General features: G+C 69.5%; 51 protein-coding genes (1 of these 51 cut by a window edge). 30 read left to right on the top strand and 21 right to left on the bottom strand.

Features of this window, described 5'->3' with window-relative positions:
- Positions 1-180: the final stretch of a 3-hydroxyacyl-CoA dehydrogenase NAD-binding domain-containing protein gene (locus QWY80_RS10820; RefSeq protein WP_290231273.1), read on the top strand. It extends 669 nt beyond the left edge of the window; only the last 180 of its 849 coding nucleotides appear in the window; its start codon lies off the left edge, out of view; it ends in the stop codon at positions 178-180.
- Positions 181-379: 199 nt separating this feature from the next.
- Here QWY80_RS10820 and QWY80_RS10815 read toward each other — a convergent pair whose 3' ends face one another.
- The 3 genes from QWY80_RS10815 to QWY80_RS10805 form a co-directional block, all read right to left on the bottom strand.
- Positions 380-697: a hypothetical protein gene (locus QWY80_RS10815; RefSeq protein ID WP_290231271.1), complete on the bottom strand. Its 318-nt coding sequence runs from the start codon at positions 695-697 to the stop codon at positions 380-382.
- A 12-nt stretch (positions 698-709) separates the two neighbouring features.
- The gene (locus QWY80_RS10810) at positions 710-1,123 is read right to left on the bottom strand and encodes a hypothetical protein (protein ID WP_290231268.1); all 414 of its coding nucleotides are present in this window, start codon (positions 1,121-1,123) and stop codon (positions 710-712) included.
- A gap of 334 nt (positions 1,124-1,457) precedes the next feature.
- The gene (locus tag QWY80_RS10805; RefSeq protein WP_290231267.1) at positions 1,458-2,360 is read right to left on the bottom strand and encodes a LysR family transcriptional regulator; all 903 of its coding nucleotides are present in this window, start codon (positions 2,358-2,360) and stop codon (positions 1,458-1,460) included.
- Between the two features lie 103 nt (positions 2,361-2,463).
- On the opposite strand from QWY80_RS10805, the gene QWY80_RS10800 reads away from it, so the two are divergent.
- The 10 genes from QWY80_RS10800 to QWY80_RS10755 all read left to right on the top strand — a co-directional run bounded on the left by QWY80_RS10800 (position 2,464) and on the right by QWY80_RS10755 (position 11,958).
- Positions 2,464-3,582 carry a muconate cycloisomerase family protein gene (locus QWY80_RS10800; RefSeq protein ID WP_290231265.1) on the top strand — a complete coding sequence of 373 codons (1,119 nt, stop codon included), beginning with the start codon at positions 2,464-2,466 and terminating at the stop codon, positions 3,580-3,582.
- A gap of 32 nt (positions 3,583-3,614) precedes the next feature.
- Positions 3,615-3,905: a muconolactone Delta-isomerase gene (catC, locus tag QWY80_RS10795; protein ID WP_290231263.1), complete on the top strand. Its 291-nt coding sequence runs from the start codon at positions 3,615-3,617 to the stop codon at positions 3,903-3,905.
- A 66-nt stretch (positions 3,906-3,971) separates the two neighbouring features.
- A complete protein-coding gene (gene catA, locus QWY80_RS10790; protein WP_290231262.1) occupies positions 3,972-4,946 on the top strand; it encodes a catechol 1,2-dioxygenase in 975 nt (324 codons plus the stop codon).
- A gap of 75 nt (positions 4,947-5,021) precedes the next feature.
- Complete coding sequence (locus QWY80_RS10785; RefSeq protein ID WP_290231260.1) at positions 5,022-6,389, top strand: Rieske 2Fe-2S domain-containing protein; 1,368 nt, start codon at positions 5,022-5,024, stop codon at positions 6,387-6,389.
- A gap of 16 nt (positions 6,390-6,405) precedes the next feature.
- Positions 6,406-6,897 carry a benzoate 1,2-dioxygenase small subunit gene (benB, locus tag QWY80_RS10780; protein WP_290231258.1) on the top strand — a complete coding sequence of 164 codons (492 nt, stop codon included), beginning with the start codon at positions 6,406-6,408 and terminating at the stop codon, positions 6,895-6,897.
- Between the two features lie 23 nt (positions 6,898-6,920).
- Positions 6,921-7,949, top strand: coding sequence for a benzoate 1,2-dioxygenase electron transfer component BenC (gene benC / locus QWY80_RS10775; protein ID WP_290231257.1), 1,029 nt, complete (start codon positions 6,921-6,923; stop codon positions 7,947-7,949).
- Positions 7,946-8,746, top strand: coding sequence for a benzoate diol dehydrogenase BenD (gene benD / locus QWY80_RS10770; RefSeq protein WP_290231255.1), 801 nt, complete (start codon positions 7,946-7,948; stop codon positions 8,744-8,746). Before benC ends, benD begins: the two co-directional genes overlap by 4 nt.
- A 61-nt stretch (positions 8,747-8,807) precedes the next feature.
- The gene (locus QWY80_RS10765) at positions 8,808-10,061 is read left to right on the top strand and encodes a benzoate/H(+) symporter BenE family transporter (RefSeq protein ID WP_290231253.1); all 1,254 of its coding nucleotides are present in this window, start codon (positions 8,808-8,810) and stop codon (positions 10,059-10,061) included.
- 80 nt (positions 10,062-10,141) lie between these two features.
- The gene (locus tag QWY80_RS10760; protein ID WP_290231251.1) at positions 10,142-11,356 is read left to right on the top strand and encodes a benzoate/H(+) symporter BenE family transporter; all 1,215 of its coding nucleotides are present in this window, start codon (positions 10,142-10,144) and stop codon (positions 11,354-11,356) included.
- A 146-nt stretch (positions 11,357-11,502) separates the two neighbouring features.
- A complete protein-coding gene (locus QWY80_RS10755; RefSeq protein ID WP_290231250.1) occupies positions 11,503-11,958 on the top strand; it encodes an aminoacyl-tRNA deacylase in 456 nt (151 codons plus the stop codon).
- Between the two features lie 75 nt (positions 11,959-12,033).
- Here the strand turns inward: QWY80_RS10755 and QWY80_RS10750 are convergent, their stop codons facing one another.
- The 3 genes from QWY80_RS10750 to QWY80_RS10740 all read right to left on the bottom strand — a co-directional run bounded on the left by QWY80_RS10750 (position 12,034) and on the right by QWY80_RS10740 (position 13,921).
- Positions 12,034-12,282 (bottom strand): YMGG-like glycine zipper-containing protein, encoded by a 249-nt coding sequence (locus QWY80_RS10750; RefSeq protein ID WP_290231248.1) that lies wholly within the window; start codon positions 12,280-12,282, stop codon positions 12,034-12,036.
- 100 nt (positions 12,283-12,382) lie between these two features.
- Positions 12,383-12,784, bottom strand: coding sequence for a hypothetical protein (locus tag QWY80_RS10745; RefSeq protein ID WP_290231246.1), 402 nt, complete (start codon positions 12,782-12,784; stop codon positions 12,383-12,385).
- Positions 12,785-12,928: 144 nt separating this feature from the next.
- Positions 12,929-13,921 carry an LLM class flavin-dependent oxidoreductase gene (locus QWY80_RS10740; protein WP_290231244.1) on the bottom strand — a complete coding sequence of 331 codons (993 nt, stop codon included), beginning with the start codon at positions 13,919-13,921 and terminating at the stop codon, positions 12,929-12,931.
- A gap of 149 nt (positions 13,922-14,070) precedes the next feature.
- Between QWY80_RS10740 and QWY80_RS10735 the strand changes: the two genes are divergently transcribed.
- From QWY80_RS10735 to QWY80_RS10690, 10 genes are all read left to right on the top strand, one after another.
- Positions 14,071-14,247: a hypothetical protein gene (locus QWY80_RS10735; RefSeq protein WP_290231242.1), complete on the top strand. Its 177-nt coding sequence runs from the start codon at positions 14,071-14,073 to the stop codon at positions 14,245-14,247.
- A 45-nt stretch (positions 14,248-14,292) separates the two neighbouring features.
- The gene (locus tag QWY80_RS10730; protein WP_290231240.1) at positions 14,293-15,237 is read left to right on the top strand and encodes a cobyrinic acid a,c-diamide synthase; all 945 of its coding nucleotides are present in this window, start codon (positions 14,293-14,295) and stop codon (positions 15,235-15,237) included.
- Positions 15,238-15,282: 45 nt separating this feature from the next.
- Entirely contained in the window at positions 15,283-16,467 is a 1,185-nt protein-coding gene (locus QWY80_RS10725) for a toxic anion resistance protein (RefSeq protein WP_290231238.1), read from the top strand.
- A gap of 73 nt (positions 16,468-16,540) precedes the next feature.
- The gene (locus tag QWY80_RS10720) at positions 16,541-17,845 is read left to right on the top strand and encodes an ATP-grasp domain-containing protein (protein ID WP_290231236.1); all 1,305 of its coding nucleotides are present in this window, start codon (positions 16,541-16,543) and stop codon (positions 17,843-17,845) included.
- Positions 17,846-17,894: 49 nt separating this feature from the next.
- A complete protein-coding gene (locus QWY80_RS10715; protein ID WP_290231234.1) occupies positions 17,895-19,928 on the top strand; it encodes a CocE/NonD family hydrolase in 2,034 nt (677 codons plus the stop codon).
- A gap of 80 nt (positions 19,929-20,008) precedes the next feature.
- Positions 20,009-21,367, top strand: coding sequence for an MFS transporter (locus QWY80_RS10710; RefSeq protein WP_290231232.1), 1,359 nt, complete (start codon positions 20,009-20,011; stop codon positions 21,365-21,367).
- Between the two features lie 116 nt (positions 21,368-21,483).
- The gene (locus QWY80_RS10705) at positions 21,484-22,008 is read left to right on the top strand and encodes a retropepsin-like aspartic protease family protein (protein WP_290231399.1); all 525 of its coding nucleotides are present in this window, start codon (positions 21,484-21,486) and stop codon (positions 22,006-22,008) included.
- Between the two features lie 79 nt (positions 22,009-22,087).
- Positions 22,088-23,182: an NAD(P)H-dependent flavin oxidoreductase gene (locus tag QWY80_RS10700; RefSeq protein WP_290231230.1), complete on the top strand. Its 1,095-nt coding sequence runs from the start codon at positions 22,088-22,090 to the stop codon at positions 23,180-23,182.
- Between the two features lie 188 nt (positions 23,183-23,370).
- Positions 23,371-25,068, top strand: coding sequence for a VRR-NUC domain-containing protein (locus QWY80_RS10695; protein ID WP_290231227.1), 1,698 nt, complete (start codon positions 23,371-23,373; stop codon positions 25,066-25,068).
- The gene (locus QWY80_RS10690) at positions 25,065-27,380 is read left to right on the top strand and encodes an ATP-dependent DNA helicase (protein ID WP_290231225.1); all 2,316 of its coding nucleotides are present in this window, start codon (positions 25,065-25,067) and stop codon (positions 27,378-27,380) included. The genes QWY80_RS10695 and QWY80_RS10690 overlap by 4 nt, the downstream gene beginning before the upstream one ends.
- On the opposite strand, the gene QWY80_RS10685 is transcribed toward QWY80_RS10690, so the two are convergent.
- Positions 27,377-29,191, bottom strand: coding sequence for a monovalent cation:proton antiporter-2 (CPA2) family protein (locus QWY80_RS10685; protein ID WP_290231224.1), 1,815 nt, complete (start codon positions 29,189-29,191; stop codon positions 27,377-27,379). The genes QWY80_RS10690 and QWY80_RS10685 overlap by 4 nt on opposite strands.
- A gap of 99 nt (positions 29,192-29,290) precedes the next feature.
- Between QWY80_RS10685 and QWY80_RS10680 the strand changes: the two genes are divergently transcribed.
- Entirely contained in the window at positions 29,291-29,956 is a 666-nt protein-coding gene (locus QWY80_RS10680) for a cupin domain-containing protein (RefSeq protein ID WP_290231221.1), read from the top strand.
- Between the two features lie 30 nt (positions 29,957-29,986).
- Here the strand turns inward: QWY80_RS10680 and QWY80_RS10675 are convergent, their stop codons facing one another.
- Positions 29,987-30,628 carry a DUF1326 domain-containing protein gene (locus QWY80_RS10675; RefSeq protein ID WP_290231219.1) on the bottom strand — a complete coding sequence of 214 codons (642 nt, stop codon included), beginning with the start codon at positions 30,626-30,628 and terminating at the stop codon, positions 29,987-29,989.
- Between the two features lie 504 nt (positions 30,629-31,132).
- Here QWY80_RS10675 and QWY80_RS10670 point away from each other — a divergent pair.
- Positions 31,133-31,312, top strand: a complete 180-nt coding sequence (locus QWY80_RS10670; protein WP_290231217.1) for a PLDc N-terminal domain-containing protein — start codon at positions 31,133-31,135, stop codon at positions 31,310-31,312.
- 14 nt (positions 31,313-31,326) lie between these two features.
- On the opposite strand, the gene ligD is transcribed toward QWY80_RS10670, so the two are convergent.
- The 8 genes from ligD to QWY80_RS10625 form a co-directional block, all read right to left on the bottom strand.
- Positions 31,327-32,256 carry a non-homologous end-joining DNA ligase gene (gene ligD / locus QWY80_RS10665; protein WP_290231215.1) on the bottom strand — a complete coding sequence of 310 codons (930 nt, stop codon included), beginning with the start codon at positions 32,254-32,256 and terminating at the stop codon, positions 31,327-31,329.
- The gene (locus tag QWY80_RS10660; protein WP_435389345.1) at positions 32,246-32,959 is read right to left on the bottom strand and encodes a DUF3565 domain-containing protein; all 714 of its coding nucleotides are present in this window, start codon (positions 32,957-32,959) and stop codon (positions 32,246-32,248) included. Before QWY80_RS10660 ends, ligD begins: the two co-directional genes overlap by 11 nt.
- 265 nt (positions 32,960-33,224) lie before the next feature.
- Positions 33,225-33,851 carry a CerR family C-terminal domain-containing protein gene (locus tag QWY80_RS10650; RefSeq protein ID WP_290231213.1) on the bottom strand — a complete coding sequence of 209 codons (627 nt, stop codon included), beginning with the start codon at positions 33,849-33,851 and terminating at the stop codon, positions 33,225-33,227.
- Positions 33,852-33,869: 18 nt separating this feature from the next.
- Positions 33,870-36,953, bottom strand: coding sequence for an efflux RND transporter permease subunit (locus QWY80_RS10645; protein WP_290231211.1), 3,084 nt, complete (start codon positions 36,951-36,953; stop codon positions 33,870-33,872).
- 7 nt (positions 36,954-36,960) lie between these two features.
- Complete coding sequence (locus QWY80_RS10640; protein WP_290231208.1) at positions 36,961-38,088, bottom strand: efflux RND transporter periplasmic adaptor subunit; 1,128 nt, start codon at positions 38,086-38,088, stop codon at positions 36,961-36,963.
- 138 nt (positions 38,089-38,226) lie between these two features.
- On the bottom strand, positions 38,227-38,535 hold the full coding sequence (locus tag QWY80_RS10635; RefSeq protein ID WP_290231206.1) for a hypothetical protein: 309 nt from the start codon (positions 38,533-38,535) through the stop codon (positions 38,227-38,229).
- Between the two features lie 120 nt (positions 38,536-38,655).
- Positions 38,656-39,915, bottom strand: coding sequence for a ribonucleotide-diphosphate reductase subunit beta (locus QWY80_RS10630; RefSeq protein WP_290231205.1), 1,260 nt, complete (start codon positions 39,913-39,915; stop codon positions 38,656-38,658).
- A 181-nt stretch (positions 39,916-40,096) separates the two neighbouring features.
- A complete protein-coding gene (locus QWY80_RS10625; protein WP_290231203.1) occupies positions 40,097-43,015 on the bottom strand; it encodes a ribonucleoside-diphosphate reductase subunit alpha in 2,919 nt (972 codons plus the stop codon).
- 339 nt (positions 43,016-43,354) lie between these two features.
- Between QWY80_RS10625 and QWY80_RS10620 the strand changes: the two genes are divergently transcribed.
- Both QWY80_RS10620 and QWY80_RS10615 read left to right on the top strand, forming a co-directional pair.
- The gene (locus tag QWY80_RS10620; protein ID WP_290231201.1) at positions 43,355-44,068 is read left to right on the top strand and encodes a winged helix-turn-helix domain-containing protein; all 714 of its coding nucleotides are present in this window, start codon (positions 43,355-43,357) and stop codon (positions 44,066-44,068) included.
- Positions 44,069-44,071: 3 nt separating this feature from the next.
- The gene (locus tag QWY80_RS10615) at positions 44,072-45,694 is read left to right on the top strand and encodes an ATP-binding protein (protein ID WP_290231199.1); all 1,623 of its coding nucleotides are present in this window, start codon (positions 44,072-44,074) and stop codon (positions 45,692-45,694) included.
- Here QWY80_RS10615 and QWY80_RS10610 read toward each other — a convergent pair.
- Entirely contained in the window at positions 45,691-46,605 is a 915-nt protein-coding gene (locus QWY80_RS10610) for a LysR family transcriptional regulator (protein ID WP_290231197.1), read from the bottom strand. The two genes, QWY80_RS10615 and QWY80_RS10610, sit on opposite strands and share 4 nt — an antisense overlap.
- A gap of 104 nt (positions 46,606-46,709) precedes the next feature.
- Here QWY80_RS10610 and metE point away from each other — a divergent pair, with 104 nt between their 5' ends.
- From metE to QWY80_RS10595, 3 genes are all read left to right on the top strand, one after another.
- The gene (gene metE, locus QWY80_RS10605; protein ID WP_290231195.1) at positions 46,710-49,007 is read left to right on the top strand and encodes a 5-methyltetrahydropteroyltriglutamate--homocysteine S-methyltransferase; all 2,298 of its coding nucleotides are present in this window, start codon (positions 46,710-46,712) and stop codon (positions 49,005-49,007) included.
- Positions 49,008-49,103: 96 nt separating this feature from the next.
- Complete coding sequence (locus QWY80_RS10600; RefSeq protein WP_290231192.1) at positions 49,104-49,841, top strand: COG3650 family protein; 738 nt, start codon at positions 49,104-49,106, stop codon at positions 49,839-49,841.
- 104 nt (positions 49,842-49,945) lie between these two features.
- Positions 49,946-50,554 (top strand): FMN-dependent NADH-azoreductase, encoded by a 609-nt coding sequence (locus QWY80_RS10595; protein WP_290231190.1) that lies wholly within the window; start codon positions 49,946-49,948, stop codon positions 50,552-50,554.
- Positions 50,555-50,608: 54 nt separating this feature from the next.
- On the opposite strand, the gene QWY80_RS10590 is transcribed toward QWY80_RS10595, so the two are convergent.
- Both QWY80_RS10590 and QWY80_RS10585 read right to left on the bottom strand, forming a co-directional pair.
- Positions 50,609-51,676, bottom strand: coding sequence for a metal-dependent hydrolase (locus QWY80_RS10590; protein ID WP_290231188.1), 1,068 nt, complete (start codon positions 51,674-51,676; stop codon positions 50,609-50,611).
- A gap of 63 nt (positions 51,677-51,739) precedes the next feature.
- On the bottom strand, positions 51,740-52,279 hold the full coding sequence (locus tag QWY80_RS10585; protein ID WP_290231186.1) for a DNA-3-methyladenine glycosylase I: 540 nt from the start codon (positions 52,277-52,279) through the stop codon (positions 51,740-51,742).
- Positions 52,280-52,383: 104 nt separating this feature from the next.
- On the opposite strand from QWY80_RS10585, the gene QWY80_RS10580 reads away from it, so the two are divergent.
- Together QWY80_RS10580 and QWY80_RS10575 are read left to right on the top strand one after the other, a co-directional pair.
- The gene (locus QWY80_RS10580; RefSeq protein WP_290231183.1) at positions 52,384-52,824 is read left to right on the top strand and encodes a VOC family protein; all 441 of its coding nucleotides are present in this window, start codon (positions 52,384-52,386) and stop codon (positions 52,822-52,824) included.
- The gene (locus QWY80_RS10575; protein ID WP_290231181.1) at positions 52,818-53,279 is read left to right on the top strand and encodes an META domain-containing protein; all 462 of its coding nucleotides are present in this window, start codon (positions 52,818-52,820) and stop codon (positions 53,277-53,279) included. Before QWY80_RS10580 ends, QWY80_RS10575 begins: the two co-directional genes overlap by 7 nt.
- A 200-nt stretch (positions 53,280-53,479) precedes the next feature.
- On the opposite strand, the gene secF is transcribed toward QWY80_RS10575, so the two are convergent.
- Complete coding sequence (secF, locus tag QWY80_RS10570; protein WP_290231179.1) at positions 53,480-54,403, bottom strand: protein translocase subunit SecF; 924 nt, start codon at positions 54,401-54,403, stop codon at positions 53,480-53,482.
- Positions 54,404-54,412: 9 nt separating this feature from the next.
- A partial coding sequence (gene secD, locus QWY80_RS10565) for a protein translocase subunit SecD (RefSeq protein WP_290231177.1) occupies positions 54,413-56,241 on the bottom strand: 1,829 nt, incomplete at its 5' end.

The raw sequence follows: 56,241 nt of genomic DNA, 5'->3' as shown, positions 1-56,241 counted from the left end.
CCCATGGGCCCGCTGGCCTTGGCCGACCTTATCGGCCTGGACGTTTGCCTGGCAATCATGGAAGTGCTGCAGGATGGCTTTGGCGATCCTAAATACCGGCCCTGCCCGTTGCTCAAGCGGTTGGTTGCGGCTGGCCACTTGGGGCGCAAGAGCGGCTGTGGGTTCCATGCCTATGCATGATAGGTCCCTATCGGGATAAGCGCATAACTAATAGCTATACCGCGCCTGCTGGGTTATAGGGTACAAAGACGTTGTAATCCGGGCTATTTACCGCTTAGGCATCTTGCCTCGCTAACCCGGAAATTGCACTGGGCGAGGCGTTATCGCTTTTTAGCCTGGCCTGGTGCCGGTGAGAGTCGGCAGCGCCCGGGGTTGACTGTTATTTGAGCAACTTTCCGGTTTCCGGACGCATTTTCCCTACCCCCATTTCTTTGGCGCATTGCGTTATTTCTTTTTCTATATCGCCTGCTTGGGTTCCTGCCATCGAATACTCATCTGATAGCTCGCCTCTCACGAAATGGTCAGAAAGAAAGGCGATTCTGGATATTCTTTCGAAGAAGTATTCCCTTGCCCATATTTCCTTTTGCCATTTCCACTCTCTGCGTTTCGCATGCAGAGGAAAGAAGCCTACAGACAAGTAGGCTCCAAGGGCGAGTGCGGCCAGTGTCGTAAAGAAGGAAGTGGCGATATCCGTCATGAGGAGACCTGCTCAAAAAATATCCACGCTTCCTCGTAGTCCTTTTCCCGGTCGGGGTGGGTGAAGGGGGGCGTGGTATTCGATGATGGTTTCCCATGGTCCGTCGGGGAGGGTGTCATCGAGGTAGGTCTTGCGGACGACGCCTTCCTGTAGATCCTTGCCCTCTTCCCAGCCGAGGGCGATGCCATACTCAGTGCGTTCCTGGGAGAGGCCGTCGATCAGCTCGGTGGTGGCCGGGTGGAGGATGCGGATATCGTCCTCGAGCCGGCTGAGAAACTGGGCCTCGCGACCGCGCACCAGCTCGGAGAGTCCGCTACAGCCGAGCAGGTAGCCGCCGTCGCTTGAATGGTCCAGGCGAGTGAGGCGCCATTCGGCATCGCGGATTTCCAGGCGCATGCCCGGTGCAAGCTGCTGGTGCTGGCCCATTCCTTCCCCCGGCGTACTGCACGCGGTCCTTCATTCGGTTTGGGGGGACGCGGCCCTGGCATCCAGTCGCGCGCGTCCCTGCGGCTTTCTGGCACTTTTGCATTAAGTGCTCTAATGAAGCTTAGCGTAACAAAGTGTCATCGGGCTGTCTGTAGTCCCAATGGCGAGTTCTGCTTCTGTCTGGCTAATAAAGTTTTTGTTTATCAGTCGCTTGTGGGGAAGGAGCCATGGTGGCGATGAGGGCTGCCACCGGCCGTGGAAAGTCTGTCTGGGACCTTTTGTATGCGGCTGTCCAGACATTTTCGACGGCCGAGGTGGAGGCCTCTCATTCAGTTCAGGGATAGCGCCCGCTGCGGCGATTCTCCACCAGCACCTCGAGGATGGCATTGGCCGCCTGCATGATCGGCGAGGGCGCCTCGCCCCGGCGCCGACTGCACAGGATCGGGATGGTGATGTGCTTCTCCGCCAGGTAGACGTAGGCGATGCCGTCGCGCTGCAGGCGTTTCACCTGCTCGGGCACCAGGGTGATGCCCAGGTCCGAGGCCACCAGGCCCAGGGCGGTCTGCATCTCGTTGGCCTCCTGGGCGACCTGCACCCGGAGCCCGCGGCGGCGAAACATGCCCAGCACGGTATCCGCCATGCTCGGCCGTGGCGTGGCGGGGAAGAGGATCAGCGGATACTCGGCGAGCTGCGCCATGGTCGGGGTCGTGCCCTCCAGGGGATGGCCCTTGGGCAGCGCCGCCATCATCGGCTCGTCGAACAGCACCTCCTGCTCCACCTCCGGATCGTCGATCTGCAGCCGCCCGAAGCCGATATCGATGCGGCCGGCCTTGAGCGCCTGGATCTGCTGCACCGTGGTCAGCTCGACCAGCGTCAGTTCGACATCATCCTTTTGTCGCAAGCCGCGGACCAGCAGCGGCAGCTGCCCGTAGAACACCGAGGGCACGAAGCCGATGCCGAACAGCTGGCGGCCGCTGCGGGCGATCCGCCGGGTGGCGGCCACCGTGGTGTCGACCTTCTCCAGTATCTGCAGGGTATGCTCATGAAAGAGCTGGCCCGCCGGCGTCAGGGTCAGCCCGCGGGGGCCTCGTTCGAACAGGCGTGCCCCGATCTCCTCCTCTAATTGGTTGATCTGTCTGGTTAAAGGCGGCTGTGCCATATGCAGGCGGGCGGCCGCACGGGTCATGTTCAACTCCTCGGCCGCCACACAGAAATAGCGGAAATGACGCAGCTCCATGATACCTCCAGGGTATGGCTGGAGACTCAAACCATATTGGTTCCCGCCCCGTGGCGCAATCAAACTGCCAGGCAATTCTTCAGTTCGTAGCCCGGGAGCCTTCATGTCCACCGTCATCGAGTCCATCGAGACCCTGCTGGTCGACCTGCCGACCATCCGCCCCCACCAGCTCTCCATGGCCACCATGGCCTGCCAAACCATGGTCATCGTGCGGATGCGCGACAGCGACGGCATCGAGGGCCTGGGCGAGGGCACCACCATCGGCGGCCTGGCCTATGCGCCGGAGAGTCCGGAGAGCATCAAGCGCAATATCGATACTTACCTGGCCCCGCTGCTGGTGGGCCAGCCGGCCGACAACCTCAATGCCCTGCGGGCGCGGATGGCCCGCCATGCGCGTGGCAACGCCATCGCTAAGTCGGCGCTGGAGACGGCACTGCTGGACGCCCGGGGCAAGCGCCTGGGCCTCTCCGTGGCCGAGCTGCTGGGCGGCGCCCGCCAGGCGCATCTGCCGGTGCTCTGGACCCTGGCCAGCGGCGACACCGCCAAGGACATCGACGAGGCCTACCAGCGCCTGGAGCAGCGGCGTCACGGCGACTTCAAGTTGAAGATCGGCGCCAATCCACTGGAGCGCGACGTGCGCCACGTGGCCGCCATCAAGGAGGCTCTGGGCGACCGCGCCGGCGTGCGCGTCGACGTCAACCAGGCCTGGGACGAGGCCACCGCCGTGCGCGGCATCGCCGCCCTCCAGGAGGCCGGCATCGAGCTGATCGAACAGGCGATCCCCGCCCGCGAGCACGCCGGCCTGGTTCGCCTGGCCAACCGCTTCGCGGTGCCGATGCTCGCCGACGAGGCGGTGCAGGACGCCCGCGACGGCCTCGACCTGGTGTGTGACGGCTTCAGCGGCGCCTTCGCCCTGAAGATCGCCAAGTCCGGCGGGCTCTACGGGGCGCTGGAGCTGGCCCACCTGGCCCAGGCGGCCGGCATCGGCCTCTACGGCGGCACCCTGCTGGAGGGCACCATCGGCACCGCCGCCTCGCTGCATGCCTGGGCGACCCTGCCCGAGATGGCCTGGGGCACCGAGATGTTCGGCCCGCTGCTGCTCGAGGACGACATCGTCGCCGAGCCGCTCGACTACCGTGACTTCGGTGTCGCGCTGCCGACGGGCCCGGGGCTCGGCATCACCCTGGATGAAGACAAGCTGGCCCACTACGCACGCCGGTAAGCGGCCGCGCAGAGACTGAAGAGGAGAGACCCATGCTGTTTCAGGTGGAAATGACCGTGAAGTTGCCGCCGGAGATGCCGGCCGAGCAGGCCGCCCAGATCAAGGCGAAGGAGAAGGCCTATGCCCAGGAGCTGCAGCGCGCCGGCAAGTGGCGCCACCTGTGGCGGGTCGCCGGCAGCTACGCCAACGTCAGCATCTTCGATGTGGAGAACAACGCCGAGCTGCAGGAGATCGTCAGCAACCTGCCGCTCTTCCCCTACATGGAGATCGGCGTCAAGCCGCTGTGTCGCCATCCGTCCTCGATCCGCGAGGACGATGCCTGAGTCACGGATGAAGCACGCCAGTTCCCGCTTGCGGGAGATAACGAGACAAAGATCGAGGATACGACCATGACCGTGAAGATTTTCGACACCCCGGAAGTCCAGGACTTCCTCAAGAGCGTCGCCGGCTTCGACCAGGCGGGTGGCGACGAGCGTACCAAGCAGATCATGCACCGCCTGCTCTCCGACCTCTACCGCCTGATCGACGACTTCGACGTCACCCCCGAGGAGTACTGGGCCGCCGTCAGCCTGCTCAACGCCCTGGGGGGCGAGACCCAGTTCGGCCTGCTGTCGCCGGGGCTCGGCTTCGACCACTACCTGGACATGCGCCAGGACGCCATCGACGCCGAGGCCAGGCGCACCGGCGGTACGCCGCGCACCATCGAGGGCCCGCTGTACGTGGCCGGCGCCCCGGAGGCCGAGGGCTTCGCGCGCATGGATGACGGCCGGGACCAGGACGGCGAGACCATGTGGCTGACCGGCCAGGTGCGCGACGTCGACGGCAGTCCCATCGCCGGGGCCAAGGTCGAGATCTGGCACGCCGACTCCAAGGGTGGCTACTCCTTCTTCGACCCGACCCAGAGCGAGTACAACCTGCGCCGCACCATCGTCACCGACGGCGAGGGGCGCTACACCGCGCGCAGCATCATCCCCTCCGGCTACGGCGTCCCGGAAGGTGCGCCGACCGACCAGGTGCTCAAGGCCCTGGGCCGTCACGGCGAGCGTCCGGCGCACATCCACTACTTCATCTCCGCACCGGGCCATCAGCACCTGACCACCCAGATCAACCTGGCCGGCGACGCCTACACCTGGGACGACTTCGCCTTCGCCACCCGCGAGGAGCTGGTGGTCCCGGCGCACCGCATCGAGGATCGGGCCGAGATCGCCAGGCGCGAGCTGGACGGCCCCTTCTCCGAGGTGGTGTTCGACATCGAGCTGGCCAGGACCGAGGCCCCCGAGCTGCAGGTGCGCCACAAGCGCCCGCGTGCCAAGGAAGACGAGCAGGACCAGGCCAGCCGACTGGCCGGTGCCGCCAAGGTCTGAGCCATCCCCGATCAGCGACCGGCGGGCCAGCGGGCCCGCCCGGCGAGAAACGACAAGATAGCGAGGATCCCGATCATGCCCCATAAACTCGATCAACTCGAGAAGCGCGTGCGCGGTGCCGTCGTCGACGACGCCGAGGCCGGCATCTTCCGCTGCCACCGCAGCATCTTCACCGACCCCGAGTTCTTCGAACTCGAGATGAAACACGTCTTCGAGGGCAACTGGCTGTTCCTGGCCCATGAGAGCCAGATCAGTGAGCCCGGCGACTACATGACGGTGACCCTGGGCCGCCAGCCGGTGATCATCACCCGCGACAAGGCCGGCGAACTGCACGCCCTGATCAATGCCTGTGCCCACCGCGGCGCCACCCTGTGCCGCAAGAAGCGCGGCAACAAGGGCACCTTCACCTGTCCCTTCCACGGCTGGACCTTCAAGAACGACGGCCGCCTGCTCAAGGCCAAGAACGAGAAGACCGGCGCCTACCCGGAGGGCTTCAAGCAGGACGGCTCCCACGACCTCAAGCGCCTGCCGCGCTTCGAGAACTACAAGGGTTTCCTGTTCGGCAGCCTGAGCGACGACGTGAAGCCCCTCGATGATTATCTCGGGGAAACCCGCAAGGTGATCGACAATATCGTCGACCAGGCGCCGGAGGGCCTGGAGATCCTGCGTGGCACCTCCTCCTACACCTTCAACGGCAACTGGAAGCTGGGCGCCGAGAACGGCGCGGACGGCTACCACGTCAGCACGGTGCACTGGAACTACGCCTCGACCATGGATCGTCGCAACTACGACGCCGGCGGCACCCAGGCGGTGGACGCCGACGGCTGGTCGAAGAGCCAGGGCGGTTTCTACTCCTTCGATCACGGCCACATGATGCTGTGGACGCGGCTGCTCAACCCCGAGGTGCGCCCGGTCTATACCCAGAAGGGCTGGATCGAGGAGCAGTTCGGCGAGGCACGGGCCGACTCCATCGTCAACCAGACCCGTAACCTCTGCCTGTACCCCAACGTCTACCTGATGGACCAGTTCTCCACCCAGATCCGGGTGATCCGCCCGCTGTCCGTGGACAAGAGCGAAGTGACCATCTACTGCTTCGCGCCCAAGGGCGAGTCGGCCGAGAACCGCGCGCTGCGCATCCGCCAGTACGAGGACTTCTTCAACGTCTCGGGCATGGGCACGCCGGATGACCTGGAGGAATTCCGTGCCTGCCAGAACGGCTATCAGGGCCTGGACGCCGAATGGAACGACCTCAGCCGTGGCGCCAAGCAGTGGATCGAGGGTGCCGACGACAACGCCCAGGCGATCGACATGAAGCCGCTGCTCAGCGGGGCCTCTCCCGAGGATGAAGGCCTCTACGTGCTGCACCACAAGCACTGGGTCGAGGAGATGCTGCGCGCCATCGAGAAAGAGCGCAGCCAGTTCATCGCCACCGAGTCCGCGTAAAGGGGAGGAGCACACCATGAGCATCACATTCGAAGCGATCCAGGCCTTCGTGCATCGCGAGGCACGCCTGCTCGACGACCGCCAGTGGGACGAGTGGCTGACCTGCTACCGCAAGGACGCGGAGTTCTGGATGCCGGCCTGGGACGACGACGACCGGCTGACCGAGGATCCGCAGAGCGAGATCTCGCTGATCTACTACCCCAACCGCGAGGGGCTCGAGGACCGGGTCTACCGGATCAAGACCGAGCGGTCCGGGGCGACCAGTATCCCCGAACCGCGCACCACCCACCTGATCAGCAATCTGGAGGTGCTCGGGCAGGAGGGCGACGCGGTGGAGCTGCGCTTCAACTGGCACACCCTGAGCCACCGCTACCAGCAGACCAACCAGTTCTTCGGGACCTCCTTCTACACCCTGGACGTGTCGGGGGAGACGCCGCTGATCACGCGCAAGAAGGTGGTGCTGAACAACGATTACATCCACCAGGTCATCGACGTCTATCACATCTGACCGGTGGGGGAGGAGATTCGACCATGAGCTATACCATTGCCCTCAACTTCGAAGACGGGGTGACCCGCTTCATCGGCTGCAAGGACGGTGAGACCGTCCTCGATGCCGCCTACCGGCAGAAGGTCAACCTGCCGATGGACTGCTCCGACGGCGTTTGCGGTACCTGCAAGGGCCACTGCGAGCAGGGCGACTTCGACCTGGGCGACGAATACATCGACGAGGCGCTCTCCGACGAGGAGGCCGCCGAGGGCCAGGTGCTGACATGCCAGATGGTGCCGTCTTCCGACTGCGTCATCCAGGTGCCGGTGGCCTCGACCCTGTGCAAGACCGCGGTGGGCAGGGTCGAGGGCACCGTGGCCATGGTCGAGCCACTCTCCGAGGACAGCATCGAGCTGGTGGTCGACCTGGACGAGGAGGAGGGCCTGGCCTTCCTGCCCGGCCAGTACATCCATATCGACGTGCCGGGCAGCGAAGAGCACCGCTCCTACTCCTTCAGCTCGCTGCCGGGGGAGCAGCGGGCCAGCTTCCTGATCCGCAATATCCCGGGCGGGGTGATGAGCGGCTACCTGACCGAGCGCGCCGCCGTGGGCGACCGCCTGGCCCTGACCGGCCCGATGGGCAGCTTCTACCTGCGCGAGATCACCCGTCCGGTGCTGATGCTGGCCGGCGGTACCGGGCTGGCGCCCTTCCTCTCCATGCTCGAGCAGCTGGTCCAGAAGGGCTGCGACGCGCCGATCCACCTGATCTACGGGGTCAACAAGGACGACCACCTGGTCAAGACCGATGCCCTGGACGGCTTCGCCGAGGCGCTGCCCAGCTTCACCTACAGCACCGTGGTGGTGGACGAGGCGAGCGACCATCCGCGCAAGGGCTACGTCACCCATCACATGGATGCCGAGGTGATGCACGACGGCGATATCGATGTCTACCTGTGCGGGCCACCGCCCATGGTCGACGCCGTGCTCAAGCACTTCGATGCCGAGGGCATCGTGCCGCAGAGCTTCCACTACGAGAAGTTCACCCCCAACCAGATACCCGGGGAGGCCGCATGAACGCACAACGCTTCGACGGCCCGCGTTTCCAGGATCGGGTCATGGTCATCACCGGCGCCGCCCAGGGCATCGGCCGGCGCGTCGCCGAGCGCGCCGCCGCCGAAGGCGCCCGCCTGGCCCTGGTGGACCGCGCCGACGTCATTCACGAGGTGGTGGCGGGGCTGCGCGAGCAGGGCGTGGAGGCCATCGCACTGCAGGCCGACCTGGAGACCTGGGAAGGCGCCGCGGACGTGATGACACGCACCGTCGAGCATTTCGGTCGGCTCGACATCCTGATCAACAACGTGGGCGGGGCGATCAACTTCAAGCCGTTCACCGAGTTCAGCGACGCCGAAATCTCGGCCGAGATCACCCGTTCGCTGATGCCGACGCTGTGGTGCAGCCGGGCCGCGCTGCCGAGCATGGTGGAGCAGGGCAGTGGCGTCATCGTCAATGTCTCGTCGGCGGCGACCCGCGGCATCCACCGGATTCCCTACTCGGCGGCCAAGGGCGGCGTCAACGCCATGACCGCATCGCTGGCCTTCGAGGTCGCCGAGCACGGCATCCGCGTGGTGGCCACGGCGCCCGGGGGTACCGAGGCGCCGCCGCGGCGCATCTCCCGGGGCACGCCGGAACCCCGCAACGAGCAGGAGCAGGCCTGGTTCCAGGCGCATATCGACCAGACCAGGGAGAGCTGCCTGATGGGCCGCTACGGCACCCTGGACGAGATGGTCGCGCCGATCCTGTTCCTGGCCTCCAGTGAGGCCAGCTACATCACCGGCAGTGTATTGCCGGTGGCCGGCGGCGATCTGGGCTAGCCCCAGTCAACAACCCCGTGCCTTCTCGACAGCAACGACAACAAATCCCCTGGAGCACAGCATGAAACATCTCGAGAAAGGCGTCGGCCTCGCGTCGGCGCCCCGTGACTTCCTTCGTGACCTCAACGCCGACAACCTGAGCGCCGGCCTGGTCGCCGGCATCTTCGGCCTCAGCGCCGGCATCATCCATATCGGCGCCGGCACCGCCGCCGGCCTCCCCCAGGAATTCACCCTGCTGTGGGTCATCAGCTACCTGTTGATCAACGGCCTGTTCGGGCTCTTCCTCCCGGCCTACTATCGCCTGCCCCTGCCGATGGCCAACTCCATCCCCGGCGCGCTGCTGTTCGCCGCGATCATTCCCATCGTGGGGCTCAACGAGGCCCTGGGCGCGACGCTGATCGCCGGGGCCATAGCGCTGGTCGTTGGCCTGGCGGGCTGGATGAGCCTGGTCATGCGGCTGATGCCGATGCCCATCGTCATGGGCATGGTGGCAGGCGTGCTGCTCAAGTTCGGCACCAACATGGTGATGCCGCTGCAGAACGCCCTGCTGCCGGCGGCGGTGATGATCCTCTCCTTCTTCTTCGCCGCGCGCTACCTGCGCCGGGTGCCGCCGCTGGTGGTCACCCTGCTGGTGGGGGTGGGCTATATGGCGATCTCCGGCGCCGACTTCTCCAGCGTGGCGTTCTCGTTCCGGCTTCCCGAATTCATCATGCCGAGTTTCACGCTCGAGGCCTTCCTGGCCTATGGCCTGCCCCTGGCGCTGATCCTGGTGGGCATGGAGACCCCCGCCGGGGTGGGGCTGGTCAAGGGGATGGGCTACCAGGAGGCGCCCGCCAACGCCATCACCGCGCTGGGTGGCATCGGGACCATGCTCTCGGCCTTCTTCAACCTGCACAGCACCTGCATCGCCGCGCCGATGACCGGCATCTGCTCGGGGCCGGAAGCCGGCAGCCATGACAAGCGCTGGGTCGCCGCGGTCATCGTCGGCATCATCTTCGTCGTGGCGGCGCCCTTCTATGGCTTCGTGTTCAGCCTGATCGAGGCCATGCCGAGCTACTTCATCGCCATCATCGCCGGGCTGGCGCTGTTGCGGGTGATCGGCTCCGCGATGCACATCACCTTTTCCGGCAAGCATGAGGTGGGCGCGATGTTCTCCTTCCTGATCGCCGTCTCGGGTGTGGAGATCTTCGGCATCGGCGCCTCCTTCTGGGCGCTGGTGCTGGGCGTCGCGATCTCGATGCTCGTCGAGTTCAAGGACTTCGAGTTCAGCGTCGCGTCGCCCGGGCGTCGCAAAGCCGACGTTACGGCCCGCTGATCGGCTACCCCATATCCTCCTTGGCCCGCGGCTGGCTCGGCCCGGGCCCTTTTTCATCTTGCCACTCCCCGACACAGGCCATGACCATGTCGCTATTCAAGGACGCCTCGCTACCCGCGATCACCGCCGGCTTCGTGGCGGTGCTGGTCTCCTACTCCGGCCCGCTGGCCATCTTCTTCCAGGCGGCCCAGAGTGCCGAGATCTCCAACGTCATGATGACCTCCTGGGTCTGGGCGATCTCCCTGGGCGCCGCAGTCTCGGGGATCGGGCTCAGCCTGTGGCTGAGGGTGCCGGTGGTCACCGCCTGGTCGGCGCCCGGCACGGCGCTGCTGGTCACCCTCTTCCCCGGGCTTTCGCTGAACGAGGCCATCGGCGCCTACCTCACCGCGGCGGTCATCCTCTTCCTCATCGGCGTCACCGGCACCTTCGATCGCATCGTCCGGGCGATACCGCCGGGCATCGCCAGCGCCATGATGGCCGGCATCCTCTTCCAGTTCGGGGTGGGGGTATTCGCGGCGCTGGAAACGGTGCCGGCGCTGGCCATCGGCATGCTCGTCGCCTACCTGACCTTCAAGCGTCTGACGCCGCGCTACAGCCTGGTCCTGCTGTTGGTCGTCGGGGTCGTGCTGGCGGTGGTGCTGGAGGGTGCCAGCCTGGATGGGGTTTCCGTGCAGCTCGCCGCGCCGCAGTTCATTCGCCCGGAGTGGAGCTGGCACGCCACCCTGAGCCTGGCCATCCCGCTGGTGCTGGTCAGCCTCACCGGCCAGTTCCTGCCGGGCATGGCGATCCTGCGCACCTCGGGCTACGACACCCCGGCCAGGCCCATCATTACCGCCGCCAGCCTGACCTCCCTGGCCACCGCCTGCTTCGGCGGCATCACCACCGTGGTGGCGGCCATCACCGCCGCCCTCTGCACCGGCCGGGAGGCCCACGAGGATCCGGACAGGCGCTACGTGGCCGGGGTGGCCAACGGCCTCTTCTACCTGGTAGGAGCCTGCTTCGCCGGCACCATCGTGGCGCTGTTCACCTCGCTGCCCGGCGAGTTCGTCGCCGTGCTCGCCGGCCTGGCGCTGATCGGCGCCATCACCGGCAATCTCAGCGCCGCCACCGACCACAAGGAACACCTGGAGGCCTCGGTGATCACCTTCATCGCCACCGCCTCGGGCATCAACTTACTGGGGCTGGGGTCGGCCTTCTGGGGCGTGGTGGTCGGCGCGCTGGCCTATCAACTGCTGCACCGCCCCTTTGCCCTGCCGGGACGCCGTGAGGCCTCCTCGGCGAATGCCAGGTCGTGATGCCGGGGAGGGCCCCCATGGCCGCAGCGGGCCCTCCCGGGTGGTGGCCGGACAGCAACAGTCATAACGGCGGCCTCCCAATCGTCGGCGACGCTGACTAGGCTTATCGATAGGCCCCTTGAACGACCCTCGGGAGGATCATTCCCATGTCCATGGAACGCGTCACACGCTTTCTCGATGATAACGGCGTGAAATACGTCATACAGCAGCACTCTCCGGCCTATACCGCCCAGGAGGTTGCCGAGGCGGCCCACGTGCCCGGCCGGCATTTCGCCAAGTGCGTCATGGTCGAGATCGATGGTCGTCTCGCCCTGACGGTCCTGCCGGCCACCGATCGCGTCGACCCCCAGCGGCTGGCCCATTCCGTGGGTGCCCAGTCCGTCGAGCTGGCCCAGGAGGCGGACTTCCAGGATCGTTTCCCCGGTTGCGAGCCCGGCGCGATGCCGCCCTTCGGCAACCTCTTCGAGCTGGAGGTCTTCGTCTCGCCGCACCTGGCCGAGGCCGACCTCATCTCCTTCAATGCCGGCAGCCATCGCGAGGTCATGCAGCTCGCCTACAGTGTGTTCGACCGGCTCGTGAAACCGGTGGAAGTGGCGATGTAAGGCAGGCTAGTGGATTGCCGGAAACGACGATGCCAGGCCCAATCGGGCCCGGCATCGTCGGTGGGGAGGCGGGGGTCAGTAGCGGTAACGACGCCGGCCCAGGTCGATGTCGTCCCGGTCGGTGGCCGCCCCGGCGGCGGCGCCCAGGCCCCCGCCGATCACCGCTCCCCGGGAGATGCTGCCACCGGTCATGGCCGCGGCGCCGCCGCCGACGGCCGCTCCCAGGCCGGCACCACTCAGCGCGCGTTCTCCGGTGGTGGTGCCACAGCCGGTGAGTCCCAGGGTCAGCAGGCCGGCCAGCAGGCCGATAGACAGTGTTCGCATGTTGCTTCCGTTCATCGAAGAGGTCCCTGTTCGAAGTTGCCCCACGGAGCATAACCGGCCCGGACGGAAGTTGCAAAACGGTGTTTTCTTACTCTCTCCCTCAGGAGTCTCCGTCGCGACCGCGCGCTGGATCGTCCGGCTTGATCTCGTAGTCCCCCTCCAGCACCCGCTGGTCGCGGCCCGTGCCGCCGGGGGAGGGGGGCTCGCGGTGGTGGTAGCCGCCGCCCACGTCCTGGGCCTGGTCGGCGCGCATCTGCTCCATGCGCTTCTTCAGCCGGTAGCGCAGCAGCGGCATCAGCGCCCAGCCGAGCAACAGGAAGACCAGGCCGAACACCAGGGCGACGATCATCAGGGTGCCGAACAGTAGCCAGGCGAGCAGCATCTTCAAGCTGCCGAGCAGGCCACCGCCCTGCGGCTGGCGGGCGCGCTGCTGCCACTGCCGCGCGGCCTGCCAGGCGGCGTTGTGGCGGGGATCCTGGTGGGGGCCTCGGGAATCGGGCATCGATCTCTCCTGTCGGGCGGCGGCCGGCGCCGGGTGAAGGACTGCTCCTTGGAAAGCGGGTGGGGCGCTTCGTTCCGATGATGGGTCAGGCTGCGACCAGACGCCACAGCGCCAGGCCGTCACCCACCAGCCGGCTCGCGTCGCTCATCGCCACACCTCGGCGACGATTTCGTAGCTGGCCAGGCGGTCCTCCAGGGCGTAGACGTCGGTGTTGAGCATCAGCTCGTCGGCGCCGGTGCGTTCCAGGAAGCGTTCGAGCCCCTCGCGCACGGTGTCGGGACCGCCGACGATCGCCTCGCCGAGGAACTGCTGCAGCTGGACCTCTTCCATGGGCGTCATCTCGAGGTGTTCCACCGGTGGCTTGGCGCAGGTGCGCCTGCCGCGGATCATGCCCAGGAACTTCTGGCGGCTCGTCGTGGCCAGGTAGTCGGCCAGGGCATCGCTCTCGGCGGCGATCACCGGCAGGCCGACCATGGCATGGGGGCGCTCCAGGATCTCCGAGGGCCGGAAGTTGTCACGATAGAGCCGCAGCGCCTCGTGCAGGTAGCCGGGGGCGAACTGGGCGGCGAAGGCGAAGGGCAGGCCCAGCCGCGCGGCGAGCTGGGCGCTGTAGCCGCTGGAACCCAGCAGCCAGATCGGCACCCGCGAGCCCTGGCCCGGCACCGCCCGTACCCGCTGGCCGGGGCGCGGCTCGCCGAGGAAGCCCTGCAGTTCCTCGAGGCGCTGGGGGAAGTCGTCGACCCCGGCGTAGGGATCGCGGCGCAGGGCGGCCATGGTGGCGCCGTCGGAGCCCGGGGCGCGGCCCAGGCCCAGGTCGATGCGCCCCGGATGGAGCGCCTCCAGGGTGCCGAACTGCTCGGCGATCACCAGCGGGGGGTGGTTGGGCAGCATGATGCCGCCGCTGCCGACCCGGATGCGCTGCGTGGCGCCGGCCACGTGGCCGATCAGCACGGCGGTGGCGGCGCTGGCGATGCCCTCGATGCCGTGGTGCTCGGCCAGCCAGAAGCGGGTGAAGCCCAGCCGTTCGGTGAGCCGGGCCAGTTCGACGCTCTCGCGGAAGCTGTCGGCGGCGCTACCGCCCTCGCGGATGGGGGCCAGGTCGAGGACGGAGAGGGACGTGTCGGCGAGACGGGACATGGACGCTCCGGGAAAGTCGTTAGCCTGCTGAATATTCACAGCATCGGGGCGACCGGGGCGGAATGCAATCCCCAGGGATGACGCGACCGCTGGCCTCGCCACCGCCCAGGTCGTAAGCTCAGGGAAAGTGGTGAAAGCGGACTTCCGCCATGTCCTTCCTCAACTCGGCCCGCGGCCCGCGTCGCCGCGGGGCCACCCGTCGTCGGGCACCCCGTGCCCCGCTGGGCCTGCGCTTCGACCGCTGGCTCGACCGCCTGGTCGACGCCGCGGTGATCATCGCCCTGCTGGTGGGCGGCGCGGCCCTGGTCCTCAGCCTGCTGCTCTAGCAGCCTGCAATGCATTTGTTTTGACGGATAAAGGATGGTCGGCCCATGCTGGGATTTCTGCAGGGATTCTCCTATGGCCTCTTCCTGACCTGCCTGCCGTGGCTGCTGGTGGGGCTGGCCAATCCGCGCCTGGCCGTGCCGGCCGAGCCGCCCGGCCGCCTGCAGGTCATCCTGCGTTATGCCCTGGTGGTGCCCTTCATCAGCCTGCTGCTGTGGCTGACCTCGCTGTGGGGCGGCTTCGGGCCGACCCTGGCGGGCTGGCTCGCGGGGCTGGTGGCGATTCCGGTGGCGCTGCCGCTGGAGCGTCGCCTGCGCGGTTGGCTCGCTCGGCGGCGCGAGAAGCGCCGGCAGGCGGGGCTGGCGGCCGAGGCCGCTCGATGCCGCGCGCAGCAGCAGCGCGACGCCCACGAGGCCGAGCTGGCGGTGCTCGACCCGGCACGGCCACCGGCGGATGCCGACGACCTGGTGCTGGCCCTCTGCCGGGCCAAGCAGGGGTTGATCGACGCGCGGCGCCCCGACCTGGCGGTCCAGGCCGACCGCGTCTACAGTCGTTACCGCCATGTGCTGGACGTGCTGGGGAGCCGCTTCGACAGCGGCGAGCTGGCCTTCGCCCGCGCCCGCGGGCTGGTGGTCGAGGTCTGTCGCGGGGTGGTGGATTCCCTCGATGCCATGGCCTCTCAGGCCCGCGGGGTGGCGAACGTGGACGGTGACTTCGTGCGGCGTCGCCTGAGTCGCGAGGGTCGGCAGCTGGGGGCGGAGGAGCGTGCCGCCCTGGTGCGGCGGCTGGAACTGCTCGAGGAGACCGAGCGCCGGCTGCGCGAGCTGGCCGCGCGCAACGAGTCGGCGTTGACCGTCCTCGACGACACGGCCGTGTCCCTGGCGCGCATCGAGACCGGCCGCCCCCAGGCCTCGGTCACCTCCGAGCGGGCGCTGGAGGAGCTGCGCCGCTTCGTCTCAGGTGCCGATCGCTACGGGCGTGGCAAGCCCTGAGGTCGGCCCTTCACTCGCCCAGACCCGATCCTTCGAGAGGTGCCCATGTCCCAGCAACCCGAATGCGGCCCCCGCCTGTCGCTGCCCCCGGTGGAGGAGATCGCTCGCCAGTTGGGCGGGAGCGCGTCGGACGGCGGCGCAGACGACCCGTCGCTGGCGGCCCAGGCCGATGCCTTCGTCGACGAGCTGGTCGCCGGCGGCGATGCGGACGCCCGGGCGCACCAGCGACGCGCCATCGATGAGCTGGGGTTGGCGCTGCAGCAGCAGGCCGCCCACCAGAGCGCCATGCTGCAGAACCCGCTGCGCCAGCTGGCCCACCACGGGGATGAAGGCGGCCCCGTGGCCAGGGCCCTGGTCGACCTGCGCGGCCGGATGCAGGAGCTGGACCCGTCCCGACACCGCCTGTCGCCGGGCCCGCTGGATCGGGTGCTGGCCCGGATCCCGGGCGCCGGCAGTCGCCTGCAGCGCTACTTCCGCAAGTTCGAGACGGCCCAGCAGGCGCTGGATGCGATCATCGCCGACCTGGAAGGGGGGTACGACATGCTGCATCGCGACAACCTCACCCTGGGCGACGATCAGCAGTCCCTGCGCGAGAGCCTCGGCCAGCTGGAGCGTCAGGTCGCCCTGGGGCGGCTGATCGACGAGCGTCTGCAGGCCGCCATCGCTCGCCGCGATGAGCAAGACCCCCAGCGGCGCTTTCTCGAGGAGGAGCTGCTGTTTCCGCTGCGCCAGCGCATCGTCGACCTGCAGCAGCAGCTGGCGGTGAGCCAGCAGGGTGTATTGGCGCTGGAGGTGATCATCCGCAACAACCGCGAGCTGATGCGTGGTGTCGACCGCGCCATCAACGTCACCGTCTCGGCATTGACCGTGGCGGTAACCGTGGCTCTGGCCATCGCCAACCAGCGACTGGTATTGGATCGCGTCGAGGCGCTCGACGCCACCACCTCGGAGATGATCGGCGGAGCCGCCCGGGCGCTGCGCCAGCAGGGCGTGGACATCCATCAGCGTGCGTCGTCGGCGATGCTCGACATGCAGGCCCTGGAACAGGCCTTCGGCGAGGTGATGGCGGCGATCGACGACCTGTCCCGCTATCGCCGCGAGGCCCTGCCACGGCTGGATGACCAGATCGATCGGCTGGCGGCCCTGGCCGGCCGGGGCGGTCAGGCCATCGACCGCCTGCAGCGCGGCAGCGAGGGAGAGGCCGCCGCCGGGCGCGACCGGCGCGGCTGACCCTGCATCGCTAGCGCACTGGACTATGCTGCTCGAAGGCGCCGGGTTCGGCGCGCGACAGGGGGAGAGAGCTATGGGCAAGGTCAAGAACATCTTCGTGGTGGGGCTCAACGACTTCAATCGGCAGCGACTCGAGACGCTGCACGGGGCGCGGGGATGCCGTTTCCATGGGGTGATCGCCCCGGAGGCGGTCTACGACACCGAGGAGTTCGACATCGCCGCCATGCTGGCGGAGGCCACGGCGCAACTCGAGGCCTTCGACGAGCCCATCGATGCCATCGTCGGCTACATGGACTTTCCCGTCTCGACCATGCTGCCGATCCTCTGCGAGCGCTTCGGCACTCGCAGCACCTCGCTTACGAGCCTGCTCAAATGCGAGCACAAGTACTGGAGTCGCCGCGTGCAGCGCGAGGTGATCCCCGATCATATCCCGGCGTTCACCGCTTTCGATCCCTTCGATGACGAGGCGATGACCCGCATCGGCGAGGCGGGACTCTACTTCCCTTTCTTCGTCAAGCCCATAAAGTCGTCCGGGTCGCGGCTGGGGTTTCGCATCGACACCCCGGAAGACTTCTACCAGGCCATCGAGCAGCTGCGCGAGCAGATCGGCCTGATCGCCGACCCCTTCAACACGGTACTCGAGCATGCCCGCCTGCCGCCGGAGGTCGCCGCCGTGGACGGCCACTTCTGCATGGCCGAGGAGATCATCGGCGGCTGGCAGTGCACGGTGGAGGGCTACGTCTTCGAGGGCGAGGTAGTCAGCTACGGGATCGTCGATTCGCTGCGCTATCCCCAGGTGCTGAGCTTCTTCCACTACCGCTACCCCTCGGGCCTGCCCGAGGATATCCAGGCCACCATGGTCGAGCTGACCGACCGCATCATGACCCATATCGGCTATGACAACGCCGCCTTCAATGTCGAGTACTTCTGGGACGAGGTGCAGGGGCGCATCTGGCTGCTGGAGATCAACACCCGCATCTCCCAGTCCCATTGCGACCTCTTCGAGAAGGTCGATGGCGTCAGCAATCAGCAGGTCACCATCGACCTGGGCCTGGGGCAGCGCCCCGACATGCCCCATCGCGAGGGCGAGTTCCCCATGGCGGCCAAGTTCTTCCTGCGGGTGTTCTTCGTCGATGCCCTGGTGACCCGGGTGCCCACGCCGGAGGAGGTCGCCACGCTCGAGGCCGACTTCCCCGGTTGCCAGATCGCCGTACAGGTCGAGGAAGGGCAGCGGCTCTCCTCCTTGCCCGAGCAGGACGCCTACAGTTTTGCGCTGGCGCATGTCTATCTGGGCGCGTCATCGGCCGAGCAGTTACTCGCCGACTACGAGCAGCTGGCGGCGCGCCTGGTGTTCGAGTTCGACGACATCCAGGGCTGAGGAGATCCGGGGCCGAGCAAGGGCCACAAGGGACGAGGAGAGCAGGACCATGCGCATCGTCAACGAATTTCCCCGGCGGGTGCAGGAGGAGGAGATCTGGATCCCCCTGGCGGATGGCACCCGCCTCGCGGCACGCATCTGGCGCCCGGTGGATGCCGAGCGCCATCCGGTGCCGGCGATCCTCGAGTACCTGCCCTATCGCAAGCGCGACCTCACCGCCGCGCGCGACGTCCAGATGCACCCCTACTGGGCCGGCCACGGCTATGCCGGGGTGCGGGTCGACATCCGCGGCACCGGAGAGTCCGACGGGGTGCTCACCGACGAGTACCTGCCCCAGGAGCTCGACGACGGCCTGGCCATCCTCGAATGGCTGGAGGCCCAGCCCTGGTGCACCGGCGAGGTGGGCATGGTGGGCATCTCCTGGGGCGGCTTCAACGGCCTGCAGATCGCCGCCCTGCGCCCGCCCCAGCTCAAGGCGGTGATCACGCTGTGCTTCACCGATGACCGCTATGCCGATGACATCCACCACATGGGGGGCTGTCTGCTGGCCGACAACCTCTCCTGGGCCTCGACCATGTTCGACGGCAACGCCTGTCCGCCGGATCCCGAGCTGGTGGGGGAGCGCTGGCGCGAGATGTGGCTCGAGCGCCTGGACGGCAGCGGCCTGTGGCTGGCCAAGTGGCTCGAGCACCAGCGCCGCGATGCCTACTGGAAACACGGCTCGGTGTGCGAGGACTACTCGCGCATCCAGTGCCCCGTCTATGCCGTCAGCGGCTGGGCCGACGGCTACTGCAATGCGGTATTCCGGCTGCTGGAGGGGCTCGAGGTGCCGCGCAAGGGGCTGGTGGGCCCCTGGGCCCACAAGTACCCCCACCTGGGGGTGCCGGGGCCGGCCATCGGCTTCCTGCAGGAGGCGCTGCGCTGGTGGGACCAGTGGCTCAAGGGCGAGGAAACCGGGATCATGGACGAGCCCATGCTGCGCCTGTGGATGCAGGAGTCGGTGCCTCCCTCGGCCCGCTACGAGGAGCGCCCGGGACGCTGGGTCGCCGAACCCGACTGGCCCTCGACCAACATCCTGCCGGTCTCCTTTCGGCTCACCGCGGGGCATGGCCTGGTGCCGGAAGAGGCCTCGGACCCGGAAGACCCGGAGGCGACCCTGGATATTCGCTCGCCGCTCTCGGTGGGGCTCTACGCCGGCAAGTGGTGCTCCTACAATGCGCCGCCGGACCTGCCCCACGACCAGCGCGACGAGGACGGCGGCTCGTTGATCTTCCAGACCGCGCGTCTCGAGATGCCCCTGGAGATCTGCGGGGCACCGCTGGTCGAGCTCACGTTGGTCGCCGACCAGCCGGTGGCCATGCTGGCGCTGCGCCTTTCCGACATCGGCGAGGACGACAAGGCCACCCGGGTCTCCTACGGGCTGCTCAACCTCACCCACCGCGACAGCGACGAGCATCCCGAGCCTCTGGAGGCGGGGCGGCGTTATCGGGTACGCATCCCGCTCAAGCATATCGCCCAGCAGTTCCCCGCCGGCCACGCCATCCGCCTGGCGCTCTCCACGAGCTACTGGCCGCTGGCCTGGCCCTCTCCCAGGCCCGTGCGCTTGACGGTATGGCCGGCCGAGAGTCGCCTGCTGCTGCCGCTGCGCGATCCACGGCCCCATGAGGAGGCGGCACTCCGCGCCTTCGGCGAGCCCGAGGGGGCGTCCCCCCTGGCCAAGACGCTGCTGCAGCCGACCCAGGAGACCTGGCGGGTGATCCGCGACCTGGCCAACGACGAGACGACCCTGGAGGTGATCCATGACGAGGGGCGCTACCGTATCGACGACATCGACCTGGAGATCGCCGCCCGGGTGACCGAGCGCTACGGCTATTCCTACGGCAACTACGACAGCGTCAGCGGCTGGACCGAGTGGCGGCGCAGCTTCAAGCGCGGCGACTGGGAGGTGCACACCCTGACCCGTACCCTGCTGACCAGCGACCCGGAGAACTTCCGCATCCGCGCCACCCTGGACGCCTGGGAGGGCGACACCCGCATCTATGCGCGGACCTGGGACGAGACGATCCCCCGCGACCTGGTATAGCGACGCCTGCGGTGGGCGATGATTCTCGGCGACGAGGCGGGCTGCTATGGTGAAGGCCCGCCATCCACAGGGACGTCCCGATGAGCTCGACCGGTACTCTGTCGCCGCCCAGGGCCCGCGCCTCGCGCCGCGAGATCTTCGGCTGGGCGATGTTCGACTTCGCCAACCAGGCCTACACCCTGCTGATCATCACCGTGGTGTTCGGTGAGCTCTTCACCACCGTGATCGTCGGCGACCGCGGTGACGACCATCGGCTGGCCAACTTCCTGTGGAGCCTGGCGCTGGCGGTGAGCTATCTGCTGGTGGTGGTCACCGGGCCCCTGTGCGGGGCGGTGATGGACTACCGGGCCGAGAAGAAGCGCTTCCTGTTCGCCAGCTACCTGGCCACGGTAGCGGCCACCGCCATGCTCTACTTCGTGGCGCCCGGCTACGTGCTGCTGGGGCTCGCGCTGATCGTGGTCTCCAACTACGCCTACTCCATGGGCGAGTCCTTCATCGCCGCCTTCCTGCCCGACCTGGGCCCTCCGCAGGACCTGGGCAAGATCTCCGGCTTCGGCTGGGCGCTGGGCTACGTGGGCGGGCTCTTCGCCGCGGGCTTCACCCTGGTGGTGCTGGGCGAGGCCACCGCCGAGAACTTCGAGCGCATCCGCTGGGTGGGGCCCTTCGCCGCCGGCTTCTTCCTGGTCGCGGCGATTCCCACCTTCCTGTGGGTCCGCGAGCGTGGCACGCCCCAGCCGCCCGGCGAATCCTACCGGCGCATTGCCTGGGAGCGTGTCGCCACCACCCTGCACGAGCTGCGCCATTTCCGCGACCTGGCCACCTTCCTGGTGTCGCTGCTGTTCTCCATGGCCGGGGTCTACATCATCATCGCCTTCGCCTTCATCTACGGCGCCCAGGTGATCGGCTGGGACGCGTCGATCCGCAACCTGATGTTCATCATCGTGCAGATCACCGCGGCGGCCGGTGCGCTGGGCTTCGGCTTCATCCAGGACCGCATCGGCACCCGGGTCACCTACCTGTTCACCCTGTGCCTCTGGGTGGCGGCGATCCTGGCGATCTGGGCCACCCCCGAGGTCACCGCCTTCCTCAACGCGCGCCTCGGCCTCGCCTGGGAGGCCCAGCACCTCTTCCTGGTGGTGGGCTGCCTGGCCGGGCTGTCGCTGGGCTCCAGCCAGTCCGCCAGCCGCGCCCTGGTGGGGCTCTTCTCGCCGACCCGCAAGGCCGCCGAGTTCTTCGGCTTCTGGGGCCTGGCCAACAAGCTGGCCGGGGTCTTCGGCATCATCGCCCTGGGGCTGCTGCAGACGGTGGTGGGCCTGCAGGCCTCGATCCTGCTCTGCGCGGTGCTGTTCATCGTTGCCATCCTGGTCTGCCTGGCGGTGAACCAGGCCCGCGGCCAGCAAGCCGCCGAGGCCTGGGAGGCGCGCAACGGCGGGCGGTGAGTCGGGCCGCGGCCATGGGCGGCGATCGCGTGCCGTGTGCGCCGTTGGGGCAGGGTCGGGGAATCCGCCCAGCGTCGTCGGGTCCAAGGACCGAGGGCATTCGCGAGGGGAGCATGATGCGCGACGAGAACAAGGCGGTGAGGCGCACCGGGCTCGGCATGATGCTGCTGTTCTGGATGCTGTTCATCGCCGCCGGGACCTGGTGGTTCCATGGCTATGTGGAGCGCCAGCGCAATCCCAATGCACACCTGGTCAACGCCGTCGGCGACGGCGAGCCCCTGGTGCTGGAGCGCAGCCGTTCAGGTCACTTCCTGGCCACCGGGCGGATCAACGGCGAGCCGGTGGAGTTCCTGGTGGACACCGGGGCGACCTATGTGGCGGTCCCGGCGTCCATGGCCGAGCGGCTGGGGCTGGAATCCACCGGCGGCGCCTGGTTCAACACCGCCAACGGCCGGGTGCGCGGGGAGCTCACCACCCTCGACGAGGTGAGCCTGGGCGGCTATGCCGCCCACGACGTCCAGGGCTCCATCAGCCCCGGCCTGGAGGGCGACACGGCGCTGATGGGCATGAGCTTCCTCGACCGCTTCGACATCCGCATCCGCGACGCGCGCATGATCCTCGAGCCGGCCGGCGCCGAGTGATCCCTGCGGCCTTGGTCGCCTTGCGGGCGGCCCGCCGCCGCGGCAGGCTGGGGCGATCCATCGCCAGAGGAGTGGCAGCATGCGGCTTCACGAATGCCTGGGCATCGCCCGGCCCATCCTGCAGGCGCCCATGGCCGGCGCCCAGGGCAGCGAACTGGCCATCGCCGTGGCCCGCGCCGGCGGCCTGGGCGCGCTGCCCTGCGCCATGCTCACCCCGCAGGCCATGGCCGAGGAACTCGCCGCCATCCGCGCCGCCACCTCGGCGCCGCTCAACGTCAACTTCTTCTGCCACGCGCCCCCCGCGCCCGACCCTGCGGCGGAGGCACGCTGGCGCGCCGCGCTTGCGCCCTTCTACGCCGAGTTCGGCCTGGACATCGACGCCGTGCCGGCAGGCCCGGGGCGCCGGCCCTTCGATCATGAGGCCTGCGACGCCCTCGAACCCTTCCACCCCGAGGTGGTGAGCTTCCACTTCGGCCTGCCGGCGCCCGAGCTGGTGGCACGGGTCAAGGCCTGGGGCGCCCGGGTGCTGGCCTCGGCCACCACGGTGGCGGAGGCCTGCTGGCTCGAGGCCCACGGCGCCGATGCGGTGATCGCCCAGGGCCTCGAGGCGGGCGGTCATCGCGGCCTCTTCCTCACCGACGACCTCACCACCCAACTGGGCACCCTGGCTCTGGTGCCGCAGGTGAAGGCGGTGGTCGGCGTGCCGGTGATCGCCGCCGGCGGCATCGGCGATGCCCGCGGCGTGGCCGCGGCCCTGGCGCTGGGCGCCGATGCCGTCCAGGTGGGCACCGCCCTGCTGTGCTGCCCCGAGGCGCGCATCTCGGCCATCCATCGCCGTGCCCTGCAGTCGGAGGCGGCCCGCCATACGGCGCTGACCAACCTCTACACCGGTCGCCCGGCCCGGGGCATCGTCACCCGGCTGATGAGCGAACTGGGGCCGATGGGCGAGGCGGCCCCGGCCTTTCCCCTGGCCACCGCGGCCATCGCCCCGCTGCGCGCCGCCGCCGAGGACGCCGGCAGCGGCGACTTCTCGCCGCTGTGGGCCGGCCAGAATGCCAGCGGCTGCCGCGAGGTGCCCGCCGCCGAGGTGATCGCCGCGCTGGCTCGGGGCCTGGCTGGATATGACGAGGGGCGCCGGGGACAGGCCGAAGAGGAGGTCCTACGCCAGGGGTGAGGGGCACTGCTCCGAACGGGCTGGCCATGGATGGCCAGCACCGGACCTGCAAGCGGAGCGGGACGCGAGAGCGCAGCAGGGCGTCGGTAGCGCCCATGGAGGGGTTCACAGCGCCTCCTCGCAGGCCTGTCGCCGGATCAGCTCCGAGAAACGGTGAGTCAGCCTGTTGAGGCTGATATCATGGATATATGACCAGTGCCTCGCCCACCGCCTCCCTGGCGGATCCCTTCTACTACCTGGCGAACTTCCGTTTCGTGCTGGGTTGGGTCGCCGAGCGTCACGGCGACCTGCTGAACGCGGAGGAGCACGGCTTTCTCGTCACCTTCGCCACGCTGCCCCGGGCCGCCCAGGCACTGCTGGTACGCATGGTGATGCGCAAGGGCGAGCACTTCCGCACCGCGCGGCTCGCCTACGCCGAGATCGGCGATACCGACTCGGCCCTGGCGCCCCTGGTGGCGGCCGGGCTGGTGGAGGACGCCCCGGCGCTGGACCTCGCGACCCTCTTCGCCCAACTGCGCCTGGCGGAACTGCGCCGGGCGCTGGCCGACGAGATCGCCGCGGCGGGCTTGCCGGCCTCGCTGGGCAAGGCGGCGCTGCATGAGGCGCTGGCCACGCGGGATCTCGCACCCCGGCCGCTCGCCGCCTGGTGGCCCGAGGCCCCGGACCGGGTGGTGCGGCTCACCGTGATGGAGGGCTGCGACCGCCTGCGCCTGCTGTTCTTCGGCAACCTGCGCCAGGACTGGGCCGAGTTCGTGCTCACCGAGCTGGGCCTGCAGCGCTTCGAGCGCGTGCCCCTCGACGCCGATTCCCGCGCCTTCCGGCACCGCGAGGAACTGGAGACCTACCTGGCCCTGCACCGCCTGCGCGAACGGCTCGACACCGGCGAGCCGGCCGCCACGCTCGCCGCGGAGTGGCCCGCGATGCCGGCCGCCAACCCCTGGTTGCGGACCCGCGCCCAGCGCCTGCGGGTGGTCCTGGGCCGCCAGGCGGAGCGGGAGGGCGAGGCGACCCTGGCGCGCGACTGCTACGCCGCGGCGGGCTGGCCGGCGGCCACCGGCAGCACGGAGGCGCGCATCCGCCAGCTGCGCTTGTGGGAGCGCCAGGGGCGGTATCGCCAGGCCCTGGTGCTGGCCGAGCCGCTGGCGCGCTCGCCCGCCGACGAGGCGGAGGCCCAGGCACTGGCCCGGCTGCTGCCCCGCCTGCGGCGTCGCCTGGGCCTGCCCGCTGTGGCGTCACCGCCCGTCGCCGAGCCGGAGTGGCTGGACCTGGTCCTGCCGCGCACCGCCGGCGTGGAGCTGGCGGTGCGCGATCACCTGCACCGCGACGCGGCCCCGGTGCACTACGTGGAGAATGCCCTGGTCGGCGGCCTGTTCGGGCTGCTGTGCTGGGAGGCGCTGTTCGCGCCCCTGCCCGGGGCCTTCTTCCACCCCTTCCAGGCCGCCCCCGCCGACCTCTATCGCGAGGACTTCGTGGCCCGCCGCCGGGCACGCTTCGAGGCCTGCCTGGCGAGGCTCGACGACGGCCGCCATGGTGAGGCGATCCTTGCCACCTGGCGGGAGAAGCACGGTATCGCCTCGCCCTTCGTGCACTGGGAGGCTCTGGACGAGGCCCTGCTGGAGCTCGCCCTGGCCTGCCTGCCGCCGGCCCACCTGCGAGCCTGCTTCGAGCGGCTGCTGGGGGATCTGCGCGCCAACCGGGCCGGGTTGCCCGACCTGATCCAGTTCCATCCCCATGCCCCGGCGGGCGAGCCGCGCTACCGCTGGATCGAGGTCAAGGGTCCCGGCGACCGTCTGCAGGACAACCAGCGCCGCTGGCTGGCCTTCTTCCGCGCCCGGGGCATGCCCGCGGCGGTGTGCCGGGTGCGCTGGCGGGACGCGCCGGCATGAGCAGGGCGGCGAAGGTGGCGGCCCCGCGCCTGCGGGTGGCGGTGCGCACCCTGTGTGACTTCACCGCCCGCGCGGGCGATCTCGACCATCGTTTCACCCCGGCGCCCTCGGCCCGCGAGGGCATGGCGGGGCACGCCGAGGTGGCGCGCCGCCGCGGCGCGGGCTACCTGACCGAGCTGCCGCTCGCCGGCCGCGTCGAGGGGCTGGCGGTGTCCGGGCGCGCCGACGGCTACGACCCGACGACCCACCGCCTGGAGGAGATCAAGACCCACCGCGGCGACCTCTCGCGCATGGCCGACAACCAGCGCGCCCTGCACTGGGCCCAGCTCCGCGCCTATGGGGCGCTGCTCTGCGCCGAGCGCGGCCTCGCCGAGGTCGAGCTGGCGCTGGTCTACCTGGAGGTGGGCAGCGGCCGCGAGACGGTGCTCACCGAGCGGGCCGGCGCCGACGAGCTGCACGATTTCCTGGCCGGGCTGTGCCGGCGCTACCGCGCCTGGGCCGAGCGGGAGGCGGCCCACCGCGCGACCCGCGATGCCGCCCTGCGGGGGCTGACCTTTCCCCACGCCGAGTTCCGCCCCGGCCAGCGCGAACTGGCCGAGGGCGCCTACAAGGCGGCGGCCACGGGGCGCTGCCTGCTTGCCCAGGCGCCCACCGGCATCGGCAAGACCCTGGGCACCCTCTTCCCCATGCTCGCCGCCATGCCGCGCCAGGGCCTCGACCGCCTGGCCTTCCTGACCATGAAGACCCCGGGGCGGGCCCTGGCCCTGGCGGCGCTGGACGCCCTGGGCACCGCGCCCGGGGGCGAGAAGGAACGCGAGCAGCGGCTGCCGCTGCGGGTGCTGGAACTCACCGCCCGGGAGAAGGCCTGCGAGTATCCCGGCCGGGCCTGCCACGGCGAGGCCTGCCCGCTGGCCGCCGGCTTCTACGACCGCCTGCCGGCGGCGCGCCGGGCGGCGGTGGCGCGTGGCTGGCTGGACCGCGCGGCGCTGCGCGAACTGGCCCGCGACCACGGCGTCTGTCCCTACTACCTGGGCCAGGAGCTGGCACGCTGGTGCGACGTCGTGGTCGGCGACGTCAACCACTGGTTCGACGACCACGCCCTGCTGCACGGCCTGGCCTGGGAGAACGACTGGCGGGTGGGGCTGCTGGTGGACGAGGCCCACAACCTGGTGGGCCGGGCCCGCGGCATGTACAGCGCCGAGCTGGACCAGCGGCGCCTGGGCCGACTCAGGCGCACGGCGCCGGCGGCCCTGAAGGGGCCGCTGGGGCGGCTCGCCCGGCGCTGGCAGGCGCTGGTCAAGGACGCCGGCCTCGCCGAGTCCGGCGCGCCGGGGCGTCCCGCCTACCGGCTGCTGGACGGCCTGCCCGAGGGCCTGGTCGGCGCCCTGCAGGGCCTGGCCTCGGCCATCACCGATCACCTCGGCGAGCATCCCGAGGGGGCCGGCCCGGAGTGGCAGGAGCTGCTCTTCGAGGCCCTGGCCTTCACCCGGCTGGCCGAGCGCTTCGGCGACCACTCGCTGTGCGACCTCGGCCGCGAGGGACGGGGACGCGCCCGGCTCGGCATACGCAACCTGATTCCCGCGGACTTCCTGGCCCCGCGCTTCCAGGCGGCCCACGGCGCGGTGCTGTTCTCGGCGACCCTGAGCCCGGCCCACTACCACCGCGACCTGCTGGGGCTGCCGGGCGACAGCGTCTGGCAGGCGGTGGCGTCGCCCTTCGCCGCCGAACAGCTGGCGGTGCGCATCCGCGCCGACGTGTCCACCCGGCTGCGCGACCGCGAGGCGTCGCTGGCGCCCATCGTCGCCGAGATCGCCGACCAGTACCGCCGCCGGCCCGGCCACTACCTGGCCTTCTTCAGCAGCTTCGCCTACCTGGAGGCGGCGTTCGCGCACTTCGTCGCGGCGCACCCCGGGATTCCTGCCTGGGCCCAGCATCGTGGCATGGCCGAGGAGGAGCGCGATGCCTTCCTGGCGCGCTTCACCCCGCAGGGACGGGGCATCGGTTTCGCCGTGCTGGGCGGCGCCTTCGCCGAGGGCATCGACCTGCCCGGCGAGCGGCTGATCGGCGCCTTCGTCGCCACCCTGGGCCTGCCGCCGGCCGATCCCTTCAACGAGGCGCTCAGGGCGCGACTCCAGGCGCGCTTCGGCCGCGGCGACGACTACGCCTACCGGGTGCCCGGGCTGATCAAGGTGGTGCAGGCCGCGGGGAGGGTGATCCGCGGCCCGGCCGATCGCGGCGTGGTGGTGCTGCTGGACGACCGCTTCGCCCGCCGCGAGGTGCGCGACCGGCTGCCCGGCTGGTGGCGGCTCTAGCGCCGCGGATCGGGAATCTCCTCGACTCGGGTGGTGATCTCCTCGTCCTCCTCGTAGAGCGACTCCAGCTCCCGGGCCGCCTCCTGGATGGTCTGGATCAGCTTCTTCTCGTTGCCGAACACCTCCAGCTGGCGCAGCAGGGCGCGCTCGTCGTGTTCGCGGAAGGTGTCGATGGTGTGCTGGGCATGGTCGCGGGGGATGCCCAGGCCGACCAGGGCGTCGCGGGTCAGTTCCAGGCTGGCGGGCAGCAGCTCGCGGACGATCTGGGTGACCCCGGCACGCATCAGCAGGTGGGCGTGATAGCGGTTGCGCGCCCGGGCGTAGATCGTCAGGTGGGGGAAGCGGCGCTTGACCCGTTCGACGATGCGCATCGAGGCCTCGGGGTCGCCCACCGCCACCACCAGCACCCGGGCGCGGTCGGCGCCGGCCGCCTCCAGCAGGTCGAGGCGCGAGGCGTCGCCGTAGTGCACCTTGTTGCCGTAGCGGCGCACGAACGCCACTTGGTCGGCGTTGATGTCGAGCACCGTGTAGGGGATCTTCAGTCCCTGCAGGGCACGCCCCATGATCTGCCCGAAACGGCCGAAGCCGGCGATCAGGATGCGCGGCGATTCGTCGTCCGGGCGGTCGTAGCCGCGGGTGGCGGGGCGGCGCTCCCGGTACCGCAGCGCCGCCGTCAGCAGGCGATAGAGCAATGGGGTGGTGGCCATGGAGAGCGAGACCACCAGGATCAGCAGGTCGACTAGGGTCTGGTCGAGCAGGGCGGTACCGGCCGCCGCGGCGAGCAGCACGAAGCCGAACTCACCGCCCTGGGAGAGCAGCACGGCGAGGCGGGCGCTTCCCTTCCAGGAGCCGCCGTAGAGCCGGGTGGCGAGCGCCAGGGAGAGCCCCTTGAGCAGCACCAGGCCCAGGGTCAGGCCGAGCACGCCGAGCGGCCGCTCGGCGAGCAGGCCGATCTCGGCCATCATCCCCACCGCCATGAAGAACAGCCCCAGCAGCAGACCGCGGAAGGGCTCGATGTCGGCCTCGATGCTGTGGCGGTACTCGGAGTCGGCCAGCAGCACCCCGGCGCTGAAGGCGCCCAGCGCCATGGAGAGCCCGGCCAGCTCCATCAGCAGGGCCGCGCCGATCACCACCAGCAGGGTGGTGGCGGCGAACACCTCGCGGCTGCGGGTGGCGGCGGCGTAGTGGAACAGCGGGCGCAGCAGGTAGCGGCCGCCGACGATCAGCGCGGCGAAGGCGCCGGCGGCCAGCAGCACCTCCCCCAGCAGCGGGGCGGCACCGTCGGCCATCAGGGCGTCGGCGGCGATGATGGGGATCGCCGCCAGCACCGGGATCGCCGCCAGGTCCTGGAACAGCAGCAGGGCGAAGGCGTGGCGGCCGTGGCGACTGGCCAGCTCCCGGCGCTCGCCCAGCAGGTGCAGCACCAGCGGCGTGGAACACAGCCCCAGGCTGAAGCCCACCACCAGGGCCGCGGCAGGCGCCAGGCCCAGCCACCAGGCGGCCAGGGCGAGCAGGGCGGTGGTGATCGCCACCTGCAGGCTGCCGAAGCCGAACACCGCCTGGCGCATCACCTTCAGGCGTGCCGGCTTGAGCTCCAGGCCGATGACGAACAGCAGGAAGACGATGCCCACCTGGGAGAACTGCAGCACCCCCTCGGCGTCGGGCACCAGGCCCAGCAGGGCAGGGCCGATCACCACCCCGGCGGCCAGATAGCCAAGCACCTCGCCGAGCCCCAGGCGCTTGAACACCGGCACGATCAGCACCGCGGCGGCGAGGAAGATAAGGGCATTGACGAGCAGGTCGGTGGCCAAGGAGGACTCCTTGCGGATGGCGAGGGAAGCCCCCATTCTACCGAGCGAGGGCCTGCCATTCACAAGCAAGTGGCGGGCCAACACCGGGAGGAGAGCACCATGCGACTCAATGCCGATTTTTCCCGACGGGCGGTGGTGACCCCCGACGCCTACCGCTGGGTGGCGTCGCCCACGCCCGGGGTGGAGCGGATGATGCTGGATCGCATCGGCGAGGAAGTGGCCCGTGCCACCTCGCTGGTCCGCTATGCACCGAACAGCGACTTTCCTCGCCATGAGCATGGGGGCGGCGAGGAGATCCTGGTGCTGGACGGCGAGTTCGCCGACGAGCACGGCCGCTATCCGGCGGGCAGCTACCTGCGCAATCCCATCGGCACCGCCCATGCGCCGCGGGTCGGGGCCGAGGGGGCGACCCTCTTCGTCAAGTTGCACCAGTTCTCGCCGGACGACACCGAGCGCAAGGTCGTCGATACCCGGGCGCAGGATTGGCGGCCGGGCGGGAAGAGCGGCATCGAGGTCATGCCCCTGCACGACTTCCAAGACGAACGGGTGGCGCTGGAGCGCTGGGCGCCGAAGGCGCGGCTCGCCCCCCGGGACTACCGGGGCGGTGCGGAGTTGCTGGTGCTGGAGGGGGGCTTTCACGACGAAGAGGGCGACTACCCGGCCGGCAGCTGGCTGCGTCTGCCGCCCGGGGGCCGCCATACGCCCTCCCCCGGGGCGGACGGGGCCCTAGTCTACGTCAAGATGGGGCACCTGCCGCCCGGCTGAGCGCCGAGCTGGCCCGCTGGGTGTGATCTCTCAGGCATGCACGACGCCCTGCGGCGTCCAGGTGATGCGGGCGAAATGGGCATGACCCGCGGTCCATTCGAGCGGGATGCGGGCCTCGTGGGTCTTGACCGAGCTGCTGCCATACTCGGCCTCGTGGTATTCGAAGCCCTCCGGCAAGGTGACCCGGGCCCGGTGGGGCTCGTCGGTCACGGGATTGCGGATCGGTTCACCGGTGCCCTCGACGACGCCGGGAATGGCGATACGGCCGGTTCGTGCCTCCACGTCCGCCTCGAACTCGATGGGGCTCACGAGGGGCTCGAAGTAGGTGTCGATCACGTTGCTGAACACATTGAAGATGGTCGCGCCGGGCTCGGTTTCCTCGCCCTTGAAGAGCGCCGTCAGCGCCTGGCGCTGGGCATCCGTCGTGCGCTCGTCCAGGATCAGCTGCGCCTGCCCCCGGCCTTCGTGAATCGCGCCCGGCCAGGCGAGCAGGCCGACGAACACCGCGCCATCGAGGGCGGTGTCGCCGAAGTGGCCGTGCTCGATACGCATCCCGACCGCGGCCCGGCAATCGCCGTGGGTCGGCGGGGCATTGAATTGGCAGGGGCAGCTGAAATCGCAGTTGCAGGTCGTGAAGTCGGTCGCTTCGATCTTCCAGTCGACGGGTGACATCTCGTCCTCCTCGCCGTTGGACGGCTCGGCAATGCGACGAAGGCGTCGCGGGTGGATCCTGGAGCCATGCCGCTGGCTCGCAACCGCCCGTTGGCATGGGGCTCCGCCGTGGCCGGCGTCCCTGTCGCCAACCTCGACTCGGCGATCTGTTGGGGGAGGAGCGCATCGACCACGACCGGTCCATTCCGCTCGGCAGAAGGGCCCCTCGGGGTGGTGATGGATCCCCGGATGCGTTCCCTGTCTCTTCAAGCGTAACACTCGGATCGCGCCCGGCCAGTACCGATGCACGTTTCATTGTCCGTCCCTTCCGTCCCCGGCCATGGGGACAAGCCGGCAGACGGCGCGGGGGGATCGGCAGGTCTGCCCTGAGCGCGGAATGGCCATCGGGCATCGCCGCCGATCGCGCTGGTGCGACCGGCTCGGCAGCGGGGGCGTTTGTGTCGGCCTCTGAAGTTATGCTATTCAAGCTGGGCGGATCCCATCCAACTGCAAAGGAGCATGCACATGGGTATCGAAGTGACCGGCCTGCTGGGCCTGATCTGGCTGATCATCATCATCTGGGCCATCGTCAAGGTGGCCAAGAGTTCGGCCGGTGGGCTGGCCAAGCTGATCTGGATCCTGGTGCTGCTGTTCTTCCCGCTGCTGGGCCTGATCGTCTGGTTCCTGTTCGGTCCCAAGGGGTAGCGATTCCTCAGGCGTCATCCTTCCTCATCGGCGGGGGCCTCGCGGTCCAGCAGGGCCACGAGCGCGTCACGATGCGCGTCCAGCGCATGAGCGTGCCCGGGCATGTTCGCCCAGGGGTCCGCCTTCTGGCCGAGTCGGCGAAACAGGTTGCGCATCGTCCAGTCGCGCGGGCCCGCCCCGCGCTCGATTTCCGACCATGACAGGGGCGTGGCGACCGGGGCGCCAGGCCGGGCGCGTACGGCATAGGGGGCCACCGCGGTGGCCCCGTAGCTGTTGCGCAGCACATCGAGGAAGACCCGCCCGCGCCGCTTCTTCTTGCGCTGGGCCAGGGTGTAGCACTCCTCGTGGCGACGGACCAGCAGCCGGGCCGCATCCTGGGCGAAGCGTCTGACCGTGTCGAAATCCAGGCTCCCGTCCAGCGGCACCACCACATGGAAGCCCCGGGAGCCCGTCGTCTGCACCCAGGCCGTCAACGACAGCTCCGCCATCAGGGCGCGCAGGTCCAGCGCGGCACGTCGCACGATGGCGTAGGCCTCGGTGTCCTCCGGCGGGTCCAGGTCGAAGATCATCCGGTCGGGGTGTTCCAGGTCATCGGCCGGTGAGAGGTAGAGGTGGGGCGTGATCATGGCCTGGTCCGCCAGGTAGACCAGGGCCGCGCGGCCGGTGAGGAGAGGCGCCATGAAGCTGCCGCCCTCGCGTTTGGGGAAGCGCACCGTCTCGAGCCAGTCGGGGAAGTGGTCCGCGGCGTCCTTCTGGTAGAATCCCTCGCCGCCCAGCCCATCGGGGAAGCGCTGCAGGCTCACCGCATGGCGCGCGAGGTGCGGCAGCATGGTGGGGCCGACCCGGGCGTAGTAGTCGATCAGGTCCCCCTTGGTCAGGCCGGCCTCGGGGAAGAACGGCTTGTCGCGGTTCGCGGTCTCGATGCGATGGCCGTCAATGTCCATTTCCGTCCTGGCCCTCCTCGGCCGCGATCTGCTCCAGGGTGCGCCCCGACTGGACGGACTCGGGCTCGGTGGAGGTCGGATTGCGCCGGGCATCCGCCGCCTCGTCGTCGATCTTCACCAGCAGCCAGTCCTTGCCCTGCTCGAGCCGCGTGCGGATCAACGCATAGCCGCCGCGCAGCTTCTCGCCCTCCAGCCAGACGGTGGCGTGGCCGTCGGCGAGTTGCCCGGCGACCGAGGGCGGATCCTCGCCTCCCTTCAGGTTACGGTAGTGGCCCCGGTCCCAGATCAGCACGGTGCCGGCGCCGTACTCGCCTGCGGGGATCACGCCCTCGAAGTCGGCATAGGCCAGCGAGTGGTCCTCGGTGGGGATGGCCAGGCGCTTGACCCGCGGGTCGGTGGAGGGGCCCTTGGGAACCGCCCAGGACTTCAGCACGCCGTCGACCTCGAGGCGGAAGTCGTAGTGTTGGCTGGAGGCATCGTGCAGCTGGATGACGAAGATCGGCCCGTCGGGCGGCTCGCCGCGGTCGCATTTCACGCAGTCGAGCCGCAGGCCGAGCCGCGAGCGGCGTCCCGCCTCGCTGGTCACCCAGGGACGCTCCACCCAGGGCGGCTGGTGACGCACGTGCTGGTTGTGGCCGCAGGCCAGCTCGGCCACCCAGTGCCCCTCCGCATCGCGGTGGTAGCCGACGATGGGCCGCCGCATCCGCTCACTTCCCGTCCGGCGGCGCCTTGTAGTGGCCGGGTACGGTCACGCGCTCGCCGCTGGGCAGCCGGCGCATATGGGTCGGCACATAGACTCGCTTGATGATGCTCTTCTCCATGGATGGGGCCTCCTCACGGTGGGTGGCGCGGCCTCCCGGAAGAGGCACGCCGCCGGATAGTCTGGGCCCGAAGTGCCTGCCGATTCAATAGCCGGGCCGAGCAAGCCAGGGCTATCGCAGTTGCCGACAGCGAGGGGCGCCGCACCCTCAACGGCGGGGCGTGTAGCCCTCCAGGTGGGCCTCCACCACGGCCTCGATGTCGGCCAGGGTGGCGGCATCGAAGGCGCGCAGCCCCAGGCGGCGCAGCAGCGGCTCGCGGGCGATCAGGAAGAAGACGATCTGGCCCACCAGGGTGTGGGTCTCGAGGATCACCCGGCGGTCGTCGGCGGCCTGGCCGGTGAGCCGGGCGATCAGCGCGGCCAGCCTGGCCTGGACGATGCCGAAGGCCTCGGCCTGGAGGATCTCGAAGGCCTCGCCGGGACGCACCTGCTCGCGCACCACCATCAGCAGCCAGTGGCGGCACTCGTCCTCCTCGGCGAAGGTACGCACCATGCGGCGGGCGATGCCGCGCAGCGCCTCGCGGGCCGCCTCGCGGCTCTCCGGCACGCCCCGGTCGGTGGCGTCGGCCAGCCCCAGCCGCTGGCGCAGCTCGCCGGCGATATGCCGGGCCGCCGCCAGGTAGAGGCCGTGCTTGTTGCCGAAGTGGTAGGCGATGGAGCCGATGTTGGCGCCGGCGGCCTCGGCGATGCGGCGGGTGGTGGTGGCTTCATAGCCCTGCTCGCCGAACAGCCGGATGCCGGCGTCGATCAGTTTCTCGCGGGTCGCCTCGGACATCGTCTCTCCTCGGGGCGGTCAGGGGGCGCGGCTCGGCCGGGTGTCGATGCCGAAGGCCAGGGTGTAGAGCACCGGCACCAGCCCCAGGCTCATCAGGGTGCCGACGCCCAGGCCGAAGGCCATGGCGCCGGCCATGCCGTAGAACAGCGGGTCGCGGCCCAGGATCAGCGGCAGGAAGCCGAGCACCGTGGTGGCGGCCGACATCAGGATCGGCCGCAGGCGGCGCGAGGCGGCCCGGACCACGGCGTCCAGGTCGTCGAGCCCCGGCGTCCCGCGCTCGATGTCGATGCGGTCGATCAGCACGATGGCGTTGTTGACGATGATCCCGGCCAGGCTGTAGATGCCCAGCATCACCATGAAACCGAAGTCGGCGCGCAGCGCCAGCAGGCCCAGGGCCACCCCGGTGATGATCAGCGGGATGGTGGCGACGATCAACAGCGGGCGCTTGAGCGAATTGAACTGCGCCACCAGCAGCAGGAAGATCGCCCCCAGGCAGGCCGGCAGGTTGGCCTGCAGCGCCGCCTGCCCCTCGGCGGACTCCTTCACCACGCCGTCGAACTCCACCCAGTGGCCCGCGGGCAGCTCGGCCTCGAGCTCGTCGAGCCCCTCGGCCAGGCGTGGCGCCATGTCTTCGGCGGTCAGGTGGCGGTTGCGCGCCGAGACGGTGACGGTGCGCACCAGGTTCTCGCGATCGATGCGGTAGTAGCCGTCGGTGAGGGCGACGTCGGCCACCTGGCCGAGCGGCACCCCGGCCCCGGGCGCCTCCAGCGGGTAGACGGTCAGCGAGCGCAGCCGTTCCAGGCTGGCGCGGTCGGCCCCGGCGTAGCGCAGCACGATGGGCACGATGTCGTCGCCCTCGCGGAAGTGGCTGAGGTGGTAGCCGTCGATGGCCCCCGCCAGCGATCGGGCGATGTCCTCCGAGGTCACCCCGGCGCGCCGCGCCCGGGCCTGGTCCACCTCGACAGCCAGTGCCGGGATCCGCGCCTCCCAGCTCTGGCGCACGTCCAGGGCGCCGTCCAGCCCGGCCAGCAGCGCCTCCACCCGGCCGGCGGCCGCATAGAGCACCTCCCGGTCCGGCCCCTTGACCTGCACCTCCAGCAGGCGACTGTCCGAGGGGCCCAGGAACATCCGGGTGACCTGGGCGGCGACGTCGGGGTGGCGGCGGGCCAGGAAGTCGCGGGTCGCCTCCAGTACCGGCTCGACCCGCTCGCGGTCGGCGACGTTCACCACCATGAAGCCCTTGTTGGGGGCCGGGTCCAGGGGCGTCAGCGAGAGCACGAAGCGTGGCCCGCCGAAGCCGGCGTAGGCGGCGGTACCGGTAATCTCGTCGGCCAGCTCCGGGACCTCGCCCAGCTCCCGGGCGATGGCCTGGAGCCGGCGGTCGGCCGCGTCGGCGGCGATGTCGGAGGGGAAGTCCAGGGTGACCAGCACCTGGTCGCGGTCCGAGTCGGGGAAGAACTTCTGCGGCACCGTCTGCATCAGCGCCACCCCCGCCGCCAGGGCCAGTGCCATGACCACCAGGCAGGCGAGGCGGTGGGCCAGCAGGCGGCGCAGCAGTCCCTCGTAGCGCCGCGCCATGCCCCGGAACAGCCGGTCGGAGAGGTTGGCGGCCGGCGCCTCGCCCCGGGCCGGGACATGCAGGAAGCGGTGGCAGAGCGCCGGCGTCACGGTCAGCGACAGCAGCCAGGAGGCGAGCAGGGTGATGGCGATGACGATGGAGATCGAGCGGGTGTACTCGCCGGCGACATGCTCGGCGAGCATCAGCGGCAGGAACACCAGGATGGTGGTCAGGGTCGAGGTCAGCAGCGGCAGGGCCAGCTCGCGCCCCGTCTCGCGCAGTGCCCGGTCGCGGTCGTCGCCCGCCGCCAGGCGGGTCTTGAAGTCCTCGGCGACGACGATGGCGTTGTCCACCAGCAGCCCCAGGGCGATCACCAGGGTGGCCAGGCTGGCGCGCTGCAGGGTCATCTCGGCCAGGCCCATGATCGCCAGGGTGACCAGCATCACCGCGGGAATGAGGGCGCCGACGATCAGGCCGGTGCGCACGCCCAGGAAGAGGATCACCACTGCCAGCACGACCCCCAGGGTCTGCAGCACGCTGGCACTCACCCCGTAGACGGCGTTGGCGACCTGGTCGGGCTGGAAGGTCATGACCTCCAGGCGATAGCCGGCCGGCAGCTCCTCGCGCAGCGACGCCAGGCGCGCGGTCATGGCCTCGCCGTAGTCGAGGACGTTGACCCCGTCGAGGACGGAGACGGCGAAGACGATGGCCGGCTCGCCGTCGAAGTAGGCCGGGCGCTCCACCGGCTCGGCGTAGCCGCGGTGGATCTCGCCCAGGTCGCGCAGCCGCAGGGTGCTGCCCTCGGATAGCCGGATCTCGGCATCGCCCAGTGCCTCGAGACTCGCGAACTCGCCGGAGACCTGCAGCGCCAGGCGTTGCTCGCCGGCCTCCAGCACCCCGCCGGGCGGGTAGATGTTGCGTTGCTGGAGCTGGCCGGCCAGCTCGCCGGGGCCGAGGCCCAGCTCGGCCAGGCGCTGCTGGTGGATGTCGACGAAGACCCGCCGCGGCTGCACGCCGAGCAGCTCGACCTTGCGCGTGCCCTCGACGCCGTAGAGGGCAGCGCGCACGTGCTCGGCGATCTCCTGCTGCTCGGCCTGGGGGAAGTCCGGGGCGACCAGTGCCGCCGTGACCACCGCCACCTCGCCGAAGTCGTCGTCGACCCGGGGCGCCCGGGTACCCTCCGGCAGCTCGTCGCGGGCCTCTTCGACCCGCTTGCGCACCTCGTCCCAGATCTGATCGAGGTCGAAGTAGCGGTCGCGGATCTCCACATGGAGGATCGAGCGCCCCCGCATCGAGGTGGAGCGGATCTCCTCGACCTCGCCCACCGTGCGGATGTGGGCCTCCAGGGGCTTGGTGATGTTCTCCTCCACCTGCTCGGCGGGCAGGCCCGGGAACTCGGTGGTGACCACCGCCTCGCGGATGGTGATCGCGGGGTCCTCGCGGGTCGGCAGCGTGAAGTAGCTGACGGCGCCGTAGAGCATGGCGATCAGGGTGGCCAGGTAGAAGAGCGGGCGGCGGCGGTGGGCGAGCTGGGTCAGGTTCATGGCGGCCTCAGTGGTAGCGCTCGGGGCCGGTCTCCAGCGGCGTGACGCGCTCGCCGGCGGTGACGAACTCGGCGCCGCGGGCGACAACGCGCTCGCCGGGCCGGAGCGCGCCGCGCACCGCGGTCAGGCCGTCACCTAGCGCGACCACCGTCACCGCCACCCGCTCCAGGTGGTCGTCGGCGTCGAGGCGCAGCACATGGGGGCCCGCCTCGCCATGCACCAGGGCGGTGGTCGGCACCCGGACCCCGGGATCGCCTGCGCCGCCCGCCGCCGGGGTAGCCAGGGTGACCTCGGCGGTCATGCCCTCGCGGACGCCAGGAGGCGGTGCCTCCAGGCGCAGGATCAGCGGATAGTCGTTGGAGGAGGCCGGCTGGGGGCCCAGGTGGGCGAGGGTGGCGGTGAGCGTCTCGCCGCCCAGGGCGGGCAGCGTCACCCGGTGCCGCGAGCCCGGGCGCAGTTCCCCGACCAGGGTCTCGGGCACGCTGGTGCGCACCTCGAAGCCTGCGCCGTCGGCGACCACCTCGAGCAGCGGCTGGCCGGCCTCGACCCGCTCGCCAGGCTCCGCGTGGCGCCGGCCGACCGTGCCGCGGAAGGGCGCGCGCAGGCGGGCCTGGGCCAGGTCGCGCTCGGCCAGCGCCAGCACGGCCCGGGCGGTGGCCAGGCGCGCCTCGGCGCTCTCCTGGGCCGCCCGGGCGGCATCCAGCTGCGCGCGGCTGGCGAAGTCGCGGGCCGCCAGGTCCCGCAGGCGATCGTGGTCCTGGCGCTTCTCGCGGAGGACCGCCTCGGCCTCGCGAACCTCGGCGCGGCGCCGCTCCCGGGTCAGCCGGTAGCGCTCGTCGTCCAGCGTCGCCAGGGCGTCACCGGCGGCGAAGGCCTCGCCGACCTCGGTGAGGCTGGCCAGCTCGCCGCCGACCTCGAGGCTCAGGGTGGTGCGTCGCGCCGCCCGCACGCGGCCCGAGAGGCGGGTGAGGGTGGGGCCGTCGGCGGGCTGGACGAGGTGGGTCGCCACCACCCGCGGTCGCTCCTCGGGGGGCGTCTCCTCGGGGGTACAGCCGGCCACCAGGCCGAGCGCGACCAGCAGCAGGGCGAGCGGGGCGACCGGCCGACGGGATGAGCGGCAACCGATGAGGGACATGGCGGCCTTCCGGACTCTGCGAGGGGTGTTCCGGCAGTGTATTAATCAATTGATTAAACCGCAACGTCGCCGACGCCCCGGGGAATCGGGACGGCGGCGACGTGTCGGATGCAGGGGCCGTCGTGCGGCCCCCGCGGTTCAATGGTAGCGGGCCGGCTGACGGGTGAAGCGCACCGGTGGGCGGTACTTCTGGCCGTCCGACGCCCGCTCCGGGGCGGGGCGGACCCGCCAGCCACGCGAGCTGGCCCACTCCTTGAGCTCCCGGTAGTCGATCAGCGGATGGTCGCGGGTGTAGGGGTTGGGAGAGGCGGAAGGGAAGGCGAAGGCCACGTGGGGGTAGTGGGCCAGGGCCTGGGGGCCACCGTGGGCGGCCAGGGCGCGATCCAGGGCGATCTGCCAGGCCTGGGCTTCGCCAGCGAGGGGTGCTGCGGTTCGAGCCGATTGCATCGTATTGCCCTCCGTTGTCTTGCCGGTTTGCGGGGCCATGAAAAACGCCCCGTCCGGCGGAGCCGGACGGGGCGTCATCATCGGGTGGCGGGAGTGAGCATCGCCATGGCGGGTCGCCTCTCAATCCCAGCTCAGCGCGCCGCCGACCTGGTACTCGGTGACGCGGGTCTCGAAGAAGTTCTTCTCCTTGCGCAGGTCGATGATCTCGCTCATCCACGGGAAGGGGTTCTCGGCACCCGGGAACTGCTCCTTGAGGCCGATCTGCGCGAGGCGGCGGTTGCAGATGAAGTGCAGGTACTCCTCCATGATCGCGGCGTTCATGCCCAGCACGCCGCGGGGCATGGTGTCCCGGGCGTAGGCGATCTCCAGCTCGGTGCCCTCGAGGATCATCTGGGTGACCTCGTCCTGGAATTCCGGCGTCCAGAGGTGCGGGTTCTCGATCTTGATCTGGTTGATCATGTCCACGCCGAAGTTCAGGTGCATGGACTCGTCGCGCAGGATGTACTGGAACTGCTCGGCCACCCCGGTCATCTTGTTGCGCCGACCCATGGAGAGGATCTGGCTGAAGCCGCAGTAGAAGAAGATGCCCTCGGTGACGCAGTAGAAGGCGATCAGGTTGCGCAAGAGCTCCTGGTCGGTCTCCGGGGTGCCGGTGTTGAAGTCCGGGCGCGCCAGGGACTGGGTGTGCTTGAGGCTCCAGGCGGACTTGGCGGCCACCGAGGGCACCTCGCGGTACATGTTGAAGACTTCGCCCTCGTCCATGCCCAGGGACTCCACGCAGTACTGGTAGGCGTGGGTATGGATCGCCTCCTCGAAGGCCTGGCGCAGCAGGTACTGGCGGCACTCGGGGTTGGTGATCAGGCGGTAGAGCGCCAGCACCAGGTTGTTGGCGACCAGCGAATCCGCGGTGGAGAAGTAGCCCAGGCTGCGCTCGACGATGCGCCGCTCGTCCGCGGTGAGGCCGTCGCTGCTCTTCCACAGGGCGATGTCGGCGTTCATGTTCACTTCCTGGGGCATCCAGTGGTTGGCGCTGCCGTCCAGGTACTTCTGCCAGGCCCATTCGTACTTGAAGGGCACCAGCTGGTTGAGGTCGGCGCGGGCATTGATCATCTTCTTGTCGTCGACCTCGATGCGCGCCGCGCCCATCTCCAGCTCCTCGAGGCCGGCGGCCACGTCGAGCTCGTCCAGCGACTTGCGGGCGCGGGCCAGGCGGTCCTCCTCGGCGACGGCGTAGCGGCCGGCGCTCTCGCCCACGCCCTCCGGCGCGGCCTGGGGTTGCGGTGCCGGTGCCGGCTCGGCGGCGGCCGGCTGCTCGGCGGCGGACGCCGGCTGCTCGGCGACCGCGGTCTCGTCTTCGTGGAACTCGTCCCAGTTCAGCATGCGTTCTTCTCCGACAGTGATCCTGCTGGCAGTAGGCGGGCAGCTCGGCTGCGCGACGGAAGCGGCCATGGTGCGGTGCCCTGGGGCGCCTGGCGGCGCCAGTCGCGCAATGAATTGCCCTCCTACGGCGGTAGTGGTTGACGCGAGGAGGAAGGACGCGACCCTCCCTCTCGCTAGGCGCTTACTGACACGCCTCGCAGCCCAGGTCATCGATCTCTCCCGCACGCGGTGCACGCGAGCCGGTTCCTGCCTTGCCGGTCAGGAAGTCCTCCACGCCGCGGGGCTCTCTACCGGGCGCCGAGGGTGCGCGCTGCTCCGGCGCGGGGCTCGCCGCCGGGACCGGGCCGGGGGCGGCGTTGCTCACCGCGTTGAGGTTGCCGCGGTCCACGGTGGACTTCTCCACGGCGGTAGCGCCCAGGGCGCGCAGGTAGTAGGTGGTCTTGAGGCCGCGGAACCAGGCCATGCGATAGGTCACGTCGAGCTTCTTGCCGGAGACGCCCTTGATGTAGAGGTTCAGCGACTGGGCCTGGTCGATCCACTTCTGGCGCCGGGCGGCGGCCTCCACCAGCCACTTGGGCTCCACCTCGAAGGCGGTGGCGTACTTGGCCTTGAGGTCCTCGGGCACCCGCTCGATGGGCTGTACCGAGCCGTCGTAGTACTTGAGGTCGTTGATCATCACCTCGTCCCACAGGCCGCGCGCCTTGAGGTCGTCGACCAGGTAGGCGTTGACCACGGTGAACTCGCCGGAGAGGTTCGACTTCACGTAGAGGTTCTGGTAGGTCGGCTCGATGGACTGCGAGACGCCGCAGATGTTGGAGATGGTCGCCGTGGGGGCGATGGCCATGACGTTGGAGTTGCGCATGCCCTGGGCGACCACCTTCTCGCGCAGGCGCTCCCAGTCCTGGGTGGCCGAGGTGTCCACCTCGATGTACTGCTCGCCGCGCTCGGCCTTGAGCTTCTCGATGGAGTCGATGGGCAGCACGCCCTGGCTCCACAGCGAGCCCTCGAAGCTGGCGTAGCGGCCGCGCTCGGCGGCGAGGTCGCTGGAGGCTTCGATGGCGTGGTAGCCCACCAGCTCCATGGAGCGGTCGGCGAACTCGACGGCCCGCTCCGAGGCGTAGGCGATGTCCTGGGCGTAGAGGGCGTCCTGGAAGCCCATGATGCCCAGTCCCACCGGACGATGCCGGAAGTTGGAGCGCTCCGCCTGGGGCACCGCGTAGTAGTTGATGTCGATGACGTTGTCGAGCAGGCGCACGGCGGTGCGCACGGTCTTCTTCAGCTTGTCGCCGTCCAGCTCGCCGTCGACGATATGCTGGGCCAGGTTGACCGAGCCCAGGTTGCACACCGCGATCTCGTCGGGACTGGTGTTGAGGGTGATCTCGGTGCACAGGTTGGAGGAGTGCACCACCCCGGCATGCTGCTGGGGGCTGCGCAGGTTGCAGGGATCCTTGAAGGTGATCCAGGGGTGGCCGGTCTCGAACAGCATCGAGAGCATCTTGCGCCACAGGTCCTTGGCGCGGACCCGCTTGAACAGCTTGAGCTGGCCGGTGCGGGTCATCTCCTCGTACTCCTGGTAGCGCTTCTCGAAGGCCGCGCCGTAGAGGTCGTGGAGGTCCGGGCAGGTGGAGGGCGAGAACAGCGTCCACTCGGCGTCGTCGAAGACCCGCTTCATGAACAGGTCCGGCACCCAGTTGGCGGTGTTCATGTCGTGGGTGCGGCGGCGGTCGTCGCCGGTGTTCTTGCGCAGCTCGATGAACTCCTCGATGTCCAGGTGCCAGGTCTCGAGGTAGGCGCAGACGGCGCCCTTGCGCTTGCCGCCCTGGTTGACCGCCACGGCGGTGTCGTTGACCACCTTGAGGAAGGGCACCACGCCCTGGCTCTTGCCGTTGGTGCCCTTGATCCAGGAGCCCAGGGCGCGGATCGGGGTCCAGTCGTTGCCCAGGCCGCCGGCCCACTTGGAGAGCAGGGCGTTGTCGCGGATGGCGCTGTAGATGCCGTCCAGGTCGTCGGGCACGGTGGTGAGATAGCACGAGGAGAGCTGGCTGCGCACGGTGCCCGAGTTGAACAGCGTGGGCGTGGAGGCCATGTAGTCGAAGCTGGAGAGCAGCTCGTAGAACTCGATGGCGCGCGTCTCGCGGTCGTCCTCGTTGAGTGCCAGGCCCATGGCCACGCGCATGAACATCACCTGGGGCAGCTCGTAGCGCACCTCGTCGCGGTGGATGAAGTAGCGGTCGTAGAGGGTCTGCAGGCCCAGGTAGGTGAAGGCGTTGTCGCGGGTGTGGTCCAGCGCCTCGGCCAGCCGTTCCAGGTCGAATTCGGCCAGCCGCGGGTCGAGCTGTTCGAACTCGATGCCGTGCTCGAGGTAGGCCAGGAAGGCCGGCTTGTAGAGCGCGGCCATATCGCCGAAGGTGGCCTCCTCGGCGATGCCCAGGAAGGCCAGCGCCTCGCGGCGCAGGTTGTCCTGCAGCAGCCGCGCGGTGACGTAGGTGTAGTTGGGCTCCTTCTCCACCAGGGTGCGGGCGGTCATCATCAGCGCCTGGGAGACGCCATCGACGGTGACGCCGTCGTAGAGGTTCTTCAGGGTCTCCTCGACGATGCGCGTGGGGGCGACGTTGGCGAGCCCCTCGCAGGCGTCGACCACCAGGGTCTCGATACGCCCCAGGTCCAGGGGACGGGTGCTGCCGTCGGCCAGGGTGACGTTGAGGCTGGGGTGGGGCTTGGCGATGTCGCCGGCGGCGGCGCGGGCACGAGCATGCTCCTCGCGGTAAAGCACGTAGGCGCGGGCCACCTTCTGTTCGCCGGCGCGCATCAGCGCCAGCTCCACCTGGTCCTGGATGTCCTCGATGTGCACGGTGCCGCCGTCGGGCAGGCGACGCCGGAAGGCCTGCTCGATGCCCGCCACGGCGTGCTGGACGAGCTCGCGGACCCGTGAGGAGGCGCTGGCGTCGTCGCCCTCCACGGCGATGAAGGCCTTGCGCATGGCCACGGCGATCTTGTCGGCGTCGAAGGACACGACGTCGCCGGTGCGCTTGATGACGCGCAGGGCCTGCGGGGCGGTGACGGAGACGGACGTCTGGTCCGGGGGGGCGATGGTTTCCATGGCGCCGGTTTCCCTGTCTGGTCGAATGGTCGAAGCGGACGGTTGACAGCATCGCGTTTCACGGCTAGGGCTACATCATGTAGTGCCGTTGCGACTTGGGAACACAAGATAGTGTGCCTTTTGGCATCCATCAAGTGTATAACCTGTGGATGGCCTGTGATCTTCCGGGGGACGCCATGGGCCGGCCGCGTGAGGCGGGAGAGACGCGGGGCGGTGACTGTCGCGTATTTGAGACAGGAAGGCGGCGCCCGGGATTTCGGGTATGCTTTAGAGGATGGCGATAGGATCCCGAGGGAGACCCGTCGCCCCGATCAATCGCCCACCAGAGTGGACACGAGGATGGACGACAGCCTGGAATCGCATGGACAGGAACACATACTGATCATCGAGGACGACGAGCGCCTGGCCGACCTGACGCGCGACTACCTGGAGGCCAACGGGTTCCGCGTCTCCCTGGAGGCCGACGGCGCCCGTGGGGTCGAGCGGATCCTGGCCCTGCAGCCGGACCTGGTGATCCTCGACCTCATGCTGCCCGGCGAGGACGGCCTGTCGATCTGCCGGCGGGTGCGCGGGGAGTATCCGGGGCCGATCCTGATGCTGACCGCCCGCACCGACGACATGGACCAGGTGCTGGGCCTGGAGATGGGCGCCGACGACTATGTGCCCAAGCCGGTACAGCCTCGGGTGCTGCTGGCGCGCATGCGGGCCTTGCTGCGCCGCACCGAGGCCGCCGAGGCGAGCGGCGAGACGCGCCTGGTCTTCGGCAACCTGGAGATCGACAACGCCACCCGTGAGGCATGGCTGGAGGGCGAGCGCATCGACCTGACCAGCGCCGAGTTCGACCTGTTGTGGCTGCTGGCCAGCAACGCCGGGCGGGTGCTGACCCGCGAGGAGATCTTCTCCCAGCTGCGTGGCATCAAGTACGACGGCCAGGATCGTTCCATCGACGTGCGCGTCTCGCGCATCCGCCCCAAGATCGGCGACGATCCCAATCAGCCGCACCGCATCAAGACGGTACGCAGCAAGGGCTATCTGTTCGTCAAGGAACCCTGATCCATGCGTCGGGTCCTGGCCGACAGCACCTTCCTGCGCGTCTACCTGCTGCTGGCGCTGGCCCTGCTGTTGACCTTCGGCCTGGCCCTGCTGGGCGTGGCGCTGGTCGACCAGGTGCGTCGCGAGGCCCATCGCGAGCAGCTGGCCGAGGCGCCGATGCGCCTGCTCACCCAGCAGTTGGCGGCCCTGCCCCCCGAATCCCACCCCAGCTGGCTGGTCGCCCAGGCCCGTCGCCTGGACATGGCGGCCACCGTGGAACCGCTGGACAGGGTCCCGCTCAACTACTTCTCGCGTATCCGGCTGGAGCGCGGCGGGGTGCTCTTGCAGTCCCGGGAGGAGCAGGGCTGGCGCCTGCAGAAGCTGTTGCCCGACGGCGAGCGGCTGCTGCAGGTGGACCTCACCAACCTCAGCGAGCACCAGTTGCGCGGGCTGACCGAGCTGCTCGGCGAGTGGCTGGCGAAGGTACCGCCGGAGGAGCGCCAGGCCCGGCTCGAGCGGGTGGTCGGGGACAGCATCCCGGCCAGCCTCAGCGAGACGCCGCCCTCGGGCCTGGACGCCTACCAGCTGGGGCGGCTCTCCGACGGCGAGGTGGTGATCCGCCTGCTGCCCGGCCGCTGGTCGATGGCCATGTACCTGGCGCTGACCGATATGAGCGGCGACGCCACCTGGCTGGTCGTCGGCCCGGTGGAGGCCTTCGAGCCGATGCCGGGCTCGCTGCAACTGCTGCTGGTGATGATCCTGCTGGCGGTGCTGGGCGCCACCATCTACCTGATCGTGCGCGGCGTGGAGGCGCGCATGGCGCGCCTGGAACTGGCCGCCTCGCGCATCGCCGCCGGCCGGCTGGACACCCGGGTCAAGGTGGAGAGCGGCGACTTCATCGGTCGGCTGGGCATGGCGCTCAACGGCATGGCCGCCCAGGTGCAGTCGCTGCTGCGCGCCCAGCAGGACATGATCCGTGCCGTCTCCCACGAGCTGCGCACCCCGGTGGCGCGCATCCGCTTCGCCGTGCAGATGGTCGAGGACATGACCGACGAAGAGGCGGTACGGCGGCAACTGCAGGGCATCGACGGCGACATCGAGGAACTGGACGGGCTGATCGACGAGATCCTCACCTATGCCCGCCTGGGCAGCGACGCCGTCAACGGCCGCGAGATGGACGCCACCCTGATCGACTGCCGGGCCATGGTCGAGCGGGTGATCGAGGGATTGAGACCCCTTCACGGCCATCTCGCCATCGTACTGGCCGAGGGGCCGGAGGTGGAGGCGGTGGCCGAGCCGCGCTATCTGCAGCGCGCCGTGCAGAACCTGGTGGTCAATGCCTGTCGCCATGCCCGCTCGCGGGTGGTGATCCGCCTGCGTCGCGAGCCCCACCTGGTGAGGATCGACGTGGAGGACGATGGGCCGGGCATCCCCATGGCCGAGCGCCAGGCGATCTTCAAGCCCTTCGCGCGCCTCGATGACAGCCGCACCCGCCGCTCGGGCGGCTACGGCCTGGGCCTCTCCATCGTCCAGAAAGTGATGAACTGGCACGGCGGCAGCGTGGCCGTCGACGACAGCCCCAACCTGGGGGGAGCGCGTTTCACCCTGCTGCTGCCCCAGCGCGCCGGAAGTCCGACAGGCTCCTAGGCCGGCTTGATCCCCTCCAGCACCGCGAAGGAGGTCTCCCGGGCGGTGCGCAGGAAGTCCTCCATCCAGGGGGCCTGGCGGCTCTCCTCGCGGATCGCCGCGAACAGCGTGCTCCACACCCCCTTCTCGCCCAGCGGCACCGCCTTGACGTAGTCCCGCTCCAGGTACTCGGTGAGTGCCCAGTTGGGCAGCGCGCAGACGCCGCGGCCGCTGGCTACCAGCTGCATCATCATGATCGTCAGCTCGGCGGTGCGTACCTCCTGGGGCCGCACGCCCGCGGGGTCGAGGAACTGGGTGAAGACGTCTAGCCGTGAGTGCTCCACCGGATAGGTGATCAGGGTCTCCTCGGCCAGGTCCGGCGGCGTCACGCAGGGCCGCCCGGCGAGACGGTGCTGGCGGGCCACCGCCAGCAGGCCCTCGTAGCGGAACAGTGGCTCGTAGTGCACCCCGGGCAGTGGCTGCGGATCGGCGGTGATCACCAGGTCGAGCTGCTCGCGGGCCAGCGCCGGCAGCGGGTCGAAGTGGTGGCCGCCGGGGATGTCGATCTCCACCTCCGGCCAGTGGTTGCGGAAATGATCGATGGTGGGCATCAGCCACTGGAAGCAGCTGTGGCACTCGATGGCCATGTGCAACCGGCCCTGCTCGTTGCCGGCCAGGCGCGCCAGGTCGCGCTCGGCCATGCGCACCAGCGGCAGCACCTGCTCGGCCAGGGTCAACAGGCGCTGGCCGGCCCGGGTGAACTCCACCGGCCGGGTCTTGCGCACGAACAGCGGATTGCCGAGCCGCTCCTCCAGGTCCTTGACTTGGTGGGAGAGGGCGGACTGGGTCAGGTGGACGCGTTCGGCCGCCTCGACGAGGGAGCCGGCGTCGCGCAGGGCGACCAGGGTGCGAAGATGGCGGAGTTCGAGCATGAAGAGTGAGCCGTTTTCATTTTCAAGATTAGAAAGTTTAGTTTGATTCACTCTTTGTGGCCAGCCAGACTTCACGGTATCACTCATGCAAAAGGCTGTTATACATGACCAAGGCTCATATTGCCGGCTACCCGCGCATCGGTGCGGACCGCGAACTGAAACGGGCCGTGGAGGCCTACTGGCGAGGCGAGCTCGACCGCGAGGCCCTGGAGGCCACCGGCCGCGAGTTGCGCGCCCGCCACTGGGCCGATCAGTGCCAGGCCGGCCTCGACCTGGTGACGGTGGGTGACTTCGCCTTCTACGACCAGGTGCTCGATCTCTCCGTGACCCTGGGAGCCGTGCCGGCCCGCTTCGACGCCGGGGACGAGGTGGCCCGTGGCGAGGTGGACCTGGATACCGCCTTCCGCATGGCCCGTGGCCGGGCCCCCAGTGGCGAGCCCGCCGCCGCCTGCGAGATGACCAAGTATTTCGATACCAACTACCACTACCTGGTCCCGGAGCTGCACGCCGACCAGACCTTCCACCTGGCCAGCAGCCGGCTCTTCGACCAGGTGGAGGAGGCCAGGGCCCAGGGCCATGCGGTGAAGGTGACCCTGCTCGGGCCCCTGACCTGGCTGTGGCTGGGCAAGGCCCGCGACGCGGGGCTGGATCGCCTGAGCCTGCTCGACGCCCTGCTGCCGGTCTACGGCGAGATCCTCGCCCGCCTGGCCGAGCAGGGCGTGGAGTGGGTGCAGCTCGACGAGCCGGCCCTGGTGCAGGACCTGCCCCACGACTGGCAACAGGCCTATGAGGCCGCCTACAGCGTGCTGGGGCGCAGCCCCGTGAAGCTGCTGCTGGCCAGCTACTTCGGCGGGCTGGGCGACAACCTGGGCCTGGCCGTGGGCCTGCCGGTGGACGGCCTGCACATCGATGCGGTGCGTGCCCCCGAGCAGCTCGAGGCGGTGCTCGACCGCCTGCCCGCCTACAAGGTGCTCTCGGTGGGCGCCATCGACGGCCGCAACGTCTGGCGTGCCGACCTGGCACTGCTGCGCGAGGGCCTGGCGGCCGCGCGCATGCGGCTCGGCAAGCGGCTGTGGATCGCCCCCTCCTGCTCGCTGCTCCACGTGCCGGTGGACCTCGAACGCGAGACCGAACTGGAGCCGGCGCTCAAGGGCTGGCTGGCCTTCGCCCCCCAGAAACTCGACGAGACGGTGAGCCTGACGCGCCTGCTCGACGGTCGCGCGACCCCGGAGGACCGCGAGCGCCTGGAGGCCGCCACCCTGGCCCTGCAGGCGCGCCGCGAGTCGACCCGTATCCACCGCCCCGAGGTGGCCAGCCGCCTGGCGGGTGTCGGGCCGGCCGACCATGAGCGGCGCAGCGCCTATCCGGTGCGTGCCGCGGCCCAACGCCGGGCGTTGAAACTGCCGCCCTTTCCCACCACCACCATTGGCTCCTTCCCCCAGACCGCGGAGATCCGCAGCGCCCGTCGCGCCTTCAAGGCCGGCGAGCTCTCCCGGGAGGCCTACGAGGCACGCATGCGCGAGGAGATCGCCCATGCGGTGGCGCGCCAGGAGGCGCTGGGGCTCGACATGCCGGTGCACGGCGAGCCGGAGCGCAACGACATGGTGGAGTACTTCGGCGAGCAGCTCGAGGGCTACGTCTTCACCCGCTACGGCTGGGTGCAGAGCTACGGCTCGCGCTGCGTCAAGCCGCCGGTGATCGTCGGTGACGTCAGCCGCCCCGGGCCCATGACGGTGGCCTGGAGCGAGTATGCCCAGTCGCTGACCGACAAGCCCATGAAGGGCATGCTCACCGGTCCGGTGACCATGCTGCAGTGGTCCTTCGTGCGCGACGACCAGCCTCGCGAGACTACCTGTCGGCAGATCGCCCTGGCCCTGCGCGACGAGGTGTGCGACCTGGAGGCGGCGGGCATCCGCGCCATCCAGATCGACGAGCCGGCGCTGCGCGAGGGGCTGCCGCTGCGCGCCAGCGAGTGGCAGGCCTACCTGGACTGGGCGGTGGACTGCTTCCGGCTCGCCTCGTCCGGGGTGGGCGACGCGACCCAGATCCACACCCATATGTGCTACTCGGAGTTCAACGACATCATCGCTGCCATCGCCGCCCTGGACGCCGACGTCATCACCATCGAGACCTCGCGCTCGAACATGGAGCTGCTCGACGCCTTCCAGGACTTCGCCTATCCCAACGAGATCGGCCCCGGCGTCTACGACATCCACTCGCCCAATGTCCCCGAGGTCGACTGGATGGTGGCGCTGATGGAGAAGGCCGCCGAGCGCATCCCCGTCGAGCGGCTGTGGGTCAACCCCGACTGCGGTCTCAAGACCCGCCGCTGGGAGGAGGTGGAGCCGGCGCTGGCCAATATGGTGGAGGCGGCCCGGCGGCTGCGCAGCCGGCTGGCGTGATCGCAGAGTGGGAACCGCGACGGCGATAGCCTGGTATCCTTGTGCTTCAGGGACTTCCGGTCCTTCGCCGTTGCCCAAGGTATGCAAGGAGCCGCCATGCCATCTCGCGTTTGCCCCCTCCCGAGCCGCTCGCTGATCCTGTCATTGATGGGGAGTTCTGCCCTGGCGCTGGCGGGCTGTGCCGCCGGCCCGGGGGCCACACCGACGCCCCGGCCCGACGCCGAGTCGGCCCCGCTGATGCCCTCGACCCTGTTTTCCGGTGGTGCCGAGGCCTTCACCGCCTGGCACTGCACGCCGGATCAGGACCTGGTCACCGCTGCCCCCGATGGGGAAGAATTGCGCCTCTGGTCGGCCCACGGCGCCTGGCGTCTGGCGCCGGCGGTGGTGGCCAGCGGGGCGCGCTACCAGCAGGGCGAGCTGAGCTTCTGGAACAAGGGCGACGGCGCCATCGTCGAGAGCCCCCGCGGGCGGCTGGAGTGCCAGGCGCACATGCGGCGGCGCGCGCTGACGCGGCGTGACCGTCCCGGGGTGATGTTCCATGCCCGGGGCAACGAGCCGGGCTGGATGGTCAGCCTGGCCCACGATCGCCCCGAGGCCAGCCTGACCCTGGATTACGGCGAGCGCCAGCTGACGTTGCCCTACCGGGTGACCACGCTGGACAACGGCGCGGGCCGGGTGATCCTGGCCAGCGGCCGGGCCGACACCCCCTTCGAGCTGCGCGTCGAGGCGGGGGCCTGCTTCGACGACATGAGCGGCGAGCCCTTCCCGGCACGGGTCACCCTGACCGTCGACGGGGAGCAGTACCGGGGCTGCGGTCAGGGCATCGCCCTCTAGTTTCGGTTTTATCGAACGAAGGGTGCGGTTTTTTGCGCTTTTTATCGCAAAAAATACACCTATTATGACGATCATTGCCTGACAACGCCCTACAGGAGATCGTCATGACCACCCGTGCCCTCGTTATCACCGCCTCCATCCTCGGCGAGAACGGCCAGTCCAAGGCCCTCGCCGAGCACTTCCTCACCCTGGCCGCCGAGCGCGACGGCCTCGAGGCGACCCACCGCGACCTGGTGGCCGAGGAGCTGCCCCACCTGGGGCTGGACGAGCTGGGTAGCTGGCAGGTGGCGCCCGAGGAGCGCTCGGCCTCCCAGCGCCAGCTGGCGGCCCGCTCCGACGCCCTGATCAGTGAGCTGCGCGAGCACGACGTGGTGGTACTGGCGGTGCCCCTGTATAACCTGGGCATCCCCAGCCAGCTCAAGGCCTGGTTCGACCGCATCCTGCGCGCCGGCGAGACCTTCCGCTACACCGCGAAGGGCCCCCAGGGCCTGGTGGAGGGCAAGCGTGCCGTGCTGCTGCTGGCCCGCGGCGGCCAGTACGCCGGGACCCCCCTGGACAGCCAGCTGCCGCATCTCGAGGCCATGCTCGGGCTGATCGGCATCACCGAGGTGGACACCGTCTTCGCCGAGGGCCTGGCCATGGGCGGCAACCATCGCGACAGTGCCCTCGCGGAGGCCCGTCAGGGCATCGCCGGCCTGGTAGCGCGCCTGTAACGGACGACAAGCGGGAAGCGGACGGGGCGGCCTCGGGGCCGCCCCGTCGGCGTGTCAGCACATCGCCGGCACCTCCAGGCGCCACTCCTCGGCAACGAAATCGCTGGTGCACAGCGCCGGCAGTGGGGCGAGGATACGCCGGCCCAGCCGCGTCAGGGCCTCGCGGTCGCGGCGTGATGCCCCTTCCAGCTGGACGGAGGCCGTCACCGGCCGCCAGCCGTCGCCGTCGCGGCTGGCCAGGGTGAAGGCGAAGGGATGGAAGCCGGGGAAGCCCAGCCGCAGGTCGGTGGCCACCAGGGTCGCGCGGCCGTCGAACTCGCGCACCTCGTAGCGCAGGAAGGGGCCGGCGAACCAGTCGAGTCGCCGCCCCCGCTCGCTCGCCAGCGCGGCTTCCTCCAGCTCGGCGCCACGCCGATAGGTCTCCACCAGCGGTGGCTCGTCACCATCCAGCACCCCCACCAGGGCCTCCAGATGGCGGTCGCCCTCCACCACCGTGGCGCGCCACAGCAGGGTATTGAAGGGGGTGGGCTGGACCAGCCGGGGGGCGTCCTGCAGGCCGCGTTCGGCTAGCACCGGCTCGAGGCGCTGCTCCACCAGTTGCTTGGCACCGAAGGCGAAGACCAGGTAGGCGCTGGCCAGGGCCAGGCCCCAGGTCGGGCCGCGCCGGGCCTTGCCGGTGACCAGGGCGACGCCGACGCCGGCCAGCAGCAGCAGGCTATAGAGCGGGTCGATGATGAACACGATGGGCCAGGCCGTCGGCCTGACGTCCAGCGGCCACCACAGCTGGGTGCCGTAGGTGGTCAGGGCATCGAGCAGCGGATGGGTGAGCAGGCAGAGCCCGAAGAAGGCCCACCAGCGACGCAGCGAGACATCCCGCGGTGGGGCGAAGCGCTCCGCCAGCAGGGCCAGGGCCGTGGCCAGCCCCGCCAGCACGAACAGCGAGTGGGAAAAGCCGCGATGCTCGGTGACGTTGGCCACGGCGTCGCCGTAGTCGATCAGCACGTCCAGGTCGGGCAGCGCCGCCAGCGCCCCGCCGATCAGCACCGCCTTGCGGCCGAGCCGCCGGCCCAGCACCGCACCGCCGATCGAGGCGCCCAGCGCCACCTGGGTAACAGGATCCATATCGTGAACTCCCTGGGACTTCGCCGCCTTCCTGTGATGCCGTGGGCGGCGGGCGGTTCCCGTTCAGGTCCGGCGTGCCCAGGCGGGTTCGGCGGCCAGGATGTGCGCCTGCACGGGGCAATCGTCGCGGTGGGCACCGGGCAGGTAGCCGGTGCTCATCAGGAACTCGCCGACGATCTCCGGACCGGTGAAGCGGAAGGTGCGCTTGAACAGCTTCACCCAGTCGGCGTGGCCGAGCGGGTGGTGGTGCTCCAGCCAGGCGCGGAAGCTGCCATGCTCGTCGCGCATGGCCTGGATCACGCCGGCGTTGTGGATCGCCGCCTCGACCTTGAGTCGGTTGCGGATGATGCCGGCATCGCCGAGCAGCCGCTCGCGCTCGGCCTCGCCGTAGGCCGCGACCCGGTCGATGGCGAAGCCGTCGAAGGCGGCCTGGAAGGCCTCGCGCTTCTTGAGCACGGTGAGCCAGGAGAGCCCCGCCTGGTTGATCTCGAGGACCAGGCGCTCGAAGAGGGCGTCGTCGTCGGCCACCGGGAAGCCGTACTCGTGATCGTGGTAGGGGCCATGAAACGGATGACCCGGGGCCAGGTCACAGTAGTCGCTCATGCCGAGGGTCCTTGCATCGCGAGAGAGAGAGTGGCGACAATCGTGCCATACCCCACCCTCGACGAGTACAGTCACCGATCCACCGCACAGGAGAAGGAACCGTCATGCAGTATCTGCACACCATGGTGCGCGTCAGCGACCTGGACGCCTCGCTGCACTTCTACTGCGACCTGCTGGGCCTCACGGAGGTGCGCCGCAAGGAGAACGACAAGGGGCGCTTCACCCTGGTCTTCCTCGCCGCCCCGGAGGACGAGGCGCGCTCTGCCGAGCTCAAGGCGCCGGAGCTGGAGCTCACCTGGAACTGGGACCCGGAGGAGTACACCGGCGGGCGCAACTTCGGTCACCTGGCCTACCGGGTGGACGATATCTACGCCCTGTGCGAGAAGCTCCAGGCGAACGGGGTGACCATCAACCGCCCGCCCCGCGACGGCCACATGGCCTTCGTGAGGAGCCCCGATGGCATCTCGGTGGAGCTGCTGCAGAAGGGCGATGCCCTGCCGCCGCAGGAGCCCTGGGCCTCCATGGAGAACACCGGCACATGGTAGGTCTCACGCAGTCCGTTCGTGACTTCCGCCCGCTGCTGGGCCTGCTGGCCGCCGCGACCCTGGCCGCCTGCGGCGGCCAGGCCGTGCAGCCGACCGAGTCGTCCTCGGCGGCCCTCGAGGGCCCGGTGGTCGAGCAGCGCTGGAACCTGTTGCTGGTCGGCACCGACGAGCGGCTCTCCCTGCCCGAGACGCCCTGGTTCGAGGTGGACCGGAACGGCCGGGTGAGCGGCAGCGACGGCTGCAACCGGATCACCGGCCAGGTGCGCCTGGGCGAGAAGCAGCGCATCGAGTTCTCCGAACTGGCCACGACCCGGCGCGACTGTTCCCGGCAGGCGGACGCCCGCCGCGTCACCGGGATGCTGGAGACCGCCTATCGCTACCTGATCGACCACGACCGCCTGGTGTTCTTCGGCCCCGACCAGCGGGTGCTGGGTGGCTGGCGAAAGGACGGCTAGCAAGGGCCCGCAGGCTGCCAGGACGCAGCAGAGACACCGACTAGGAGGCCAGCTCTGCTGGGCGAATGGGGGCCGGAGGCCTCCTGGCGGCAGTCAACCGGGCATTGGCAATACAGAACCCCCGTCGGCGCGAGTCCGGCGGGGGTTCTTCGTGTGCGCCAGCAGCGATGGAGCCATCATGCTGCGGTGCTCGGCGCAGGCTAGGGCAGCTCCTCGGCCTCGGGATCCTCCTTCTTGGCCGGGATCAGGTCCTCGCGCTGCAGTCTCACGCTGAGCAGCAGGGCCGCGGCCACGTAGATGGAGGAGAAGGTGCCCACCACGATGCCGAAGATCAGGGCGATGGAGAAGTTCTGGATCATGTCGCCGCCCAGCAGCAGCAGCGCAATCAGCACCAGCAGGGTGGTGCCGGAGGTCGCCAGGGTGCGCGACAGGGTCAGGTTGATCGCCTCGTTGAAGATCGCCGGCATGTCGTCGATGCGCGACTTGCGGATCGACTCGCGGATGCGGTCGTAGACCACGATGGTGTCGTTGAGCGAGTAGCCGATCACCGCCAGCAGGGCGGCCAGCACCGTCAGGTCGAACTCCCACTGGAACAGCGAGAAGGCACCGACCACGACGATGACGTCGTGAATCAGGGCCAGCAGGGCGCCGATGGCGAACTTGTACTGGAAGCGGAAGGCCACGTAGAGCATCACGATGCCCAGCGCCACCAGCAGGCCCATGCCGCTCTGGTCGCGCAGCTGATCGCCCACCTGGGCGCCGACGAACTCGGCACGCACCAGGTCGACCCGGTCGCCGCCCTCGCGCAGCAGTTCCACCACGCGGTTGCCCACCTCGGGGTCGAAGGCCTGCTGCAGGCGGATCAGCACCTCGTTGGTGGCGCCGAAGGTCTGCACCGAGACATCGCGGAACTCGGCGCCCTCCAGGGTCTGGCGCACCGCGTCCAGGGAGGGAGCCACGGCATAGCGCACCTCCACCAGGGTGCCGCCGGTGAAGTCCAGGCCCAGGTTGAGCCCCTGGAGCAGCAGCGAGACGAGCGACGCCAGGATCAGCAGGCCGGAGATCGCGAAGGCGACCCACCGCTTGCCCATGAAGTCGAACTGTCGGTCGATCAGGGTTTTCATGATCACCTCTTAAATCCAGAGCTTCTTGACCGGCTTGCCGCCATAGACGAGGTTCACCATGGCGCGGGTCACCAGCAGGGCGGTGAACAGCGAGGTGAGGATCCCCAGCGACAGGGTCACGGCGAAGCCCTTGACCGGCCCGGTGCCGATCGAGAACAGGATCACCGCCACCAGCAGTGTGGTGATGTTGGCGTCGATGATGGAGCTGAAGGCGCGCTCGTAGCCGGCGTGGATCGCCTGTTGCACCGACAGGCCGCCGCGCAGCTCCTCGCGTATTCGCTCGAAGATCAGCACGTTGGCGTCCACCGCCATGCCCAGGGTCAACACGATGCCGGCGATGCCGGGCAGCGTCAGGGTGGCGCCGAGCAGCGACATGGCCGCCACCAGCAGGGTCAGGTTCAGCGCCAGCGCCAGGTTGGCGAAGACGCCGAACACCTTGTAGCGGATCAGCATGAACAGCACCACCAGCAGCAGGCCGATCTGCACCGACATCACGCCGCGCTCGATGTTCTCGGCACCCAGGCTCGGGCCGATGGTGCGCTCCTGCACGAAGTAGATGGGCGCCGCCAGCGAGCCGGAGCGCAGCAGCAGGGCCAGTTCGGCCGCCTCGGTGGGCGAGTCGAGGCCGGTGATGCGGAAGCTGTTGCCCAGCGCACTCTGGATGGTGGCCAGGCTGATGATGCCGCGCTCGGTGTAGGGATCGCGGACGATCACCTCCTCGCCGTCCTGCATCTCCACGCGGTCGCGGGTCTTGTGCTCGATGAACAGCACCGCCATGTTGCGCCCGATGTTGGTACGGGTGGCGCGGTTCATCAGGGTGCCGCCGGTACCGTCCAGGTTGATGTTGACCTGGGGGCGGCCGTTCTCGTCGAAGCTGCGGTTGGCGCTGGAGACGCTGTCGCCGGTGATGATGACGTCGCGCATCAGGTCGGCGCTGCGCTCCGGCTGGTTGCGGAACGGGAAGCTCTCGGTCTCGTTGTCCGGGGTGTCGGGGCGGGCCTCGAGGCGGAACTCCAGGTTGGCGGTGGCGCCCACCACGCGCTTGGCGGCCACGGTGTCCTGCACGCCGGGCAGCTCGACGACGATGCGGTCGGGGCCCTGACGCTGCACCAGCGGCTCGGCCACGCCCAGTTCGTTCACGCGGTTGCGCAGGGTGGTGAGGTTCTGGTTGATCGCATAGTCCTGGATCTCCTCGACCGACTGGTCGGTGAGGGTCATGGCCAGCTCGGCGCCACGCCCGTCGCCGAGGTTCTCGTACTGGAAGTCGGGGAACTCCCGGGCGATCAACTGGCGGGCCGCGTCACGATCCTCCGCATCGGTGAAGGTCAGCGTGAGGGTCCGCTCGTCGATTTGGGTGTCGCGGTAGCGGATGCGTTCGTCGCGCAGCAGCTCGCGCATGGCGCTGGCGTTGACCTCGAGGCGCTGGGTCACCGCGGCCTCCATGTCCACCTCCAGCAGGAAGTGCACCCCGCCGCGCAGGTCGAGGCCCAGGGTCATGGGCGAGGCGGAGAGCGATTGCAGCCACTCCGGGGTGGATTCGGCCAGGTTCAGCGCCACCACGAAGTCGTCGCCGAGCAGGGCGGCGACGCGATCGCGGGCGGCGAGCTGTTCATCGGCGTCGTCGAGGCGGATCAGCACGCTGGTCTCGCTGCGCTCGACGGACTGGATGTCGATGCCGGCATCGCGAAGGGAGCCCTGGATGCGCTCCAGCTGGCGCGCGTCGACGGTGCTGTCGCCCCGGTCGCTGCTGATCTGGATCGCCGGATCCTCGGGGAAGAGGTTGGGCAGCGAGTAGACCAGGCCGACGAGGAGGACGATGAGTATCAGCAGATACTTCC

The sequence above is a fragment of the Halomonas ramblicola genome (genome assembly GCF_030409215.1).
Classification (GTDB): Bacteria; Pseudomonadota; Gammaproteobacteria; order Pseudomonadales; family Halomonadaceae; genus Halomonas; species Halomonas ramblicola.
Note: the sequence above shows the minus strand (reverse complement) of the source record. Positions and strands in the feature narration are given on the sequence as shown.

Coding starts and splice junctions, on each gene's coding strand:
- QWY80_RS10705 (WP_290231399.1), top strand. CDS start 21,484: ATGCGCGACGAGAACAAGGCGGTGAGGCGCACCGGGCTCGGCATGATG.
- ligD (WP_290231215.1), bottom strand. CDS start 32,256: ATGGACATTGACGGCCATCGCATCGAGACCGCGAACCGCGACAAGCCG.
- QWY80_RS10760 (WP_290231251.1), top strand. CDS start 10,142: ATGACCATGTCGCTATTCAAGGACGCCTCGCTACCCGCGATCACCGCC.
- benC (WP_290231257.1), top strand. CDS start 6,921: ATGAGCTATACCATTGCCCTCAACTTCGAAGACGGGGTGACCCGCTTC.
- QWY80_RS10740 (WP_290231244.1), bottom strand. CDS start 13,921: ATGTCCCGTCTCGCCGACACGTCCCTCTCCGTCCTCGACCTGGCCCCC.
- QWY80_RS10615 (WP_290231199.1), top strand. CDS start 44,072: ATGCGTCGGGTCCTGGCCGACAGCACCTTCCTGCGCGTCTACCTGCTG.
- QWY80_RS10670 (WP_290231217.1), top strand. CDS start 31,133: ATGGGTATCGAAGTGACCGGCCTGCTGGGCCTGATCTGGCTGATCATC.
- QWY80_RS10730 (WP_290231240.1), top strand. CDS start 14,293: ATGCTGGGATTTCTGCAGGGATTCTCCTATGGCCTCTTCCTGACCTGC.
- QWY80_RS10580 (WP_290231183.1), top strand. CDS start 52,384: ATGCAGTATCTGCACACCATGGTGCGCGTCAGCGACCTGGACGCCTCG.
- QWY80_RS10625 (WP_290231203.1), bottom strand. CDS start 43,015: ATGGAAACCATCGCCCCCCCGGACCAGACGTCCGTCTCCGTCACCGCC.
- QWY80_RS10805 (WP_290231267.1), bottom strand. CDS start 2,360: ATGGAGCTGCGTCATTTCCGCTATTTCTGTGTGGCGGCCGAGGAGTTG.
- QWY80_RS10595 (WP_290231190.1), top strand. CDS start 49,946: ATGACCACCCGTGCCCTCGTTATCACCGCCTCCATCCTCGGCGAGAAC.
- QWY80_RS10600 (WP_290231192.1), top strand. CDS start 49,104: ATGCCATCTCGCGTTTGCCCCCTCCCGAGCCGCTCGCTGATCCTGTCA.
- QWY80_RS10785 (WP_290231260.1), top strand. CDS start 5,022: ATGCCCCATAAACTCGATCAACTCGAGAAGCGCGTGCGCGGTGCCGTC.
- QWY80_RS10620 (WP_290231201.1), top strand. CDS start 43,355: ATGGACGACAGCCTGGAATCGCATGGACAGGAACACATACTGATCATC.
- secF (WP_290231179.1), bottom strand. CDS start 54,403: ATGAAAACCCTGATCGACCGACAGTTCGACTTCATGGGCAAGCGGTGG.
- QWY80_RS10630 (WP_290231205.1), bottom strand. CDS start 39,915: ATGCTGAACTGGGACGAGTTCCACGAAGACGAGACCGCGGTCGCCGAG.
- QWY80_RS10750 (WP_290231248.1), bottom strand. CDS start 12,282: ATGCGAACACTGTCTATCGGCCTGCTGGCCGGCCTGCTGACCCTGGGA.
- QWY80_RS10610 (WP_290231197.1), bottom strand. CDS start 46,605: ATGCTCGAACTCCGCCATCTTCGCACCCTGGTCGCCCTGCGCGACGCC.
- QWY80_RS10725 (WP_290231238.1), top strand. CDS start 15,283: ATGTCCCAGCAACCCGAATGCGGCCCCCGCCTGTCGCTGCCCCCGGTG.
- QWY80_RS10810 (WP_290231268.1), bottom strand. CDS start 1,123: ATGGGCCAGCACCAGCAGCTTGCACCGGGCATGCGCCTGGAAATCCGC.
- QWY80_RS10745 (WP_290231246.1), bottom strand. CDS start 12,784: ATGCCCGATTCCCGAGGCCCCCACCAGGATCCCCGCCACAACGCCGCC.
- QWY80_RS10675 (WP_290231219.1), bottom strand. CDS start 30,628: ATGTCACCCGTCGACTGGAAGATCGAAGCGACCGACTTCACGACCTGC.
- catA (WP_290231262.1), top strand. CDS start 3,972: ATGACCGTGAAGATTTTCGACACCCCGGAAGTCCAGGACTTCCTCAAG.
- QWY80_RS10700 (WP_290231230.1), top strand. CDS start 22,088: ATGCGGCTTCACGAATGCCTGGGCATCGCCCGGCCCATCCTGCAGGCG.
- QWY80_RS10800 (WP_290231265.1), top strand. CDS start 2,464: ATGTCCACCGTCATCGAGTCCATCGAGACCCTGCTGGTCGACCTGCCG.
- QWY80_RS10635 (WP_290231206.1), bottom strand. CDS start 38,535: ATGCAATCGGCTCGAACCGCAGCACCCCTCGCTGGCGAAGCCCAGGCC.
- QWY80_RS10755 (WP_290231250.1), top strand. CDS start 11,503: ATGTCCATGGAACGCGTCACACGCTTTCTCGATGATAACGGCGTGAAA.
- QWY80_RS10590 (WP_290231188.1), bottom strand. CDS start 51,676: ATGGATCCTGTTACCCAGGTGGCGCTGGGCGCCTCGATCGGCGGTGCG.
- QWY80_RS10645 (WP_290231211.1), bottom strand. CDS start 36,953: ATGAACCTGACCCAGCTCGCCCACCGCCGCCGCCCGCTCTTCTACCTG.
- catC (WP_290231263.1), top strand. CDS start 3,615: ATGCTGTTTCAGGTGGAAATGACCGTGAAGTTGCCGCCGGAGATGCCG.
- metE (WP_290231195.1), top strand. CDS start 46,710: ATGACCAAGGCTCATATTGCCGGCTACCCGCGCATCGGTGCGGACCGC.
- benD (WP_290231255.1), top strand. CDS start 7,946: ATGAACGCACAACGCTTCGACGGCCCGCGTTTCCAGGATCGGGTCATG.
- QWY80_RS10680 (WP_290231221.1), top strand. CDS start 29,291: ATGCGACTCAATGCCGATTTTTCCCGACGGGCGGTGGTGACCCCCGAC.
- benB (WP_290231258.1), top strand. CDS start 6,406: ATGAGCATCACATTCGAAGCGATCCAGGCCTTCGTGCATCGCGAGGCA.
- QWY80_RS10650 (WP_290231213.1), bottom strand. CDS start 33,851: ATGTCCGAGGCGACCCGCGAGAAACTGATCGACGCCGGCATCCGGCTG.
- QWY80_RS10695 (WP_290231227.1), top strand. CDS start 23,371: ATGACCAGTGCCTCGCCCACCGCCTCCCTGGCGGATCCCTTCTACTAC.
- QWY80_RS10660 (WP_435389345.1), bottom strand. CDS start 32,959: ATGCGGCGGCCCATCGTCGGCTACCACCGCGATGCGGAGGGGCACTGG.
- QWY80_RS10815 (WP_290231271.1), bottom strand. CDS start 697: ATGACGGATATCGCCACTTCCTTCTTTACGACACTGGCCGCACTCGCC.
- QWY80_RS10690 (WP_290231225.1), top strand. CDS start 25,065: ATGAGCAGGGCGGCGAAGGTGGCGGCCCCGCGCCTGCGGGTGGCGGTG.
- QWY80_RS10765 (WP_290231253.1), top strand. CDS start 8,808: ATGAAACATCTCGAGAAAGGCGTCGGCCTCGCGTCGGCGCCCCGTGAC.
- QWY80_RS10575 (WP_290231181.1), top strand. CDS start 52,818: ATGGTAGGTCTCACGCAGTCCGTTCGTGACTTCCGCCCGCTGCTGGGC.
- QWY80_RS10735 (WP_290231242.1), top strand. CDS start 14,071: ATGTCCTTCCTCAACTCGGCCCGCGGCCCGCGTCGCCGCGGGGCCACC.
- QWY80_RS10720 (WP_290231236.1), top strand. CDS start 16,541: ATGGGCAAGGTCAAGAACATCTTCGTGGTGGGGCTCAACGACTTCAAT.
- QWY80_RS10640 (WP_290231208.1), bottom strand. CDS start 38,088: ATGTCCCTCATCGGTTGCCGCTCATCCCGTCGGCCGGTCGCCCCGCTC.
- QWY80_RS10585 (WP_290231186.1), bottom strand. CDS start 52,279: ATGAGCGACTACTGTGACCTGGCCCCGGGTCATCCGTTTCATGGCCCC.
- QWY80_RS10710 (WP_290231232.1), top strand. CDS start 20,009: ATGAGCTCGACCGGTACTCTGTCGCCGCCCAGGGCCCGCGCCTCGCGC.
- QWY80_RS10715 (WP_290231234.1), top strand. CDS start 17,895: ATGCGCATCGTCAACGAATTTCCCCGGCGGGTGCAGGAGGAGGAGATC.